Genomic DNA, 42637 nt, shown 5'->3' with positions numbered 1-42637 from the left:
GCTTCATTTTCACCGAATTTCTGTGTCACCCATTTGGATAAGGTGGGCCACGCGAAAATGCCGCCTGTTGGCGCTACGGCATCCTCATTGGCTTCCCAGGTGAAGACCTTGTCAGGGAATAGGTTCGGCAATGCTGCGTGCAGAGCATCTTGGATAGCTCTCACGCCATCCCTGTTAATTCCAGAAACGTATATATTGTTGCTTGCGTGGTCGTGCATCATTTCCAAACTTAGTGTTGCCATTTCTCGTATTCTCCTTTTTACGACTTGCTTCACGGGGCGGCGTTTCAATCGTTGCCATCGCTGCCCATGATGTTAGTAAATAATTCCCCACAAATCCACTGCATGTTAAGTTAGAAAAGCGGGCCGGGTTCTCACCGACACGGAGCATATTCAACAATTTATGCGCCTATTCTCAATTGCGCAAGTACATTATTTGCTACTCGTAGGGATGAAATACAGGGATCATCGCCTTCTATGTGGCTCACCCGGAATTTCATAACTAAGCCCTAGCCGCTGTACCGCCGCTTTTCTATTTTCTGGCTTCCCAGATCGCACTCATCGGTTATACAGGGACATTACCGAATGCTACGGCCAGATTTTGTTATAAAGGTTCTACGGGGCTAGTCCCGCTTTCTAACGTTTGCATCAGCGGCTTGGCGGCGTATAGAAAACCGACCTGGCACAACTGATTTTATGATATGGATCGGGCTGATTGCAATCGGGGCAGATAGCCAAGTCCGCTGTATGTGTGGTTAGGTTGCCGCATGAACAACCCAATTCGCCGTTTGATGTGGGATCGGCGGCGATAATTTCATCGGCACGAAGCAACAACTGATACAACTCCGAGCGCGCATCCTGAAATTCATCGAAGCTGTGTTCTAGACTTTGCATAATGCGAAACATTTCTGTAAATTTATCGGCTAACATCTTCACTCCATTCTGGAACATCATCATACGGCATTCCTTCGCCGCACTGGCAACAACATGCCCAGCCTTCATATTCATCAGGTTCATAATATGTGCCTGGGTATCGCTTCCACTTGACTTCTACCTGCGGGTGCTTGCAATCGCTACCACAAGCACCGCTTCCCATACGATGCGGAAATTTATAGGCTGGGCATTGGCATGTTTTTGTTTGTGTCATTTTAGACCTACGTTTAGGCAAACTAACGGTTTAGGCCACCCGCTGTTTGCCCATATTGCCGTCGCTGGCTAAAACGCGAGCGGGCAAACAGTCGGGTGCGCCTGTTGTTAGTGATGCCGTGTGCGCAAGTTTGAATTCAACAACCCATACCCACGGGTTAACGTCCCATCCGTAGCCACGCTGTCCGTTGATGTTGTCCCAAAGCTCTGCAAATTCGACGCGTGGCATATACCGATCGTTTTTCATAAGCCCTTCTGCAAGCGCATTTTCTGTGCTGATTTCCTGCACACGCTCAACGCGCACATCCACAATATCGAGAGTGATCCGGCTCGCCCAGCGTGGCATAAAAATAGATGGACGCCAACTATCACCATGATTACCGCGTGCATCCATCCATTTGTACGATGCTTCCTGCGTGTTCTCGATTTCGATAAACGCATTATCGGCGCGATAGCGAATACCATCAAGGCCAGGATTGTGACTATCGTCGCCGAGTTCTTCAGCCCGCCAAGTTTCGCGCACCCAAAGCGTATCAAACGAACCATCTGAGTACACAGAACCATAGGGCGATCCGCTATTTCCGTAAAGTTCATGGAATAAATACGATCGAACATCACTATCAGAGACGTAATAAACTCCGCTGCATACCCATCCGTGACCGCGCTTAAACGGTTGTGGTTTCATAACGCGCCGTGTTTGCGTTTTGCGACCTTCAAGGATTGCTCTTACCATTTCGGTATTAAATAGGATTGGTTTCTCAGCCATAAATTTACTCTCTTTCAGGCATACTAACGTTTGGCTCAGGCGATTGGCGGCTGTTGCGCTACACCATCGCTAGAGAGATTTGTTGTTTGCTCAGTAGCCGCGCTTTCCGGCTCGGTAGACAATTCGCCTGCTGCCCTAGTTATGTGGCGTAGGGCATCACCGCACACAGCGCAAAGCATAGAGCCATAATAACGATCCGGGTATCTCATTTCGTCACATTTTTCGCAATAATACCCATCGGGCCAATTCCCTTGCTCGATTTGCCAGATCGAGAATATGGGGCAGTCCAGACAGCTATCCGGGCCGCCCTTATATAACTCACAATCATAGCATGGTGCAATGTATTCTGTTTCTGACATGATAATTTTAGCCATATAACGTTTGCATAAGGGGTTTCGGCGGGTTGGTGATGCGATATTGTTAACCGAAACCGTTGATAGATTGTTGCGCAGGATTTCTCGGCGTTAGCCGAAATCCGTTTCATGCCTAGTTAGGAGCGGGTAATAATACCCGCCGCTGTGGAAGCCAACACAATTACGCCAAATAATTCACCCAAAGTTGCATCAGAAATATTCTTCTGCAAGAACGAGAAAGTCTCTGGCCTACTGATTGTGACACCCCACAAGACAACAAGTAAAACAAGGAGTAAAACTAGAACTATTTCTGCTAACCCAGCATCACCGAACAGCCTTTTGAGTGTTTTCATATTTAAGCTCCTAACGGTTTCTTCACGCGCCGGGCGTTTCACCCTGACGCATCTTGGCCTGATGCCGTTGTAAATAATTCCGCCTGCTTACCCTCGGGCGATAGCCCGGTCGTCGTGGAAGTTTTGTTAGAAGGCGTGACGGTATCTACAAAAAGCGGGGGTTGAGCGCCTTCGACGCGCTTCCTGGCGATTGCACAGTAGTTCTCACTGATGTCAATACCGATAAACCGCCGCCCGGTTTGCTTCGCCATCTTGAGCGTAGTACCTGAGCCGCACATGGGATCGAGTACAATGTCGCCGGGGTTGGACCACGATAGAATATGATCACGGGCTAGGGCTTCGGGGTACATTGCGGGATGCTCAAATGCAAAATCATCCTTTGTGGTGTATCCTTTTCCGGTTTTATATTTCCATAGGTTGAGACGGCGGGAAAATCTTGGGACTTCCGTTTGCTTTCCATAAATAAGCTCACCGGATTTGTTGCGTTGACTACGTTTACCGAAATTCTTGCTACCAGCCCATTTGTTAGCCTTGTCTACTATTGGGTTGAACACAGCCGGAGAACCTTTTGAGAACACATACATATATTCAAAGCATTGCTGATAGCGATTGTCGTTAGATAATGGTTTCTCCGCAAAATAAAGCATAGTATCGTGCAAAGAAAAACCCAACTCGACAAAATGGATTGCTTGGCGAAAACTGGTACAGGTTTCTGATCCATCCTTGACCGCATCACCGACAACCCACACAACCACCCCGCCGGGTTTCGTGATGCGCCATAGCTGCGTAGCGATAGATTCAAAGTCGAAGGTATAACCTTCGTAGTCTCGAAGATTGTCATACGGTGGGCTGGTGACAGTGAGATCAATACAATCATCGGGCCATCCAGCCATGACTTCGGCGCAATTTCCTGCGATTACTTCGTTTACTGGTAACATCATTTCAGCCTTCTAACGTTTTATTCAGGGGCTTCGGCGGGGATAGCAGGTGGTGCATTGCTCAGGCAGGTAGCAGCCAGGGCAAGCTCCTATTTTTTCGCGAGACGTAGCCAAGTCGGGTGTAATTTTTGTTGGCAGAGCCGTGAGAGCTACATAATCAGATGCGCTGAATGGTTTTCCGAGAGCGTGATAACACGAATTGCACAATAAATAATCATTGCCTTCGTGAAAAGCCAGCCACATAAGCGCAAACTGAAATTCATTATGGCAATGTGTGCAGGTTCCGTTTTCATCATCTTCGTGCATTAGAGACTTCCTTTCAGGCTTGCTAACGGCCCGCGGTTCACGCGCCAGCCGATTTATTTTCCGAGACATCATTTGCCCCGGTTGATTTGCTTTTTGCGGCCACGTTTGCCCCAGCCGACAGGCTGGTCGCTGTGCTACCGCTGGTTAGGTTGCGTTTATCTTTCCATTTGTGTAACCATCGCTGCTCTTGTTCCTCCGAGCCACGATACAACGGATATGGACAGAGCTTATCATGTGGATAGCCAGCCTGAGTACCGCATAAGCAAATATTCATGTCGTACCTTTCTTCTATATTTCTCGCTAAAACACAATCATTTACCGCGCAAAATGACCACGGGAAATAGTGCATTTTATTATGCCACTCGTGCGCAAGATTTACAAAAACCATTAACCAGTCTGTTTTCAAGACAATCTCTCATTCGTTTGTCTGGGTGAGCGAGTGTGTCACGGCTTTGCGTTTCTCGCCTACCAACGGGGCCGGGCATCTGGCCTTGCGGTTACAGCCACCCAGGTAGCAACCTAACGGTTTATTCATTTGCCGGGCGGGTTTGCAAAAATACCCGGCATATTGAATTGACTGGCCGCAAAGCGCCGCGGCCTATCCGGGCGACTAGCCCGGTCTAATGCAATTTTGGTTAGGTGCGGATGCGATAAATCACCAACCCCGCACGAAACACACGCAGATTCAGTATCGAGTTCGCATAAATCAATGCCCAGACTGGCTTCGTATCGCTCTCGCAGTTCCGTCAATGGCAGCGGCGATACATTGCCGCCCGACTGATCCCTAACAATGGCGTAATTTTTGCGCACTGGATGATCTCTCATTGCGGTTTCCCAGTTTTCAATTTCTGCGTATCGTTCAGGATAATTTATGAGAGTGCGCAACCAATCGCCCTGCCCCTGCTTGACGCAGACGCCACCACAATTAGCGTGAGTGTAGCCTAGCGCGTACATTCTAGGTGGCTCAATGCACCAATCGTAGCGTACAACATCCGCATATTTACGGTATTCGATGGGCTTCCAGAGTAATGGATAGTCAACATCCCAACCGCGGGCATTGTAGTTTTTTGTAGTAGCTTCGCAGCGGTGAATTTCTGAGAAATCATAGCCAATGTGAATTGTTACCGGATCGCTGATTGTTTCCAGGTATGCAACAAACGGTTCAATTTTCAATCGGAACGTGCAAGGTGCAATTTTTTGATTTGCTATGATTGACTGATCCGCAAAAACCTGATACGGCGTGCGACCTTCTGCTAGGGTTGTTATTGGCATATTCCAACGGCGGCGGCAATCATCCATGAAGCGGTAATTGTCTCCGTCTTCGATTTTTGTATCCATGAATACGATTTCAACCGCCGATTTTCCATAGCGATTGATAACGCGCTCAACCGTGAGCGCAGATGATAAGCCGGTTGAAAAGCTAATGATGTGTTTCAAAATAAGCACCTAACTCCGATTCTCCTACTCCCCGCGGATAACACCCTTCTCCCGGACATTATCCAACGGACTCACAACCCCCGCCACACCCCCGGGGCGCATCACATGCGTGTAAACCATCGTCGTCTTCACATCCTTATGCCCCAGCAACTCCTGCACCGTGCGGATGTCATACCCGTCCTCCAGCAAATGCGTCGCAAAACAATGCCGAAACACATGCGGAGTCACCCGCTGCACCACACCAGCCACCCTGGATGCGCTGCGTACCGCCTTCTGCACCGTGCTCTCATGGATATGGTGCCGCCGCTGAACGCCGCTCACCGGGTCCACAGACTCATTCTCTGCCGGAAACACCCAAAACCAGCCCCAATCCTCGCCAATCGTGGGCTTCTTGCGCTCCAACGCATACGGAACCTGCACCCCGGGACGCTTTCGCTGCCGGTCAATCTCGTGAAACTTGCGTGCAATCACCATCTGATCAGTCATCCACTCGCACAGGCCGCGCGGTAGCACCGTCGAGCGGTCTTTCTGACCCTTGCCATCATGCACAATCACCACCCCGCGCCCAAAATCCACATCCTTGATTCGCAGCCTTAGCGCTTCGCTCAGGCGCATCCCGCAGCCATACAGCAAATGCGCCACCAAATCCTGCGGCGAACCTGCTACATTTTCCAGCACCGCCACCGTATCGGCCTTATTCAGCACCACCGGCAGCCGCTTCCCGCGTTTGGCATAGGCAAACCCCTCCACATAACCAATCTCCATCCCCAGCACCTGGCGGTACAAAAACAACAACGCCGCCAGAGCCTGATTTTGCGTACTCGCCGCCACGCGCCCATCCACCGCCAGATGCGTCAAAAACTCGCCAATTTCTTGCCTGCCCATCTGCTCGGGATGCCTCAGTTGATGATGGCGCACAAAGCGCTTATACCAACGCACATAAGCCTTCTCGGTCTTCAGCGAGTAATGCCGCGTGCGGATTTCGTTTCGGATGCGTTCTTCAATCGTCATCGCTCACCATCTCGCCTGTGCCGCCCGCACCAACTCCGGGCTTTCCAGCACCATCGCCCGCGTCTGCTCGCCACCCGGCGAACAGACCAACGGCAACAACGTCCACAGCGCCACATCGCACACCGCCCGCGCTTTGCAGTTGGTACAACCCGAGCGCCCAACCTCCACACTGCGCACCCGCCCAGATCGCCGCCGCTCATAGCGTCCCCGGCTCTTGCGGTTGCGCTCATCCGCGCATGCACCGCACCACAACTGCGTCGGCGTGTTTTGTGTAAACGCCGTGCGGCACGTATCGCACGCCCACGGGCGCGGGAAACCTTTAGGCGGCATCGCCAGCCCCCGCCGTCATCCATTTCAAATCGGCTTCCGTCACCATCAAATAATCATACTGCGCCAACCACGCCAGCGTAATCTCCGACGCAAAGCGCCCAAACCGACGCAACACCATCTTCGCCATAAATTCATACAGTCTGTTCATTTTGACCGGTTCCTTTAACGAAGAGCGCCCGCTCCAAATACCGCTAGCACCTATCGGGAACCGGTCAGTTCTTACGATGGGCCTTTTGCGATACTCAGAGCGGGCGCTCTTCGTACAATGGTTATTTGATTGTAAGTGTACGTCAGGCAACAAAAAGCCCATCCGTAAAAGTGAACTGACCGGTTCAAGATTCAGTATAGCAGAACTCAACCACGCGGTCAAGAGCATCTTAACACGCCCAACCCACCTCCCCCTCCGCCTGTGCAGCCCCAAAATGCACATCCGTCCATACATACACACGCATACATACCTATACATACCCAAAATCCTGTGTCAAAACCGCCTGTAGTGCCGTTGCGCCCCCCTCCGTCAGCACCCGCTCCGAATTCTCAACGCCCGGGTATTTATCCATCAAAACGCCCGCCGTCATCCAATAATCAACAAACTTCTCGTAACTGCCCCGCGTAAACGGCTTATTCGAGCCTGTCCAATTGCCAATTGCAATGCTGCCGCCGTTCAACGCCACTCGTATCCACTGCCTCAGCACGCGCTTATCCACCGGGTAACGGTGCCACAACAAAGACTTGCCCCCATTCGTCTTCACTTCCAGGCGCACCCGCTCCGGCCCCGACGCTTCCTCAGCTTCTTCCGCTTCCTCCTCCACCATTGGGCCGTCGCCCTGCGCCATCTTGCGCAACGCCAAGGCCACCAGTCCCGTCAACAAAACCGCCACCGGCGCCAGCCCCGCCAAACACCCCCAACGCCACACCTCGCGCCACATCGCCGCATCCGCATCAGCCCGTGCCCGCTCCGCCGACGCATCCTTGTGCATCTCATCCAAATTTGCTTGCATCAAGGCCACATAATCCAGAGTTGCCGAAGGCAGTGGAGAAAGCGAAGGCAGCGGACCCTGCTCGGTGGGGACCGGCGTATAAGTGGGCAACGCCGTAAATGTGGGATATGGGGTATAAGTGGGATATGGGGTATAAGTGGTGCCCGTAGGTTGTGCGGTAACACTGGCGACCAATACCGGAGCCACAATCGCTGGCTCCGTGGGGGATAGAGTAACCGAAACCTGCAACTCGCGCAGGGTAGCCGTCTCATGGCTACCCATGCCAGATGATGGCGTCTGCCCCTCCCCCGTCAACCACATCCAGCCGCCATACAACACCAGCAACACCGCCATCGCCACCATAAAAACAACCGCCAGGCGAGCAAAAATCCGCTCCAGCAAAGCCCGCGCCATCTCCCCCGGCATAATCATCGCATTTTCCCCCGATACAACCAAAACACACCCACCGCCACCACCGCCAGGGGCAGCGCCGCCAGCCCAACCAAAATCAATGCGGGCAAATACACATCATAAATCAGGTTTATCAGCAACGTGCTCGCAAAATTCTTCACCTTAGCCTCCAAAAAACGCAACTGCAATAATCATCAACACAAACGTACCCACCGCCAGGCCCAGCGTCAGCAACAGCGATAAAAACGCCATCCCAAAACTCTCGCGCTGGGGATCATCATCCGCGACCCAGGCGCACATCAGCTCAGGAGAGTTGATGTCACCGCGCTGCCTGCTAACCACTTTTCCGCTTCGCGTCTTCATACCAGCTCCTTTTCTCGCCACATATCGAACACTCAATCTCATAAAACGTACCCACCAACGGCCCACCCATCAGCGGCAAATCCAGCAACTCCTGCGCCGCCCACCCCTGCTGCCCGTTCATCACCTGCGCCGTGCGAAACAAATACAACGCCCACACCCCGCTGTGATACACCAGCCCCCCCAAAGCGTGTCCCTGTGCACACCTCCACGCACGTATCAACGCCGCCCGCTCCCATTCTCACTCACCACCAAATAATCTCTCTTGGCATACACAGACCAGTTGTAGCTCGTCCTTTCCGGCTTGCCAGTAAGTCGCTGAATCTCTTTCGTACTCTTACCGGCCAGTTTCCGCTTCCATTCCGCCGGTACATCGTGCCATGTCCGCCATTCGCCGAAAATCGCCGCGTCCTTGCCGTCAGTTTCCGCCGTTTTCTGCGCGACCAGTTCAGCTTTCCGCAACTCAATTTCGGCCAGTTTCCGCTCATGTTCATACTGGCGCTTAATCGCATTCGTCTCGCGTCGCTGCCGGGCGGCATCATCTCGGGTAGCGCGCGCCTCGCGTTCCATGCGCGTGCTCTGCGACCGCACCGCCACCGTCACCGCACCCACCACCGGCAACAGGCTCAACAAACCCTTATAAACCTTCACCGCACCGGCCTCCGGCGCAATAATCACATTCGATAGCGTAATCACAACCAGGTAAAACACGCCCACACCCACCACCAGCGCCAGCGGCTCCTGCGCATCATCTTTCTCCTTATTCCTGCGCCAAAAGCGCACACCCGTTTCCACCGTCGCAAAGCCCAACATTTCAACCCCGGCCCCAATCACGCCCGCCATCCACGGATCCCACAGCATAATCTGCGTCATGTGCAGCCAGGCAATATACACGCTCGGCAGCGGTGCCAGCAACGGCCCCAGCGCCGCCGCCACATCGGCAAGCCCCTCAATAAACCCATTTACACGCCGTCCAGCACCGTTCATCACGAACCACCCAACCTTTCACCTTTAACCTTCAACCGGCCACCCTCCTCCGCCGCCCGCATCACCTCCGCCCCCAACCGCCCCGGCTCCAGGCGCCGCTCAATCTCCACCTTCTCCAAATACCGGTTCAGGCAATAAATCACCACCAGCGCACTCTGCTCCTTAAAATTGCGCACCTCCTTATCGATCATCAAATACACATGGCTTGCCACCAGCTCCTGCGCCTCAGGCTCCAGCCGCATAAACCAGCTATACGCCCGCCGTGCCATCACATCCGAGCGCACCCCGCCCGGCTTAATCCGTGCCCGAAACAACGAGAGACCATTCCCATTTCGATTAGCTACCATCGCTCACTCCAATCCAAAAATGATTCGGCAATAACGTCTGACTGGCGCGCAGCGCCATCCCGTCCACAGCCTTTACAGCATCCGCCAGCATACCGGGATGCACAAAACACACCGTCGGCGTGGCCCCGTACTTCCGGGCATAATACACCCCCGCCCGTTTCACTTTATCCACCAGCGGGCGTTGCTGGTCGTTATCAAACCACAGCATCCCAATCTCCATCGTCATCACTCCGTTTCGCTCGTTTTCCAGAACAAATGTATAAACGTACCGCCATTTTTGAGTTTCCCGGTCACCTGCTGGGCATCGATCCCCAGCTCCCGCCGAATCTTATCGGCGCTCAGTGGCCCATCCCGCCGCATCACCGCCAGGTTGCACATCCCGTTCGAAAGGCGCTCATTCAGCACCACGTCCACGCCAGCCTCCAACAACGGCATCAGCACAGCATACGCCACCGCTACCCCCACCGCCGAATACAGCACATCCGTTCGCATAACCTCAGGAGCTTTGATACCACTCATCACTCAATACCATCCAAATCCCGGTCGGCACCCTGCACAGCCGTCTCAGCCAGGGCAGGCCCTTCGCCCGGCCCCACCCACATCCGCCGCACCTGCTCCCCATCGTCATACACCGTGCGCCAATTCTCATGCGCCGCATACACCCGCAGCGCATCCAGCAACCGCCGGGCCAGCTCCCGCCAATAGTGCAGCACAAATTTCAGGCGGTTAATTTCATCGCCCATCTCATCAACACTCATTTTTTTGGGCATTGGGTTTCCAGATATTGCTCAACTTGCGATAACTGCGAATCATTGAGCTGAAAATATTCATCTTTTTTGTGAGATTCTGCTGGTAATTCGATACCAATAGAGCCAAAAGCCTTCACAATATCGGTATAAAGATAATTATTTGCCATTTTGGTCAATCTTCGGTTCATTTTGTCGATATTTTTCATTATTTTCCCTTGTTTTTGCGCACTTTGAGCGCACATTATGCACACTTTACGAAATCAATCTTCACAGGCTATTTAAAATTTATGGAAAAAAACATAAAGAAACTACACAACGTGTGAAGTGCGCTGTTATTCTCGTATAATTTGCGCATAGATAGCGGTTTTATTGTCAAATAGTTGTGGGTATATTGTGAAACATTGTTACATTTCATCAACAATTCACTCCCGTGAAGATGCGCACTTTGTTTGGGGGTATAAGCGAAATAAAAATTTTTTTTCATTTTGGGCCATCACCCTGTTTAATGTGCGCATCTTCACGCTAAAGGCCATAGCGCAAGCGCAGGCCGTGCAAACGATCTTTGTTTAGCAGCATATATGTGCCATAGGTACGATGTCGGCCATCAACCACAAAACCAAACGTGCGTACTACATGCCCAATCTTTTTGCCGCTTAATTCATTATCGTTTTTCTTGGGACTATTACCGCTTTTGCCGCCATCGAGCGCAATTTGTTCATTCATCAAAATATTGGCACGCCATACAATAGATCCGAAATATAACCCAATCACAGAACCATCTTCATCGTAGATGGCAGCTTCGTGGTTGGGTTTCATCACTCTCGGAGAGCCTTCGCTCAAATCAATCCATTGGCGCTCTTTATATTCATTGCGCAAATTTTCGTCGGTGCTAATATCAATAATCGCTTCCAGCGTGCGCGCTTCCGTTGTCATTGCTCTTTCAGCCACTTCATATTTCATAAAGTTTTGCAGCAATTCTTCCACATCGGCTTTAACTTTTGGATCATCGGCCAGCTTCATCAGCCCAGCCGTTACCTGTTGTAAACGCAGCGTGACGCCTTTTACAAAATCCTTGTCGGTGAAAATGTGTTTTTTCCATGTTCTTAATCGCCATGTCAGCAGCCGATTGCGAATCTCCTCGGCTTCTTCGTAGAACACGGGCGGCAAAATAGAAGGTATTCCGAATTCGGATAATTCAATTTCGTCTACGCTAACAGTTTCATGTGTCAGGCAGCGGCTTTCCAATGCTTTATCCAAAAAACGTTTGCGGCTCGAAATTAGTTTTGGACCATATACTTTAAAAGTTTCCTGTTTATATCCCTTTTTGCCACCCCCTTCACTGGAGCGCAGCACCGGAATGCCACGCTGGAAGCCTGTGAGTAAAATCGTCATAAAATCGTTATATGTCTCTTTATTTTTGGTGTCCACTTCGTCCAGAAACAGCGTCCCCCCCCACTCGTCCAAAATGCGAAAAATAGGGGATACGGTTGTCGCTCCGCCCGTTTTGATGAGTCGATAGCACAAATACCCGATGCGCCAGATTAATTGGGTCTTTCCGCTGCCGTAGTCGCCCAGCGCTCGTAAATAGGGCACAATCGAAAATGCGTCATAAACCCATGTCAGCAATACATAGTATGCAGACAACCGGCACCATTTCATATCTGTCCAGAAGAAATACCGTTTCAAAAAGCTATAAATATCATCTACTAATTCGACTGTTTCTTTTTCTTCGCCCAATTTACCAGGCACAACAATCGTACATTCTTCTGGCTCCATTTCGGCGTAAAGGTCCATAGCTTCAATTGGGGGTATATATTCAACATTGCCAATCGTCAGACTTTTGGCTTCGCCAATTACGCCATCCGGGTCACGGTACGCAAATCCCGGTGTATTGGTCTCTCGGTCAAAAACAATCTCTACCATCCACGTCCCTACGCTGCCATCCGGGCGCTGCTCATGTATTTTTTGCCCGATAAATTCAACAATATCCAGCGATTCCTTTTCATCTTCCTCTTTGCGCTCTAGTTCTTCTTTCTGGCGTATTTTTTTTATTTGACGATCCAGCCATTGCACACCCTTGCCGGTCGCGTCGCCAATATCCTTACGATAAAAATCATATTCTTCCCCCAGGCGCTCCGACAGCTTCACAATCTTCCCCAATATATACTCCTGGCGTAGCAACGACAAACTTTCCAGCCCCTGAGTGAGATACAGTACATAAGGCTCAGAATTATCCATCAATTTGCGTGCCTGTTCTCGCTGGGCCTTCACAGATGCGTTCTCGTTATTTTTTTTCGTTGGCTCCAACGCTGGCACCAGCTCCGATTTGAGCATATCCTGCAGCCAATCATTCGCGTCTTCGCCATTTTCCTGATCTACCGGAAAAGTCAGCACTCGCACCAGTGGGCCAATCCCATCCCCAATCCGCCCTATCGCCTTCCTGCCAGTTTCACCGTTATCGGTGCCCGCAAACACGCGTTTGACATTTTGCAAATGCTCTTCCACATCTGCACCCATCCCGGCGCTAACCAAACATTCACAGGCCACGCCCCACTGCCCCCAGGTAATCCCATCGGCAGGTCCTTCGGCAATCACAACTTCATCAGCGCTGGGGTGGTACAGATGGTTAAAATAGCGCGGGCGCTCCCCCACCAGCACTTTGGGTAAATTCCAGCTTTTATAGTCCTTATCGGCAATCAGCACCCCCTCCCCCGCACCCCCTCCCCATTTTAAGTTCCGGGCAGAGAAATACACAATCCGCCCCCGCTCTACGTGTGGGTACACCAACCTGGGGAAATCCAGCAACCCCCAAATGCGCCCTTTCTTTGCACTCTCTGGCAGTTCATCAAAATTGACATCGTACTTTTTACACCAATCACGTATCCCATCTACCCCACGGATTGCTTCCAACCCCAGAACAGCCACAGCAGCAGGAGCAAGCGGGTCATGTTCGTACATGCGCATCTCGCCCCGCAAATCTTCTTTCAGTTCCGGTGTGGCCCCTGTGAACCCCAACCGCGCCTTATGGATAGTCTCATCCGTCCAGCCCCGCCCGCGGGCATACGCCACAGCAGCAGCATTGGCCCACAACTGCTTTCCGAGCCAATTTCCAACAATATCCCACAACTCAGTCCGCTCCCTGAAAGCCACAGCAGCAGGAGAAGCGCCGCGGTTAGAAAACTCAGGCATGGCTTCGCCAGCCAGATCAGCCACAAAACGCAACGCTTCCATGAAGACGGGTCTATCCCCATAGGTTTGCACAAATGTAATGTGGTCGCCAGTCCAGCCCTTAGAACCTTCATCGCCATAATGAAAATAGTTGCTGTGCTGCGGGCATATCACCAGGCTCTTGGGCGATGTGGCCCGGTAATTCCCCCCGCCATCCTTCCTGAGAGAAAATCCGCATTTCTCTACCACATCCGTGATGTCAACCTTGCCTTTTACCCGCTCGATGAATTCGTTGAAGTCATTTTCCATAGCTGAACCTTTTCCTGTAAAAATTTGTGCAATATTTTCCTAAAGACGTTTTCTTCAAAAATGCTCGGCATTCACAGCGGCCTGAGCGCGGGGTCGGCCAAAACCCCGATGAAAGGTACACCCCCCCCTACCCCCCTGTATACCCATGCCTTATGCGACATCCCCGCAGGCGCTTACACACCCCAGGGGAGCGTAAAACCAGCCTGCCACACGCTCAAAATATCGCATAAGGATACTTATTCGACACACAAGCCGCCTTTTCTGGGACACAGCCAGCCACGCCACGCTGCGCCGTGAAAACGTGAACATTGCGATTCTCTCTGCTACTGCCTTAACTGATACAGCGGCGGCGTGCATCTGGCTACAACCCTTCGGCCATGCGCTCGAGGTCGGCATAGTTGGCTTGGTAATAACGCTCTGTTGTGGACTGGTGCTGATGCCGTGCGAAGTGCTGCACAAACCCCGGCGGGTTGTTGATTGTGCCATCGTCATTGACGGCCAGCCTGCGCACGAACGTATGACGCAACCAATGCGGCGTGATGTCGTCACAGTTCTCGATACGCGCATCGACTGCCAACTCCTTGATGCGCCGCTGCATGGTGCGAGCGGTCACATCGAATATAAGCTCACCATCCGGCGCTATGGACAGCCACGCACTGACGGCTGCACGCGCTTCGAAATTCAGCGGCAAGATCGCATCGGTGTTGCGCTTGCTGTTTCGTATTTCGACGCTACCACTACGTTCGCGCAGCAGTAGATATTCGCGGCGCATGTTCACAACTTCACTCACCCGCAACCCGGCATAGAGCATCAACGAGAAGGCTGCCCAATCGCGGACTGCCGCTTTGCGCTCGGCTGTGCCCAGACGGGCACGGTTGACGTTGATTTCCATCTGTCGCCGGAATGCCCGAAACTCTTTGGGCTTGAGCCAATAGGGCGGCAGGGTGCGCTGATCTTGCTCAGGGACGCCATGCAGCGGATCCCCCATAATGTAATTCTGCGCTCGGGACCATATTGCAAATGCGGCCATAGATGCCCGGCGACGGTTCCAGGTGCTGGCCTTGACACGCGCCTGCTCGATACAATAGCGCCTGTATTCGCGCACATCGGCGCCCACCAGTGAGTGCGGATCGAATTGGCGCTCGTTGGTGGTCAGGAACCAATCGGCGTAGATGTTCATGTCGCTGCTATAAGCGCTGATGCTGTTGGGCGCCATACCCTCAGTTTCGAGATAATTACGGAATTCGTTTTGCCAGTCCATTATTCACCCTCAATTTGTTGTAAAAATAGCCAAAAATACACAGGAACACCACCGAGCCTATTGCGGCAGTCCAAAACGTCTGCGAATCTTTTACAAATCCATTCAAAAACTGTCCCAAATTCACTGGTCGTCTCCTGACTATGCTATGCTTGTAATTGAGCGGGCGGGATTCGAACCCGCAGGGACCTTCAGCACAGGAGTAAAGCAGTCCCAGGTTTCTCCTTTTTGTTGCAAGCTCCTATTTAACCGCCGTCCGTTCGGCTTCCGCTCGTTAGTTACTGCGGCGAGTCGGTCCCATCCGACTCCTCCTCCGCAGAGAGCACACGGCAGGCTTCGAACCTGCGGCCTGGCCCTTACGAAGGGCCTGCTCTACCAATTGAGCTACGTGTGCTGATGTTGACCGCAACCCCGCCATGCAGACGCCTATCCATGCGGCGGGGTTGTGATGGTTGTAAGTATTACGTGCGCTGAGAGCGCAACTATGCGTTCTGCCGAACTAAATGTTCGCCAAATAAATCATCAAAGACTTCTCGCATCGGTCGCGGGTTATCGCTCTGCGCCTCCAGAATCAGCGCGGTATTAAACAGACTGGCCGCGTCTGGCTTAATAACAATGGTTTTATGTGGCGGTTTAACATTGATATTTATTGATCGTCCACGAAAGCGGCGTTTCATAACACAATCTTCCCTGGCGGCAGGCTGCAATTTGAGCCGCCGTTTCCAGCGGCACGTAGACGATGACCAATTCGACTTCCATACACCATGCTCACCACCGTCCTCCTCACAAGTCCGGCCTGATTGCTCTTACTCGGGTAAATAAACTGGCTCATCTAACGCCCATATATGCGGCTTCAACACAGCCAAGACTTCGTGCGCCCAATCAAAACGCCAATCTCGGTGATACAACAAAACCAGCACCACATCCTGATACAGTGGTTGCTGGTTTCCTTTTTCCCATGCCGATATATTCTGTCTCGATTTCGCGCTCATTCCTGGAACGTGCTCAAACAACACTTCCCCGAATTGCTCCTGAGTAAGTTCCTGCTCTTCTCTATACTTGGTTGTGATCGTTGAAATATTCTTCATATTTGATGGCTCGTCACCTGCATTAACGTATCGTTTATGAACGTGGACAAAGTATACACAAATATAAACCCGTTGTCAATAAGTATTTACAGATTGGCAACGATTTAATCAATCAGCAATTATGAAGCTGGCAAGGTAAATACTCCAGACCCCCGCATATTACGTGCTATCGCCCATGCTTTGCGCCGCCCGGAAGAATCGATATTACGCGCCGCAGGCATTATGCCACCACCGCGCGAAATGAACCCCCTGCTTGAAGAGATTAACGAGTTGCTTAGTTTGCTCCAAACCATCACCGCAGACCGGGACGACAAAACAATCCTTGCCGAAATCCACTACTACTACCCGCCCCCCGAACTAAAAAAAAACGCTGATATAAAAACTGTGCCTATGGGCCATGCGCCCGTGGGGGCCCTTGTCTATAGGCACAGTTTCATGCTTTCTCTAAGGAGCAAACGCAACCCATAACAGGTGCGATTACGTGGCGGTCAAAGTCGTCTAAGGGCATAATATCGGAACACCACTTTCAGGTTTTATCCTAAAACATCACCACTTGCTGAACAAAGCCAGTGCCATACTCAACCGTAAGTATTGGGCGATCCCCCGGCGTTGCATGATCCGATGATCGTATCGTCATAAATTCAAACGTGTTTGGTGATGCGGGCGGGGGATCATTGTCATAATCAAGACTTGATCTCAAACTGTAATAGGTATTCCCCGTTTTGCTAACCCACCCCGTATTGAGATTGCCGCTTACATACTGCGTTCCGGCTACTAATCCAGATGTGTTCTGCCAAATTGCATCATCTAATGTCCCAGACAGACAATTATCATACGCCGCTTCTCTATTACCAGACGCTATTGGGTCTTGACTTGACCAATCTTGTTTCACAATCTGCACATCTAAATTATTACCTGTTACTTGTACTGCTTCGCACGTCAATTTTAGGTTGACCTGGGTAATTGTATCTCCATCTGGAATAGATGATGTATCAAATTTACAGAATTGACGAAGAATGTGAAATGTAGTCGAGTACGAATACGCTCCTACGCCGTTCGCCGCATCGGATGTACCATGCGAACTAGCCGTGCCTCTTGCCGTAGACCAACTAGAACTTATGCCCTCGATATACCCATCTGCCGTATCACCGCTAAAATCAGGGTCAATGGTTAGCGGGAATTTCGCCAACTCAATATCAATAACCAATACACCAGTGTAAATATACTGAGATACGCCCACTTTTTTTGCATAACGTAATGTCTTTAGACGACGCCCGCTATCGTCATAGCTGTGTGGCTCCGGAAACACATACTCTGCAAAGCGCGGTAATTCTGAAACAAGACCATCAGGAAGATCATAATCAATCAACGTCTCGACACATAAAATATCACCGGATATAGCCTGCCCGAAACCCGCCGGAACAGAATTGACAACAATATTTTGCTTTATGCCATCTTCTTTTAGAAAAGTGTGCTCGCTAAATAACCGTGTTTCGCGAATCATCGTATTATTCGCTACAACCCCACTCGGTAATACAATCAGAGGCGTAAATTTTTCTTGACGTGGCCTATATATCCCAATCCGTGTATTTCGCTGGCTATGCCGCAGCGCCATAATCGTGCCGTCCAAATCAAAACGTGTTGCAATTCCGGGAGCGCCGTATTTACCTGTGCTGCTATCTAATTGCAATCTGGTCGATATAGGTTTCCACAGACCATCGGAATCGCGATAATGACAAGGGGCGCCGGTAAAATGCGCCCTCACACGCCCGCGACCCAAATCGAAATGCAAACCATGCCGCGCCCGCCGCACAATTTGACGTCTCGAATCATCGCTTTTTGCCAAAAAGTCATCCGTCCAGCTACTCATGTGTTATAAAATCCTATGGTAATTGCGCAACGATTGCAACAGTTAATCCATTGGGAGCTGTGCCGCTGTGTACAGCATCAACGTCAACATATAACTGGTCGCCTGTTGCAAGGTCGTCGTTAGCCGTATTGATTACACCGTCATTGGCGTAATATTCTGCGCCGATAGTGACTTTTGTGCTCATTACATCTACATCTGAGCCAGATCGCCGTCGCCGTAATTGTATATCTGTCGTTCCGGTTACGCCCTGCGTATGCACAAACGCATAGCAATCAACGATATTCCAACCGTTCAACTCCGCGGTGATCCCTATGCCAATAGTCCCGTCGCCAATAGAAACGGCTGTATCTGATTGGGTGTGCATGATCTCGATTATCCGTTTGCCGTAATCGCTGCCCGCTAATCCGCCTGGCGTTATATGCCTGTTTGCAGCCGTCCCGGTTGTAGTTTCACCGGCCGACGCGCTTGGTGAGTGCTCATCTGCAACAAAATCGGAAAATCCATCGTGATGCGCCCCGCCCGATATCGCCGCCCCAGCCGCGGCCACGTTAGTACCATCGGTTACATCAGCTCCATCCTCAACATTGAGCAGTGTTCTAGCCTGTGTCGCAGTGAGTTCCTCCGAATCGCCTGATCCAGCAGAAATGCGCCCCAATAGCCGATCTTGAGCCACATTAGAAACAACGTCCACCGTCCCACCCGCTGCGCCGTTCACCTGATCCCACACCGCCGCGCCCACGCTATTATCGGTGCAAACAAACGCATCCCCGCTAACCGTATTCACCCAATGCGCCCCCACCAAATAGCCATCGTTGGCATCATCGTTGACCGTAGGATCAACCGTATCCAGTATCGCATCCGCCCCCGCCACATCATTCATCGTCGCAAACGGATTCGCCCCCGTAGGCGAGTTAGCGCTATCCATCGCATCAAGCTGATCCGCCGAAACATGATACCCATTCGTTGGCGGGTCATCCAGCGCCAGATCAGTGGCAATATCGCCGCGACTAAACCAGATGCCCTCCTGCGCCGTGACCGTTGCCGTGGCTGTTTTGACTTCAATTTCATAGCGATAATCGGCTTCCGAGAGCGCGCCCGTATCATCCGGTGCAGGGGTTACATCGCCCGTATAATCGGTGCCCAAATCCCATTGCGTGGGGTGTGTGGAGAGCTTGATCTGCACATACAGCGTGCCATCCACCCGGTTGCGGATGTACAAACGTGCCTCGGTAATATCCACAGCCGCAAAGGGATGCGTAAACGGGATGGTGCGGCTGCTATGCCCGCCATCCCCGCGCTGGTAAGTAATATTAACTTTAGTGGGTATATAGTCTGTCATATCCTACTCCGCAATATCATCATAAATGGGCTGGCAATGCGATATTCAATCGTCAGCACCGGCGCGTATGCCGGGTTGGTGGCATAAACATACAGCGCACGGATGTCATCGTAGCTGTTATATTCGTCAATCATTACCATCAGCGCATTGCCAGCTACCCAGGTGGGTTTGTCAAATATGCCTTGCAACACAGATGCAATCTCCGGCGTCTGCACGGCCTGCCCGTTGGACCATGCGGCTGTGATTTCCCATGTTACCGATGCCGATGTGCGCACCTTTGATGCGTGATCGGCTTTCGATGTGGGCGCACTTGCGTTGGCCACATCGTTAGCTTTGATATACACCCGCACCGTCTCGGTTTCGGCGTAAGCAAACCCATCGATATAGGCGCTGACAATCGATGCGCCACGCGGCACCAATACATTCGGGAAGCGGATAAAAGCATCCCAGTCATACCCGGTCATATTAGGGTATTGACCGAAATCGATCACATTCGTGCCAAAATCACCGTTATCGTTGCTATACCCGGCATCGCCACTGACCGTACAGGTGCGTGTAAATATCGGCATTATAGTTTCTCCAGCGTATACATCATCGTCCAGCCGGTCGTGCCGGTGCCAGCAACATCGCAGTCATGCCGAATCTCATCGCCCGATTGCAAATCCACATAACTGCTATTAAGTACCGGCGGCGTAGCCGCCGTGGTGGATGACTTCTCGCTCACATCAATCGTGATCAACGTCGAAAGAATATCCTGCGCGTGCCGCTCATGGTAAAGCTGAAAAGTGGGCGTGCCGCTGCTGGATACGCCATGCACCATCGCATGAGCCGCAACGATTGAATACCCATCCAGCTCAGGATGTATCTGCCAAACAAACTGATCATCCCCCGTCACCAACGCCGAATCATGCGGGATGACCGTAAACTGCAAATAATATCTCGGCGGCACATTCGTACCCACGGCCAGGTACGTGTTACCAAAACGCATCACCCACACAAACTGATTCAATTCTCGCAGCGCTATCTCATCGCCGTAGCCCTGCAAAACGATATTCCCCACCCCGGAGCGCAAAATCACCGTGCGGCTGGCGCTGGCGGGTGAGAGCCACGCAAACTGCCCATTACCTAGACCGCCCAACGTATCCAGGTAATCTTCCGCCGCGTCCGCTTCGGTATCCACCACCGCCCGGCCCACATTGCTCGCCAATGTGACCGCTCCGGTCGCAATCGTCACCTCAGCGCCATCAGTAATGCGCTGCGTGGCGTACAAATAGAGCAAATTCTGCACCATGTCTGTCAGCAAATCCGTTGTAATCGGCTGCTCGCTAGTCCACGGGTCTGGCAAACCGGTATTCCATTGTGCGGTCATCAAACTACCTCAAGTAATGTCGTTTCCATCCGAAACGCGCCATCATGCAGTTTGCGCATTCGGGTAATCCAGTAATCACCATCCAGGCTCAGGCGTTCGTGCTGCGCTGTGATCCGGTCTGCTAATTGCAGCTCAGGCCGCCCCGGCATAGAGACCGTAATCTCGCTGCCCGGGTCGCTTAGGCTGTCTCGCAAATCCTCAGCCAATGTTTCAGCCACGCTCAAATCCTGCATATATTGCGCAGCCGCATCCGAGAGTGTGTAGGTGCGCTTGCCGTTTAACCCAATCGATGTCGCGTTTTCGCGCACCGCCCGCACACCCCCCAGCTCTTGCAGCGGGTCTCCATCAATAGTGATCGATGTCACGGTTTCATCACTGCCGCCGCTGTTGGTAAATACCAGCGTCCCGCCCCAGGCATAGGCCGTCCAGCTCTGGATCGTAATATGCGCCCCACCGCTAAACACCGGGGTCTGCACATTCATCGCCGGTCGCTCGGCATAATATACCGTCAGCGATTTTGTATCGCCTGCCGGAACCGTTACCGTTTCCTGATAGCTGTAAATCTCCTGCGTGCTGCCCAGCGTCAGCGGTCGCACGGGCACCACAATTCGGTTACGCATCCGGGCCTGATCCCAGCCTTCGGTGGCGCTCAAAATATCGTCAATATCGGTCAGCGTCACCACGCTGGTGGTTTTGCTGGCCAGATGTTCCCGGTTTTCGAAGGTCAGACGGTTCATTTCATCGATATAAAATGTGCCGCCCTCGCCTGCCGCCAACGTTTTCAGGTGATTAAAATAGGATCCGCTCTCAAACCACGAATAAGCAACTTCGCCGCTGGTGGTATCAATCACCATGTCGCTGGGGTCAAGGCCAAACGCTGTTGCCAATATCGTCACCAGCTCGCTGATGGTTTTATCTTCCAGCACCGTAGATGTGGCATAATCTTCCTCGCTCATGCGCTTGCCACGGTCCCACCCCACCACCTTAACGGTCGTATCGCGGCTCCCGGCTTCCCATACCCGGCTGTAAAACACGCCCTGTTGCAGCATCTCTGTCGTTCCATCTGCCAGCGTCACGCCTTCCCACACCGTGATCTTGCGGTTGGCCACCAAATACGGCGCATACAACGAGCCAGAGTTACGGTAAAACACGCCATCCACATTATCCAGATACAACGTCAGCTTGTTGATGCTGGCATTGCCAATCGGCAGCGACTGGCCATCATGTTCGCGCTCGCTCAAAATCTCCCAACTTTTGATGCGGTCGCTCACGTCCACTGTCAGGCCCGCTTCAAACTCCAGCAATTTGGCAAAACTGGTAGGATGATTAACTTTTGTAATCACAATCTTGAGCTTGTAAATCTCGGTAATTGCGCCCAGGTCGTGATCCCAACTTTCGGCGCTGTTGCCGGTCACGCTCTCGGCCACCGTCCAGCCCACGCCATCCGTAGAATAAGAAACCACAAAATCCACCGGAATACCCAAATAGCTGTTGGCCCACCAGCGCAGCGTGCGCACATCCACCGGGCCGCCGTAATCCAGTTCCAGCGTTTCGCCGCCGCTGATGTCGCCATTCGCGTCGCTCAACGAGTTCCCAAACCAGCCTGCCGAACCCGTGCATGGATACAGGTCTTCACCCGGGAAAACCCGCTCATCGCCGCTGCCCGCCGCATACGGGTCTGCAATCGCATAGCGCCGCGTGCCTGCCGATTTAACGTTATCCACCACGCTTTCCTTCGGCACCACGCTGTTGTGGCCTTCATCTGCTGTAACCGCAATTGCCGCGCCAATCGTCTCATTATCCACCAGGGCAATCTCCACCTGGCTGACCATTGTGCGCTCATTGGCCGTTATCGCCGTCAAATACTCACTGGTTACGCTTTGCATAAAATCCTTTTGTGAGCTGTGCGAACACAGGTTTTTACTCCACGAGCATCACGGACGTGCATAGCACCCGTGAAGCGAGTTAGGAGTTTCGATGTCATTCTTCCACCACCACCATTTGCACGCGCCACGCATAATGCGGTGTCACCTGCGAGCGGTCGGCCTGAAAACTCTCAATCTGCACATTCACCGTTTCATACGTACCCAACTCCGCGGGCATTCTCAGCACCAGCGAACCGCCCGTCAAATACATTTGCTCCAGGCTATATTTACCCGTGGCGTAATCCACCACATCGCTGTCAAAACTGGGCAAATGACTCCAGGTCAGCGTCCAGCGCCGCTTGCGCGCAATAACATCTTTTTTCAGCGTGCCCTGATCGGTGCGGTCTTCCCGCTTCAGCTCAAAATATTGCGGCCCTTTGAAATTTGCCGTCACTGTCGAGAGCTTTTTCTCAGCGCCCTCTGTGCCCAGATAATAAAAAACGTCAGACATAAAGTCCACTCCATGAACACAACATTTTCACAAACTTCTCCGCTGATTTTCAGCCTCAATCACCGGCATCAGCTTATCCGCCAGCCGGTCTACCCAAACCGCATCCCCGATCATCGTATCAATCTTAATGGTGAGACCCCCGACCAGACCGCCAGATGCCTGCCCTCCAGCCGCCGGGGAAGCCCCAGCCATTGCCGGGACCATACCGCCCAAATTGGCCTGCATATTGCCCTGCAAAGCGGCGATACTGTTCTCCCAGCCGCGCGCAACACCGGCGCCCATTTGCCAGCCCACTTCCATCTCGAACACTTTAGAAGGCGAATCAATACCCAATAATTTTTTCGCCGCGCTCAATGCTGTTTGCGCCGCCCGCCGTGCGGCATCGCGGATAATCCCTAACGCTGCGCTGATGCCGTTGGCAATCCCCTGCACAATATTGCGCCCTACGCTCGGCCAATCGATGCTGCCCACAATCGTTTTCAACATCTCAAAATTAGCCCGCCAGGTATTATGCAAATTGGTAAAGAAAGTGCGCACTGCCTGTGCCGCCTGGTTGAGATAGTACATAAATATAAAACCAAGCATCCGCAGCGTTTCCATCGCTTGCGGCCCCAGGGCATAAATAGTTACACCCAACAACACCAACGCGCCCACCAGACCCAACACAGGGGCGCCAATCGCCATCAACGTGGTACCAAATGCCGTAATCACTGGCCCTGCACCGCTCACAACAGTAATCACGCTACCTACCGCGCTCACCAGCGTGCCCAGCATCATCAATAGCGGGCCAATTACCGCCACCATCCCTGCCACCGCCAATATCGCCTGCTTTTGTTCCGGCGTCAGTTCCTTGTAGGCGGCAATCCATTCCCGCAATAGAGCCACCGCTTCCAACGCCAACGGAATAAGCTCCTGCCCTAGCGCAGCGGCTTCGTTTTCTAATTCAGCGCGTAGTATCTTGGTCGAATTCGCCAGCCCGTCAGATGTAGCTGCAAAGTCACCCGCCAGTTGGTTGGTTTGCTCATAAATCAAAGCCAGCGCCGCCTGCGCTTTGGCCTGATCGCTAACTTCTCCTTCCAGATCACCCAGCCCCATCTCCAGCGCTTTGGCTTCTATCATTGCCATATTCATCTTCACGCCAAAGGTTTCCAGCGGGTTAAACTCGCCCTTGATGGCGCTCTGAATGGCATTAAATGCCTGACTCACATCCGTGTTGAAGATACTTGCCATATCCGCAGCACGCTCGGCCAGGTTGATCGTTTCATCAGCCACTTCGCCCAGCGGAATGCCCACATTACTCAGCATCGCCCCCATCTCAGCCGAAAGCTGGTTAAATGCCGCTTGGCTCATTCCCACCGACGTAGCCGAAGTCACGCCATAATCATGAATCACTTGCGCCGTCTCGCCAAAAATTACATTGACGGCGTTCATGCTTTCTTCAAGATCGCTGGCGGCCTTCAGCGCGGCAAACCCGGCGCCCACAATTGGCAGGGTCAATCCCGCCGTCATGGTGCGCCCGGCGCTCTGCATGGCGCTGCCAACCTTTTGCAAGGCCGCGCCAATATCAGCTTTCGCCCGGTCAATATCCTTATTTAGTCCGGTGGCATCGCCAACCAGATCAAGAACGGCCTCACCTAAACTACTCACGCTAGTTGCTCACTCCAATGCCCAGCATTATCAAATCGGCCTTTGTCGCTTTCTTTGCGGTCTGCATACCATCGTTAGCAATCCGCTCCCACTCACCCAACATCACCCTGCGGTTATCGTCTGTCATATACGGCATACTCACCGCCTGCGCTAAATCCAGCTTGCCCTGTGCCGCATACTTTGGCAGCCGTACCAAATAGGCTTCAACCGCTGCCAGTGGCGTTTCGCTGATCTGCCCAAAACTAAACCCATAGTGATAGCTCAAATCGGCGTAGACCTGGCCCCAGTCCAGGGGTGTGTCTACTCCGTCGCTTTTTTTTCGTCAACATCCACCTGAATATTGGCAGCATAGTGCATCAAGATTGCCACATGCTGCTGAAAGCCCACGCCTTCGGCATCAGCCAGGCGCGGGTTCATTTGTTCTACCGCATCATGCACCAGCGCTTGCAACTCAACGCCTTCTTCCGGGCTTAACATTTCTTTGCCTTCCAGCGCGGCATAGCGGTCCATCAGTTTTTGCCACTTCATATATTCGGCTGGCCCAAACTCGCGCACATGCCGCAGCCGGTAATTCTTGCCGCGGTAATCAATACTGATCTCTTTATCTTGCCCAAACAGTTCATCCAAATTAAGCGCACGCGTCATTATGTCAATCTCCAATGCGGTGTTAACCCACAAAGGCACCCAAACACAAATTTCTTTGTGCCCGCGTGCCTTTGGGTTCAAAATCATCTAAACAGGCCCCTGAGAAGCCCCAGGTTAAAACTACCTGCCAATTTACTCCAGTGTAACCGGCTTTTATTACGTCAGCGCTTCGATATTTCCCTTGGCCCGCTGCATAGTATCCTCGGCCAGCATATTTTCGCTTGCGGAACAATGCGGCCAAACCATATACGCATACGCCGCCAATAGATCGTGCCAAATCGTGGTCAGATCGAGCAACGCCACCGCCGCATTCAGCTTTTGCAGCTCGTCGCTCATCACCTGCTGGATGCGTAACGACATCAGCCGGACGTCTTCCGGTTCCACCGCTCGCGGCTGGTCCCGTGTGAAAATAGCTTTTACCTGCGTTTGGGCTGGGGTGTTCATGGGAGTCTCCTTTAACCAAAAATCCACCACAGAATAGCGTTGCTTGGAGACTCCCATCTCGGCAGCGTCGCGGTTCTGTGGCGGACCTTTGTCCACGATATGAGTTTAGATAGGCAAACAGCGCAACCACAGCCTTAAACACAAGGCCGCTGCCATCGTTGGGGAGATGGGAGTCTCGCCCCTCAGTATAGCGCAAATTCCGTGCGGGTGCAAGCATCTTCGCCATCATCCCTTACCCGGTCGGGGCCGCATCCTGCATATCGTACTGCCCAAACTTATACTCGCTGGTGGCTTCGTCCAAATCCATCAGGGCTTCAAACTGCACCGGCACCATCACCTTGCCGTCCTTTTTGAACTCCAGCCCCATCTCGCCGTTGAAAAAGCCCCGCGGGATATAAAACTGGGCCGAATAGCTGGCGCCATAGGCCGATTGCGCCGTGCCACGGAACAGCATCGCAAACTCCGTCACACTGTTTCCCCGGTGAAAACCCAGCGTGCGGTAGCCAATCGTGCTTGCCCCGGCTGCCGTGTCCGTCACCGTCACACCGCCCAGTATCTTCGCCAAAATCTCCAGCGTGCTGCGGATAATATTCGTCTCAATCTTCAGGCTTTCCTCCTTGCGGATCGCCTTCAGTGCGCCGGTGTGCTGGTCAGCATACAACTTCTCAATCTCCTGGCTCGAAATCACCTTCACGCCGCCATCCGTTTCGCTAATTTCCGTCCAGGCCACGCCCGGGGCAGAATCAAACGACGGCTTCGCGGTTTCGGCGGTGGCCACATACAGCACCCCCACCCCACTCAATATTTCATACGCGTTTTGAATAGACATATTTTCTCCTCGCGGGAGCGAGCATCCCGCACATCAAATGACATCATTTGATGTCGATAATCTCCACGTAGCCGTCGGCCACGAGTTCCTCCGCATATTTGCGGTCAATAAAACCAACTTTTCCCGGCCCGCCCAGCCCGCCTACACCGCGGTGTGGTAAGACTTTTACTCGCACTTTGCCCGTTTGTTTAACCTGGGGCTTTTCAGTGCCGCTTATTTTGCTATGCTTGTCTTCAACCGGCATCACGGCCTTATTCTCACTGGTTCTTTTTCTAGCCATAGTTTTCTCCTCGCGCTGGCGAGCATCAAGAGATGTTGCCCTCACCCACCACCGCATCAAAAAACACCATCACATAATTCATCTCAATCGTAGGCTCATACAACTGCGAAGCGCCCGAAGCCGGTAAAAAGCTCTGCACCAGCGCCGTGCCCGCCAGCGTGCTCACCGTGGCCCGCTGCGTGTTACGGCTCACCGTCACCAGCGCCAGATACAACGTCATCGCATTTGCCGGGCTGTTGGCATAAGCGCGCAGCTCCAACCGCACGCGCTGTTCAGGGGCATAAATATCCGGCGCGCCGCCATCCATACGCACCGCCAGCCCGCTGGCCCCCAGCGTCCAGCCCTCACCGTAGTGATGCTTGCTGGCAATCCGGGTGCCCGTCAGCGCCGTCACCCCGGCCTGGCCCAGTAAATATTTAATCATCGCTTCTTGTGGTTCAATCATAAGCAGGCAAACATCCTATTATGAGCCATGCGCACGTCAAATTATGAAATCTGACGTCGCGCTATTTCTTAATCTTGTACTTCTTCAAAATCGCAGGCCAATCCTTTTTCGTTTCTTCCACCGCGTTCGTCAAATAATGATGCACTTCCGGGTCATAATGATCCTGATGCTGCTTCAACGCGTACACCAGCCCCGAACCAATCTGCAAAACAACCTGCAGGCCGCGGCTGGCCGCCTTCACCAACTTGCCGCCCATCTCGGCGCTGCCTTCATCGCTGGCCCAGTTATGCCCCGGCGTTGCCGTATGGATGCTGCGCTGCAAATGCCCGCGGCGCTTGCCATGCCCGCCGCCAATCACCCAGTGGCCTTTCTCATCACGCTCCGAAGGTCGCAGCTTTCGTTTAGCCCGGCCTTCAGCCCGCAGGCCAAACTCGCCCAACGCACTGGCAACATTCGCGGCCACCTCATCAACCACCTCATCACCGCGCCACGTCAATTTATAACCGTTACCCTTAATCGTTTCAGGAGACATGACGTATCCTTCGCGCTGGGGAGCATCCACTGCGACCCAAGCGCATGTCACATCAGGAGATGTGACGCAACCTGCTACTAATATGGCTGCTTTCCCGCCGCCCAACCCGGCGCGGCAGCAATTCATCAATCACATACGTCAGGCCCGGCTCCGTGCCGTCATCCAGCACCACATCCGTAATCCGGTCGCCCGCCAGCACATCTGCGCTGCGCTCAAACAACATCCGGTACTCCGTCACCACCACAAACTCGGCCTGCTGGTCTGTCAGCGTGCGCAGCTTCTTTTCGAACAGCCTGCAATGCACATCCGTATCCTGATCCGCCCAGGTATACGTCGGGTTATTATGCCCGTCTGTGCCGCTCTGGCTTTTGCGTTGCACCGTGCAGCGGTGCGTTAAGTGCGCTCCAATACCCATCAGCTACACCGCAATAAACATCAACCGGCGCATCAGCTTTTGGCGCTCGGCTTCCCAATTCATCGGGGCCGTATAACTATACTCACCGGCCACACTCTCCTGGCGCATCGTCGTGCGTTCCAACTCAATCCGCACCAGCTCAATAATCACGCTCTTGCGCTTCTCCCGGTCATCGCGGGGCACATACGCCACAGTCACTTTTTCGTCCCACTCGTAATAAACGCGCTCAATCCGTCCCTGATCGTGCCACACAAAAAACTCGTCATTCTCTGTCAGCACATTGCCGGTGGTGTCGCTCAGTTGCGTGTACTCCGTCAGCGTGGTTACACTCAAAATTGGGCGGTTGAGATAAATATTTTTAGCCTTCCCGCGCACCGTCTCGCTGATCGTAGTGGTCGCGTCCGTATAGGCAGCGCCAATCGCCGCCGTAATCTCCGCTTCCGCTCGCGCAATCACCGCATCCAGTTGTGTGTCTGTCAGCGTGGTTTCAATCAAAACCCGCGCTTCGCTGGCGCTTAATAGATTAGCCATCACAGCTCCTCAACATACTGGCGCACAATCGTGCGCACCTTTTCGCCGTCAAACGGCTCCCCAATCATCCGCTTTCGCCACAGGCCCACCGCAGTTTCCACGTTAATGGCCCGCTCCAGCAGCCCCAGCGTGTCGTCTTCCTGCAAAATATCCAGCGGGTACGCCATCAAATCAACATAATCATTCCAATGCCGGGCATACTGCGCCGGTTTACCCAGCGGCACCAAATGTCCCGGCACATCTGTGCCCAGCCCAACGCTCGGCACGCCCCGCGCCACCGCCATATATAAATACGTTTGGTGCGCCACCACCACATCCGCCTGATCAATCTGCCGATAGCCCGGCTCCTGGCTCCCCTGTACATAATGGATATTTTTATGCGCCACATGCCGCAGCCCGCTCTTCTCCAGGTCGTTAATATAGCGCACCGTCAAATCAATCTCATCCTGCACCGCCAACCTGTGCAGCCGCTCGAACCCCGCCAGGTTAATCGCCTGGTCAACATACGCGCAGCGGGGGTGAATGGGCGCATACAATACCCGCCGCGGCCTTTCCCGTTTCTGAAACGCCCTCGGGGGGCATATACTCCACCCCGCCACATGAATCGGCTTAGGGTATCCATACGCCCGCATCACCTCAGCCTGCCCCTCACTGGGGACAAAATGCGCCGTAATATGTGCCCAGGCTGGCAAAATATCGTTCACCACATTGGGCCGCCCGGCGTGCGGGTATACAAAAAATGCTTTCGCGCCTGCCTGGCGTAATTTCTCAAGGTGCCCAACCCGTCCCAAAACATCGTGATCCGTCAGCACAAACCCAACTTCGGGGATAATATGCTGGCATTGCGTCACAACCGTGCCCCGATGCTCTTGCTCCAGCGCATCAATATAGGCTGCCGCCTTTTTCTGGTGGTCGTAAACGCCGTATCTCATCCCGCGCACCACACGCCTTCAATGCTCAATAACCCATCGCTGTGATCTTGCCAGCTCATCTCATCCCGTTTGAAAACCGGCTCCAGCGTCCTCAAATAATGAGCCGTTTCCAGCCACCAATCCTGCGTCTCAACGCCCTTATGCGTCACAAACATCGTCTCATTACGAAACCGCCCGGCTTCATACGTCGGGTGCTGATACCAGTGATGCCGTTGCGCGTTCTTGAACATCAAATCCCAGCCAATCGTATGCACCGCCGCACATCCCAAAATACCGGCCAGGTGCAAAAGCTGCAGCCCCACGGTGCCTTTGCGCACTCTCACGCCCTTCCGCCAGCCAGCGCTCTCCGAAATCTCGCCATTCAGGAAACCATCGCCATATTTTCGCAGGCTGAAATCTTTCAGGTCGTACCCCCCCCGCCTGATGCTGATGCAATCGCACGGATCAATCCCATATAGCGGCAACAAATTAAAATTCCGGTGGTTCACCATCTTGAATGCCGCTGTGTTATTTGGGTCCAATACGTGCATATAAAGCGCTAAATGGTCATCGCCCGTCATAGCCCGGCTGTGGCAGAAATTCATATTCTCGCCCAGCATCCAGTAATCTGCGCCCGCCAGTTGGGTCATCCCGTTGGCCGTCAATATCACATCCGGCTCAATCTCGTCGCGCAGCTTTTCCCAGCCGTCGCCCGAGTTGCCGCCCAGCACAATCAACGCCGTACCGCCATAAAAGCGGTCTGCGTGCAGTGCTACAGCCCTGGGGTCGTCCGGTCGCTCAATCATTGCTCTCCGTTGGCCTCGGGGTTCCATCGCCCCAGTCCTCATAAATCCAATCGTCGCTCTTGGTATCAACAGGCGGCTTCGGTTGTGGGGGCATACCATTTTCTCCAATCATCTTTCGGTAGGCTGCGTTCCTGTGTTCCCGGCGTAATGTTAATCATCTCTACGCCATGCGCCATGAAGCCTTCATATAATTGATTGTGCCCGGCTTCCCACAATGCCCACAATCGGCTTGGGTTCTTGCGGGGCAGCATCCCGTCATCCCGTCCCCAGGCGTGCATACTATAGTCGTCCGAATGGTCCATCCCGACAATCAAAATGGTCGTGAAGCCCATAAAAAACGCCAGTTGCATCATTACATGCGGTACACATGCCCAGGTGATGCCCGGTTTGCTCATAATTTCTGCTGGCCAAATCGCCCGTTTGTCATACGGCCACAGCGGCCCTGGGCGGTGAAACCAGCGATAAAACATCGCTCCCTGCCACTTGTCCAGGTTGGGCGTGGGTATGAACTTGGGGATTTCTGCAAAGCGTTCCAGCACCAAATCGCCATACTCACGCCGTACCCGGTCATCAACGGCCACGTAATACCACGGCTCGAACGCATACCACTCGCAAATCGTGTTGCACCCAATACTTGGGTACTGCTCCAATAAGCCCATCGGTAGCTCGTTCAGGCTCGGCCCGTTGCAAATCACCAAACACGTCTCGCCCTGGTGACGTTGATAAAAGCCTGCCAGGGTATCAGGAAACCTGATACCCAGATCAGGTTTAGTCATTCAAGATATACTCCACCAGCACCTTGTATTTGCCCACTTGCGTGGCAGCCACGCCCGTGTGACGCACCCAAATGCTGCCGTTGTCGCCCACATCGTCAACACCCGATCCCAGCGTCAGCGCCGTTACTGACCCAACCGCCTTGCCGTTCTCCAGGTTTGTCGCCGCCACAACATCACTGCCGCCTTGCGAACTGCCAACTTTAACATTTGCGCCCGAAGCGTCTCCCGAATCAGATGCCTCCGTGTACACCACCTGCGCAGCCACCGGGGTTACGCTCTGCATGGAATGCAGCACCAGGTCATCATCGGTCGTGCCAGCTCCGTTATCAAGATTGAATTCTTTAGAAAGCACCTGTTTGCGCTCCGCAAAGTTCCACGCCGGAGCGGCCTGCGTGCCCGTATTGCGGTATAAATTGCCGTTGGTCGTATCAATTAGCAATGCGCCCACAGGGGCAATGCCCGCATACGTCCCGCTGGCTCCATCGGTTGGTGCGCCAGCATTATAATACATGCCATACGCCCCCTCGATAATCTTTCCACCAGTTATCACACTCATATTATCCTTCCTTCGTCCCCCCATCTCAATGAGACGGGGGGACCACAGGGGGGCGGTTTAGATGCCCGTAACTTTGCAGAATGCAGCCGCCCGGTAAATCACCAGTGCAACCCGCTCATCAATGCGGATGGCGTTCTTTCCTTTGATGAAATAATCCGAGTGCGAATCGCTGACCTTAATGGTTGCCCCCGCTCGGCGGAACAACTCCGAGTACAGTGGGAAATCACCCAACAACGCGGTATTCTCGGTGGCCGCCGTGGTCACAACAACCGGCAACCCCCAAATGCGCTCTGGCCCGGCTTCCGCAGGCGAACCCCAGATATAGATGCCATCCGTGGTGCGCAGCAAACGAATATCCTGCCAGTCATTCGGGTGGAACACAACCGCGCTGGGTTCTGCAAACCCGGTGTGGCGCACCAGCGTCATGGCTTTATAAATCGCATCCGGCACAGGGTCAGAACCTTTTGCCTGGCTCTGTACGCCAGATTTCACCAAAAAGCCCGTCAAATCGGGGGCCACGCCCGAGCCGCTCATCAACTGGTCTTCCTCTACCAGCTTCAACATGGTTGTCAGGCGGTTGTCAATCAGCGAGCGCATACCCGGCACATCGTCCAGTTGCTCGTCGGTCACGGGCAAAAACTGGGCAATCTTGCGGATCGTCTCGCTGCGTTCGGTGTAGGCCAGCGCCCCTTCGGGGTACTGTGCGCCTTCCGCCACCGTGTCGGTGCTGTTGGTGAAAGTGGTCTCTTCCATATAGACCACCGCCGCCTGCCCCCAGGGGGTATTCGGCATCAAATCGGCCACGGTTGGGCGGCGGTGCGCATACGGCACCATCTTCCCGGTGCGCGTGCTTTCAGGCGCAAACCCGGCGCCGGTTTCCATCAGCGTTTTGAATGCAAAATCTTCGAATTCAGCATAAACATCACGCCCGCGCTGGCGGCCCTTATACGCCTTGCTTTCAGTAAACATTTCACCCAGGCTCTGTGCCCGCGCTGGGGTTGGCTCTACGCCGCCTTTTTTTCCATCCGGCAACGGAAGATCCATCGCCACACGCTGCGATTCTTTAATTTCACGCTGGTTGTTCTGGTAAATCAGGTCAAGCTCTTTGGCCTGATCCAGTTCCTTGCCCAGGCTGGTCATCTCATCTTGCAGCTCACGCGCCTTCAAAACATCCTCAGGCGACATCTGGTACTTGGCCTCGTCGCCATCCATCACCACATGGTCGTCAAACAAACGCGCCATTTCATCACGTTTGCCGTCCAGCAATGCTTGTAATTCTTTTACGCTCTTCATCTTAGGTTCACTCCTTGATATTGCGCCTCAAAACGCAAATAATGGGTCAAAACTTTTTGTACTTCTTCGTCCGATGCTTTTGTAGAACATTCGTTCAAAATAGCGGCGACCTCCGCCTGCATCTGGCTCAATCGCTCTACAACCGCATCCGATAGTTTGCGCTCTTCCTGGTCTCGAAAAGCCTTGCGGTCTTGCACCCGCTTTACATATTCGCTCAGGGTGGTCGCCACCCATTCCGAATGCTGCGTAAACGTCATCCCGGCCACCGGGAAACCCTTCACGCCAGCCGTTGCGGGGTTCATGCCCCAGTTCACATCAGAGATGTCATATAATTCGATGTCTTTCAAAATGCGCACTTCTCGTTCTTCGCCTTCGCGCTTCTGGCGCTCATACTCATGCACATCATACGCATAGCTCATCTCGGTAATGTCGCCTGCCACAATCGCCTGAAAAACCCAATCAGCCAGCGGCACGCCTTTATAATATTGGCGTGTTACCAACGCCCCGCCGGTCGCCTCCGGCGCCCAGGCCAGCACCTTCTCCGGTAGTTCCTCGCGCCCCACCTCACGAATCGCCTTCAGGCTCGCAATCGGCGGCGAATAGCCGTCATGGTTCCACAAAAAGCGCACCCGCTTGCGCTGGCCGTCATTCAACCGCTTGCCAAATGCCCCGTTTATCGAAATATCCCGGCCATCATCCATATTGCCATGCACCGCAAATACCCCGGTCACAGTCCGGCTTTCCTCATCGATCGACTTCGTAAAAAAGGGTAGTTTTTTATATTCCACGATTTTTCGCTCCTGTATTACTCGTAGTACGGCGCATAACATCGCACACAATTGGGATGCTGCAACGGGTTCTTAATCCCGCTTGGCCCCTCCGCCGGATGATCATCCAGCGTCCAGGCCAGCGGTCGCACCTGTCCATTAATCCATGTGCAGTTTTCGTTGCTGTTATCAAATCCATCATCCAGCACCATCACCTGCTCCACGCCTGCACCCTGGTACCGCAATACCGAAGCCGTGTTCTGTGCCGTGCCCAGTTCTGTGCGGGCAATATTCTCGGCCCGGCCTTTATACGTCTGCTCAATCACATCCCGTATTCCGGGCATCTCATCCGTGCCGCGCACCAACTGATCTATACTCCAGCCGTTTTCAGCACCATAAGCCAGCGTGTCCCGCAAGGCCTCTTTCGTCGTCGCCGTAATCTCAACTACCCGCCCGCCCGCCATACTCGCCAGCCCTGTCACCAGCGGATCGGTAGCATCAAAAACCAGCTCCACACCCAGCGCCGCATTCCACGTATCCCAGCTCAAACGGGCAACTTCCACGTACCAGCGCTTGAGTAAATTTTCCAATTCAGCGTCATCCGCCGCCGTCACAAGCTCTGTCACCACCGGCAGCGCTTTCGTGCTCACAGTTTGTTTACCGCCGCTTTTCTCTAATGCGCTCGCCCGCTCTACCACTCGCGCCGCCAGCCCATCAAAATACCCATCCACCTGCGTTGCCATCTTTCCTGTCAGCGCCGCCCGTTTCCTTCGCAGCGCCACTCCAATCCGCTCCGCAGTTTTAGTACCTTCAACTTTCAACCTGCCAACCTTGTCACCGTTTTGCCGCTCTTCCTCCGCTGCAATCAATTCCGGGTCATTCTGTCGTATCTGTCCCCTCGGCACCCAAATACTCGCCAGATTTTCCTTGTACACATTGTCTGCATCATCGGCGTCAAAGCCCAACGCCTTGCGATACTCTGCCCGTGTAATCCCGCCCCGGTCAAACATTTGCCCCAGTCGGTTTTCAATTTCCGTTTGGCTCTCTTGCAGTGCTCGTACCTGCGATAAATCAAAACGGATCACGACATCCTCGGCATAACCAATTTCGCCCGCCATGCCTTGCTGCACTTCGCTCGCAAACGAACGCCACAGTGGCACCAGCGTTTGCATCGCCAAAGACTTATTGGCTTCTTCCATATTCGTAAACGTGCTATTTTTTAGCCCGGCCAGCGTGCCCACCACCGCCGGATGAACATGAAACGCGTTACAAATCGCCGTATCCGGCCCATCCTGCAGCGTGCTGAATTCCATATCTTTCAGCGTCCACGCCAATTGTTGTATCGTCTGCCCAGACTGCAAAAATGCAGGCGACCCCCGGTTCTCGCCGCCCATGCGTTCCTTCCACATCTTGCGCCAGCGGGTGGCCTTTTCGGGGGTCACTTCCTCCCCTTCAACAGATGTCACCGCAATCGGCGGGGTGGCGTCATTTTTCAAAAACGAATAAATATAATCGCGGATCTCGTTACCAATCTTCACATCCCCGGCACTGGCTACAAATGCGCCCATCCCGCGCTCAGGGTTTGCCGGGTCTACCATCCACTTCCAATGAATCACCTCCGTTTTGGGAATCGCCACGCCCGGGATGTCGTCAAAACGATCTAGCTTCCACGGGTTATATTGCTCGCTATCGCCCAAATCCAGCACATAATAGGCCACCAGCCCGTCCGCCGTAGAGCGCCCCCGTATCGGTCTAATTTGACCATCGTGGAACGGAAACAACGCCTTGACGCGCTCCGCCTGATCTCGCTGCTTCCACAAATACACATTGCCACCCAGTGGAGCATAGGTAATCACATATTGGTAGAGTTCCACCTCCCCCATATCGGGGTTGGGCTGCCGCATCAATTTGCGGTACGCGTGCCCCTGGATGGGTTTATAGTCATTCAGATCGCCCCGCTCCCACGCCCACATTTCCGGCTCTGGGAATGTGGATTGCAGCACCCACATGCAAGCCGAAGCCGTGGTATTTTTCTTGTAGGCATCCTCAACAACCGACTCAAAATTGTCAAATATCGAAAGAAAATGACGCTGCCATTTGGGTTGCAAAGGCATATCATTTTTACGTACGTCACCTTGTGCGCTACGCCCCAGGCGTTCCAGAATTCTGATAGCCATTAGTAAAATCCGCTCTCCAGTACCGGCACCGCCAGCTTGTTAAACGCGCCAGAACTGGCGTCGCCCTGATCGGTGTATTTGGCGCCATTACTAAACGCCACCATCTCGGCAACATAAGGCCGGTTCCAGCCGCCCTGCAGCAACATAATCCCTGCGCCCTCGGCATGGTCCGCCAGCGGATACGCCCGCTCTTCCTTATTGCCCTTACCACTCACCGTTTCCACTCGCACACGAAACCCGGCCAAATTTCGCACCGTACTCTGTGCGCTTTCCTTGCCGCCGCTACCCGGTTCCTGCTCCAGCCACGTCACCGATTTTGTGCCAAATGCCTTACGGTCACGCTCGGCGTGTTGCAAAATCTTGCGCTCGCGCTCATGCGGCGACCATTGCCCGCGGGCCACATGCAAAATATAAAACTGGTTATCCTTTGTGCGGCACATCAAAACACCGGCGCTGAATTTTCCACCGCCTGCCGTGCCCGCCTTGTCCCAATAGCGCACAACTGCCGCAATATCCTCACGCTCAGGCGCCTTGTCCGTAACCGAAAAATACTCTTCCCGAAACCGTCCGCCGCTGCGCATATAGGGCTGCTGTTGGTACAGGCTCGAAAAACCGTATGGATTCACCGAGCGCTTGGCCTCCAGCTTCTCCCGAGATTGAAAACTCGGCCAAAGCACCTCGCCGGGCTTGCGCCCCATAGGGTCATGCAAATCAACCCACACGCCCTTTTCCATTTCAGCTACCTGATATTCCTCAAACGTCATCCCGTCGGGCACGTTGGGCGGCTCCCAAATACCCATCAGCGATAACACATGCCACCTATCAGCCTGGGGGTTAACCGCCTGCTCACGCAGCAAACGCCCGCTCAAACCATCCGGGTGCCAGCGAGTTTGTGGAATCACCACCGCACCGCCGCGTTCCAGCCGGGTATCCACAACATCCAGATACCAATCCCAAATATCATTCCGGCGCCCCTCGCTCTCGGCCTCTTTACGATCCTTAAACGGATCATCAATGTCAAAATAATGTGCGCCCTCGCCCGTAATCGAACCGCCAGCGCCCGCCGCCCAACTCTTGCCACGATAGGGGGCGGCCAATTGCCACTCCTCAACCGCCTGCACATCACGGCTCATCTGCACTGGCTCGGCTTTGCCAGCAACATCGCCAAATAATGCCGAATACTTTTGGCTCATCACAAAGTTGCGCGCATTGCGGCTGTTTTTAAACGCCAACTTGCCGCTGTAGCTCGTTGTAATCACCTGCAAATCCGGGTTCTTACCCATCGCCCACGCCGGAAACAAGCGCGAAGCCAATAATGTTTTCCAATAGCGGGGCGGCATAAATATCATCAACCTGCCAATCCCCTGCTCGCCGCCGGTCATAATATAAATCAGCACCTGTTCGAGCGTCCTACAAACCAGCTCGTGAAAGGGCTGCATCTCCAGCCTGCGGTGCTCTGGCAGCATATAACGCGCAAAGTCGGCGAAATTCTGGCGAGCCAGTTGTCGCCGCGCGAACTCCTGCGTATACAGTTCCTCACGACTCAAACTATTCGGCGTCATTTTCTCCTGGTTCTATCGCTTCATAGCGTGCATATTTGCGCAATTCATCTTCCGGTACATCGCTCAAATTAGCATCATCAACAGCCACCGCATGATCAAGCTGAGTGCGCGGCTGGTAGTCGCGCCGCATTTCCAGCTTGAGTTTCAAATAGGGGAAAAATTTATAATCATCAACCGCCTTGCGAGATGCCTCAGCCAATATCTCGAAATCTTCCGCTCGGCTTTCCCACAACGGGGCCGCCTGCAAAATCGTGATGGCATCCTGAATATGGGGGTACTTCTTGCGCCACACATAAATTTGTCGGGCGCTGGTTAATCCAAGTACCTGTGTCGCCAATTCATCCAGCGTTTTCGGCCAACGGTCAATCTTCGGGCTGGCCTCCCAGGCCACATAACAGGCCACGCGCCAGTTTTCAAACAAATCAATAAGCTGCCAATAATCCATCAGCCACTTTGGGGCCTGGCTTCTTCCATCTCCATCCACGTCCCACTCGCGGCTTTCCAGCACCCGGCGGGCATGATCGCTGCGTTGCGCAATCTCGGCAGGCAAAAGAGCGCTATCCTGGTCATCGACCTCATCGATTTCCAGCCCCAGCGCCAACTGCTCCATCGCGTCCCAGCTAAATTTTTTCATACTGATCTAATACTTCCAATCCGTGCCCGCATCCAAACTCGCCAAAATCTCAGCATCGCTGCGAGCCTTATAATGTTTGCCGTTATACAGCGCCTGCCCATCATCAATCGGGATAGCGCCAAATTGCGGCTCCATGCCGCTTTTTAAAACCACTTCGCCAATCCCCTGCTGCCAGTGCTGGCCCCGTTTATGTCCGGGTATCACCCCATCCAGGCGGCACATGCACCCCGGCGTAAACGCCGTAATCGCCCGTGTACCATACTGCGTATAAATCGTGCGTGTGGCCGTCTCACGGCGATGGATATGCCCAAACACCACCGGCAGATCCCATTTTTGCGACATTTTCCAGGCCGTAGCTCCGGGGGCCGCTGCAGCCACGTCACCGTGCGTAGCCGCAAAAACATCTTCGATATAACACTCCGCCTGCGGGTATCCCCCAAACCACTCAATCCCCATCCCGTCCAGCCCCAGCAAGCGCCGCATACTCAATGCGTGGGGGGCATTCAGTTCCCGCGCCGGGCGCAGCCGGTAAGCTTGCTGCATTGAGCGCACAATCGTATTCTCAGGCCGAACATCATGGTTGCCCTCCAGCGCCTTGTGTTGGGCGTGCGGTTTAGCCTGTCGAAACCGTGCCAGCCACCAGGCCGCCTCACAAATTGCCGGTTGCGTGGTTTGATAAAATTCCGGCTCGGCCTGAAATTTGTCGCTCCACTCGGCGCTGTCCAGCAAATCGCCCAGCCAAATGATGTAATCAAAATGATTACGCGCCGCAATCTGCAAAGCCACATCCAGCGCCCGGCGGTCATGGAACGGCTCCAGTACGCCGTCGTCCAGCCCTTTGCGATAACCGATATGCTGATCCGCCAGCAGCAATGCCCGTCGGATGCCGCTGTAATCCGTGGCGGGGAGCGAATTGACCGGGGGCAGTGTCACCTGCACCGGCTGGACGACCGGTTCAAAAGCCTCGGGGTGACGCTCGTCAAAGCGAGCTTCCACACCCCACAGCGGGGACGTGAGAATTTCACCCGTCTCGGGGTGCTTTGCGCCCACCGCCCATTTATTGGCTCGCCACCAATAAGGCCGCCATACCTTAAGATCGGCCTTGCTCTCTTTTAGCAGCGCATCCAGAGAGCGAACATCCGCGCGTGTGGCTGGGTGGTCGCCGCTCCAGGCGTCCAATATCTCGGCGTCTGTATCTAGCGGCTCAATCCCGTCCGGTTTATCCATTTTGTAAAGTTCCTACGGCGACGCCAGTACCACCGCGCCCGTCAGCAGGCCCCAAATCAGGCCAATCACCGATGCGCCAAAAACACCGGCTATAAAAATCAATCCCCGATACACGGGCCACATGATCTCGATTCGCCGGTGGTTTACGTCTACCTGCTCCAATAAATCCGCCATCGCTGCCAAGACCAACCGCATCAAATGATCCGGGTCTGGCGGCTTCTCCGACCGCAATAACGTGCGTATCTCGCCAATCAGCGCCCTGTTTTCCACAACTATGCAGCGCGCTTCGGAAATAGTTTATTGACCATGCTCTCGATATTTTCGTAAATATCGCTCAGGTCCATTTCAATCCCGGCCTGGTACAGTTCCCGCTCGATTTTGTCAAATGCAAAATCGCGCTTATTTTTGATCTGTTCTGTAATCCCAAGCTGCTCAGCGGCGCGCACTGCGTTTTCAATAACCACATAAGCCCGGTTCATGTTGGTCTCGCCAATTTGCGCTTCCAGGCGTTGCAAATATTTATCAGCAATTCGGAACAAGCGCGGCAGCAATGTCGCCACCACAAACGTCACCACAACCGACAAAATCTGATTGACAAGCGACATCCATTCAATTGGCGCTTCCGGTTGCGCGTCCTGCAGCGGAGAAAACGCAAACGATGCCACAACCAATAACAAAATAAAGAAATAACGTCCCTTCATCACTTGCTCCTTTAACGCAAAACGCCCCGGTGCATAAAACACCGGGGCGCTCAACTCCCGTACTACCCCATCACATACCAGGGTTGCCATAATTTGTCAATATAATTTTAAGCTATTGACTCCTTTTTGTCAAACGTCTTTACCGTTTTGTCCAACATATTGTCTAACGATTAGCTTGAGCCGTGCGCGGAGCGTAGCGGAGCGGAAGCCGGGTCATTTGCAAGTGTTGTTAGCCAACTTTTTAGACATTCAGTGTCACAAAAATAGCAATCTCTTTTGATTGGCGGATAAACTCTAACTGAATAAACCGAATTTGACGTATGCGGTAAACTCTCTGCCAAAAGATGCAAACGAAAAGCGGGCATTTGAGCGGTATTAGTAATATCTTTGCCGCAACCATCACAGGTTATTTTTACTTCTCTCATAAGACTCCTTTGTTAGCAAGGTGTCGGGCTAACGGTTTGGGTTAGCCGTTTGTGGGGGTTGAAACGCTCAGAACTTACTAGAACGCGCAGCCCCCACAAATCGGCTACACCTATTGTTAGCGCGCCCTCCGATTGCGACGACGACTTGCCTTTGCCATTTTGCGGCGTGTCTTTGATTGCGCTTTGCTCTTGCGTGTGTAGCCAATGCCACGCTTTTTATGCGCCTTTGATTGAGTTGGCTTGTTGAAGCTATTGCCACCACGCTTGATACCTAATCCTTCGAGTAATTTTTCAAAATCCATTTTTGCCTTGCTCCTTTGCGCTTACGCAGCGCGCTAAGCGTTTGAATAAGCCGCTTGTGAACCGCTTGCTGTTATTGTTTTTAGTTTAGGCGGTACGGTTCACAAGTCGGTTTTATTTGATGTTATGTTTTTATAAACGCTATCGCCATCTGGCAAAACCAATACGCTGCCAATAATGCTATCGCTATCTGGACAAGTTTGAGTTTTCGGTCTAGATTTGTATCTATGGCAGGATTTTTGCCTCGGCGCACGCGCTGAGATGGATGATGTCAGGGGTAGCTCTCACTAATGCCTACTCCCTGGTCACGCAGCCAATCAAAATCAGCCTGCATTTCGATAGATTTTGCGTGATTGGCCGCGATTTCGTTGTAGGTTAGCGAATTCAGAAACCATCTACCGGGGCTTGGCTGGTAGTTATACCCGTCATAATAATAATACCCGGTGTGGCTTTCGCCACTTATGCGCAATTCGGCCTTTTCCGTGGCGTCCTTTGATGAGATGTCATAGATAGTTGGGTCTATTGCCATGGTCTTCTCCTATAAAACATAACGGCTTTCTTACCGGCTTTGGCGGTTTGACCTGTGAACATTGCCCACCAGAGCCGTTGATAGTTTATAATCCCCGACTTTCGCGGAGTCTAGCCAAAGTCGGGTACAGCTTAAGTTAGGAGACGTGCGGCAGATACTTGATGCACGTATGACCGCCTAAAACAATATCTCCAGGGTCAAAATCAAGCGGTGTTCGCATTTGCTCGGCCAGATAATTTGCAGACAAATAAGCATCAGCCAAGTCACGAGCTTCCGACATTATGCGATTTTGTTCTTGGCGTTCGTAAGCGTTTTGATGTTCTTTGATTTTTTTCGCTAATACCTTAGAAAGCTCAAGAGCAATAGATATAACAATATCGCTATCATCATTGCGAACTGGAACGCTCATGGTAAATCTTGATGAACCATCACAAAGCCCGTGTAGTTCATCTGATGCTTTTTCGTAAATAGATTTGTTCATTTCAGGCTCCTAACGTTGTATTTAGCGGCGCAGGGGATCGGAGTAACGTTTGCCGCTAATAAGCTCGCAGTTACTCACTAGGCATGTAGCCGTGTGAATCCCCTGCGTCCGCTACAATATTTGTTAGTGTTGCCGTGGGCGCAACTTTGAATTCAACGACCCACACCCACGGATTGCTTTCCCAACTAAAACCACGCTTTGCATTGATGCTGTCCCATAACCAAATAAAATCATTCACTGCTAGGTCAAAGTGTTCACCGGTACAGCCTTCAGCAATGGCATCATCTTCGCTGATTTCCTGCACACGCTCAACGCGCACATACACAATATCGAGAATGATACGGCACGCCCAGCGTGGCATGAAAATAGATGGCCGCCAATTATCACCATGATTACCGCGTGCATCCATCCATTTGTATGATGCTTCCTGCGTGTTCTCGATTTCGATAAACGCATTATCGGCGCGATAGCGAA

General features: G+C 53.0%; 54 protein-coding genes, 2 tRNA genes and 1 pseudogene. 2 read left to right on the top strand and 55 right to left on the bottom strand.

The genetic code is table 11. The features are described from left to right. The 8 genes and pseudogenes from HN413_08200 to HN413_08165 all read right to left on the bottom strand — a co-directional run. Positions 1–242, bottom strand: a 242-nt coding sequence (locus HN413_08200; GenBank protein MBT3390377.1) for a hypothetical protein, incomplete at its 3' end; no start/stop codon positions are given. Positions 243–647: 405 nt separating this feature from the next. Continuing rightward, positions 648–1016, bottom strand: coding sequence for a hypothetical protein (locus HN413_08195; protein MBT3390376.1), 369 nt, complete (start codon positions 1014–1016; stop codon positions 648–650). A gap of 259 nt (positions 1017–1275) precedes the next feature. After that, a pseudogene (locus HN413_08190) lies at positions 1276–1911 on the bottom strand (hypothetical protein). A gap of 490 nt (positions 1912–2401) precedes the next feature. Beyond that, complete coding sequence (locus tag HN413_08185; protein MBT3390375.1) at positions 2402–2617, bottom strand: hypothetical protein; 216 nt, start codon at positions 2615–2617, stop codon at positions 2402–2404. Positions 2618–2655: 38 nt separating this feature from the next. After that, entirely contained in the window at positions 2656–3555 is a 900-nt protein-coding gene (locus HN413_08180; protein MBT3390374.1) for a site-specific DNA-methyltransferase, read from the bottom strand. 343 nt (positions 3556–3898) lie between these two features. Continuing rightward, positions 3899–4267 carry a hypothetical protein gene (locus HN413_08175; protein MBT3390373.1) on the bottom strand — a complete coding sequence of 123 codons (369 nt, stop codon included), beginning with the start codon at positions 4265–4267 and terminating at the stop codon, positions 3899–3901. Between the two features lie 125 nt (positions 4268–4392). Next, a complete protein-coding gene (locus HN413_08170) occupies positions 4393–5298 on the bottom strand; it encodes a hypothetical protein (protein ID MBT3390372.1) in 906 nt (301 codons plus the stop codon). Positions 5299–5322: 24 nt separating this feature from the next. After that, positions 5323–6309, bottom strand: coding sequence for an integron integrase (locus HN413_08165; protein ID MBT3390371.1), 987 nt, complete (start codon positions 6307–6309; stop codon positions 5323–5325). Between HN413_08165 and HN413_08160 the strand changes: the two genes are divergently transcribed. Next, the gene (locus HN413_08160) at positions 6290–6511 is read left to right on the top strand and encodes a hypothetical protein (GenBank protein ID MBT3390370.1); all 222 of its coding nucleotides are present in this window, start codon (positions 6290–6292) and stop codon (positions 6509–6511) included. The genes HN413_08165 and HN413_08160 overlap by 20 nt on opposite strands. 117 nt (positions 6512–6628) lie before the next feature. On the opposite strand, the gene HN413_08155 is transcribed toward HN413_08160, so the two are convergent. The 11 genes from HN413_08155 to HN413_08105 all read right to left on the bottom strand — a co-directional run bounded on the left by HN413_08155 (position 6629) and on the right by HN413_08105 (position 13950). Next, complete coding sequence (locus tag HN413_08155; GenBank protein MBT3390369.1) at positions 6629–6787, bottom strand: hypothetical protein; 159 nt, start codon at positions 6785–6787, stop codon at positions 6629–6631. 310 nt (positions 6788–7097) lie between these two features. Continuing rightward, positions 7098–8051: a hypothetical protein gene (locus HN413_08150; protein ID MBT3390368.1), complete on the bottom strand. Its 954-nt coding sequence runs from the start codon at positions 8049–8051 to the stop codon at positions 7098–7100. After that, positions 8048–8191 carry a hypothetical protein gene (locus tag HN413_08145; protein ID MBT3390367.1) on the bottom strand — a complete coding sequence of 48 codons (144 nt, stop codon included), beginning with the start codon at positions 8189–8191 and terminating at the stop codon, positions 8048–8050. The genes HN413_08150 and HN413_08145 overlap by 4 nt, the downstream gene beginning before the upstream one ends. A gap of 1 nt (position 8192) precedes the next feature. Beyond that, complete coding sequence (locus HN413_08140; GenBank protein ID MBT3390366.1) at positions 8193–8393, bottom strand: hypothetical protein; 201 nt, start codon at positions 8391–8393, stop codon at positions 8193–8195. Between the two features lie 216 nt (positions 8394–8609). Continuing rightward, positions 8610–9377 carry a hypothetical protein gene (locus HN413_08135; GenBank protein ID MBT3390365.1) on the bottom strand — a complete coding sequence of 256 codons (768 nt, stop codon included), beginning with the start codon at positions 9375–9377 and terminating at the stop codon, positions 8610–8612. Further along, positions 9377–9724 (bottom strand): hypothetical protein, encoded by a 348-nt coding sequence (locus HN413_08130; GenBank protein MBT3390364.1) that lies wholly within the window; start codon positions 9722–9724, stop codon positions 9377–9379. The genes HN413_08135 and HN413_08130 overlap by 1 nt, the downstream gene beginning before the upstream one ends. Then, positions 9714–9932, bottom strand: coding sequence for a hypothetical protein (locus HN413_08125; protein ID MBT3390363.1), 219 nt, complete (start codon positions 9930–9932; stop codon positions 9714–9716). Before HN413_08125 ends, HN413_08130 begins: the two co-directional genes overlap by 11 nt. 17 nt (positions 9933–9949) lie before the next feature. Further along, on the bottom strand, positions 9950–10243 hold the full coding sequence (locus tag HN413_08120; protein MBT3390362.1) for a hypothetical protein: 294 nt from the start codon (positions 10241–10243) through the stop codon (positions 9950–9952). Beyond that, positions 10243–10494, bottom strand: a complete 252-nt coding sequence (locus tag HN413_08115) for a hypothetical protein (GenBank protein MBT3390361.1) — start codon at positions 10492–10494, stop codon at positions 10243–10245. Before HN413_08115 ends, HN413_08120 begins: the two co-directional genes overlap by 1 nt. Then, complete coding sequence (locus HN413_08110) at positions 10479–10679, bottom strand: hypothetical protein (protein ID MBT3390360.1); 201 nt, start codon at positions 10677–10679, stop codon at positions 10479–10481. The genes HN413_08115 and HN413_08110 overlap by 16 nt, the downstream gene beginning before the upstream one ends. A 316-nt stretch (positions 10680–10995) precedes the next feature. Continuing rightward, positions 10996–13950 (bottom strand): hypothetical protein, encoded by a 2955-nt coding sequence (locus HN413_08105; GenBank protein MBT3390359.1) that lies wholly within the window; start codon positions 13948–13950, stop codon positions 10996–10998. 60 nt (positions 13951–14010) lie between these two features. Here HN413_08105 and HN413_08100 point away from each other — a divergent pair, with 60 nt between their 5' ends. After that, positions 14011–14247: a hypothetical protein gene (locus HN413_08100; GenBank protein MBT3390358.1), complete on the top strand. Its 237-nt coding sequence runs from the start codon at positions 14011–14013 to the stop codon at positions 14245–14247. Positions 14248–14311: 64 nt separating this feature from the next. Here HN413_08100 and HN413_08095 read toward each other — a convergent pair whose 3' ends face one another. The 36 genes from HN413_08095 to HN413_07920 all read right to left on the bottom strand — a co-directional run. Beyond that, positions 14312–15211, bottom strand: a complete 900-nt coding sequence (locus tag HN413_08095; GenBank protein ID MBT3390357.1) for a tyrosine-type recombinase/integrase — start codon at positions 15209–15211, stop codon at positions 14312–14314. A 155-nt stretch (positions 15212–15366) separates the two neighbouring features. Further along, a tRNA-OTHER gene (locus HN413_08090) sits at positions 15367–15482 on the bottom strand. Between the two features lie 47 nt (positions 15483–15529). Beyond that, positions 15530–15602: transfer RNA gene (locus HN413_08085), tRNA-Thr, on the bottom strand. A 412-nt stretch (positions 15603–16014) separates the two neighbouring features. Next, on the bottom strand, positions 16015–16296 hold the full coding sequence (locus HN413_08080) for a helix-turn-helix transcriptional regulator (protein MBT3390356.1): 282 nt from the start codon (positions 16294–16296) through the stop codon (positions 16015–16017). A gap of 538 nt (positions 16297–16834) precedes the next feature. After that, a complete protein-coding gene (locus tag HN413_08075; GenBank protein ID MBT3390355.1) occupies positions 16835–18166 on the bottom strand; it encodes a hypothetical protein in 1332 nt (443 codons plus the stop codon). Positions 18167–18179: 13 nt separating this feature from the next. Continuing rightward, positions 18180–19505, bottom strand: coding sequence for a hypothetical protein (locus tag HN413_08070; protein ID MBT3390354.1), 1326 nt, complete (start codon positions 19503–19505; stop codon positions 18180–18182). Beyond that, positions 19502–20074 (bottom strand): hypothetical protein, encoded by a 573-nt coding sequence (locus HN413_08065; GenBank protein MBT3390353.1) that lies wholly within the window; start codon positions 20072–20074, stop codon positions 19502–19504. Before HN413_08065 ends, HN413_08070 begins: the two co-directional genes overlap by 4 nt. Then, positions 20074–20874: a hypothetical protein gene (locus tag HN413_08060; GenBank protein ID MBT3390352.1), complete on the bottom strand. Its 801-nt coding sequence runs from the start codon at positions 20872–20874 to the stop codon at positions 20074–20076. Before HN413_08060 ends, HN413_08065 begins: the two co-directional genes overlap by 1 nt. Then, positions 20874–22760, bottom strand: coding sequence for a hypothetical protein (locus HN413_08055; GenBank protein ID MBT3390351.1), 1887 nt, complete (start codon positions 22758–22760; stop codon positions 20874–20876). The genes HN413_08060 and HN413_08055 overlap by 1 nt, the downstream gene beginning before the upstream one ends. A 94-nt stretch (positions 22761–22854) precedes the next feature. After that, complete coding sequence (locus HN413_08050) at positions 22855–23250, bottom strand: hypothetical protein (protein ID MBT3390350.1); 396 nt, start codon at positions 23248–23250, stop codon at positions 22855–22857. Positions 23251–23277: 27 nt separating this feature from the next. After that, positions 23278–24897 (bottom strand): hypothetical protein, encoded by a 1620-nt coding sequence (locus tag HN413_08045; protein ID MBT3390349.1) that lies wholly within the window; start codon positions 24895–24897, stop codon positions 23278–23280. Position 24898: 1 nt separating this feature from the next. Continuing rightward, positions 24899–25162, bottom strand: coding sequence for a hypothetical protein (locus HN413_08040; GenBank protein MBT3390348.1), 264 nt, complete (start codon positions 25160–25162; stop codon positions 24899–24901). A gap of 35 nt (positions 25163–25197) precedes the next feature. Next, positions 25198–25542 (bottom strand): hypothetical protein, encoded by a 345-nt coding sequence (locus HN413_08035; GenBank protein MBT3390347.1) that lies wholly within the window; start codon positions 25540–25542, stop codon positions 25198–25200. A 156-nt stretch (positions 25543–25698) separates the two neighbouring features. Then, entirely contained in the window at positions 25699–25986 is a 288-nt protein-coding gene (locus HN413_08030; GenBank protein MBT3390346.1) for a hypothetical protein, read from the bottom strand. Positions 25987–26218: 232 nt separating this feature from the next. Then, positions 26219–26815 (bottom strand): hypothetical protein, encoded by a 597-nt coding sequence (locus HN413_08025; GenBank protein MBT3390345.1) that lies wholly within the window; start codon positions 26813–26815, stop codon positions 26219–26221. Positions 26816–26858: 43 nt separating this feature from the next. Further along, entirely contained in the window at positions 26859–27095 is a 237-nt protein-coding gene (locus tag HN413_08020) for a hypothetical protein (GenBank protein ID MBT3390344.1), read from the bottom strand. Between the two features lie 25 nt (positions 27096–27120). Beyond that, positions 27121–27540 (bottom strand): hypothetical protein, encoded by a 420-nt coding sequence (locus HN413_08015; protein MBT3390343.1) that lies wholly within the window; start codon positions 27538–27540, stop codon positions 27121–27123. A 61-nt stretch (positions 27541–27601) separates the two neighbouring features. Then, positions 27602–28072, bottom strand: a complete 471-nt coding sequence (locus tag HN413_08010) for a hypothetical protein (GenBank protein MBT3390342.1) — start codon at positions 28070–28072, stop codon at positions 27602–27604. Positions 28073–28124: 52 nt separating this feature from the next. Beyond that, on the bottom strand, positions 28125–28487 hold the full coding sequence (locus tag HN413_08005) for a head-tail adaptor protein (protein MBT3390341.1): 363 nt from the start codon (positions 28485–28487) through the stop codon (positions 28125–28127). A 3-nt stretch (positions 28488–28490) separates the two neighbouring features. Further along, positions 28491–29018 carry a hypothetical protein gene (locus HN413_08000; GenBank protein ID MBT3390340.1) on the bottom strand — a complete coding sequence of 176 codons (528 nt, stop codon included), beginning with the start codon at positions 29016–29018 and terminating at the stop codon, positions 28491–28493. Further along, the gene (locus HN413_07995; protein ID MBT3390339.1) at positions 29018–29950 is read right to left on the bottom strand and encodes a hypothetical protein; all 933 of its coding nucleotides are present in this window, start codon (positions 29948–29950) and stop codon (positions 29018–29020) included. Before HN413_07995 ends, HN413_08000 begins: the two co-directional genes overlap by 1 nt. After that, on the bottom strand, positions 29947–30735 hold the full coding sequence (locus HN413_07990; protein ID MBT3390338.1) for a hypothetical protein: 789 nt from the start codon (positions 30733–30735) through the stop codon (positions 29947–29949). The genes HN413_07995 and HN413_07990 overlap by 4 nt, the downstream gene beginning before the upstream one ends. Before the next feature lie 65 nt (positions 30736–30800). After that, the gene (locus HN413_07985) at positions 30801–31511 is read right to left on the bottom strand and encodes a hypothetical protein (GenBank protein MBT3390337.1); all 711 of its coding nucleotides are present in this window, start codon (positions 31509–31511) and stop codon (positions 30801–30803) included. Next, complete coding sequence (locus tag HN413_07980; GenBank protein MBT3390336.1) at positions 31504–32067, bottom strand: hypothetical protein; 564 nt, start codon at positions 32065–32067, stop codon at positions 31504–31506. The genes HN413_07985 and HN413_07980 overlap by 8 nt, the downstream gene beginning before the upstream one ends. A 57-nt stretch (positions 32068–32124) precedes the next feature. Further along, positions 32125–33360, bottom strand: a complete 1236-nt coding sequence (locus tag HN413_07975; protein ID MBT3390335.1) for a phage major capsid protein — start codon at positions 33358–33360, stop codon at positions 32125–32127. Further along, positions 33357–34148, bottom strand: a complete 792-nt coding sequence (locus HN413_07970; protein MBT3390334.1) for a hypothetical protein — start codon at positions 34146–34148, stop codon at positions 33357–33359. Before HN413_07970 ends, HN413_07975 begins: the two co-directional genes overlap by 4 nt. Positions 34149–34165: 17 nt before the next feature. Beyond that, a complete protein-coding gene (locus HN413_07965; protein ID MBT3390333.1) occupies positions 34166–36304 on the bottom strand; it encodes a phage portal protein in 2139 nt (712 codons plus the stop codon). Further along, on the bottom strand, positions 36304–37866 hold the full coding sequence (gene terL, locus HN413_07960; GenBank protein ID MBT3390332.1) for a phage terminase large subunit: 1563 nt from the start codon (positions 37864–37866) through the stop codon (positions 36304–36306). The genes HN413_07965 and terL overlap by 1 nt, the downstream gene beginning before the upstream one ends. Next, positions 37853–38500 (bottom strand): hypothetical protein, encoded by a 648-nt coding sequence (locus HN413_07955; GenBank protein ID MBT3390331.1) that lies wholly within the window; start codon positions 38498–38500, stop codon positions 37853–37855. Before HN413_07955 ends, terL begins: the two co-directional genes overlap by 14 nt. Positions 38501–38506: 6 nt before the next feature. Then, entirely contained in the window at positions 38507–39727 is a 1221-nt protein-coding gene (locus HN413_07950) for a hypothetical protein (GenBank protein MBT3390330.1), read from the bottom strand. 12 nt (positions 39728–39739) lie between these two features. Then, positions 39740–39997, bottom strand: a complete 258-nt coding sequence (locus HN413_07945) for a hypothetical protein (protein ID MBT3390329.1) — start codon at positions 39995–39997, stop codon at positions 39740–39742. 2 nt (positions 39998–39999) lie between these two features. Beyond that, the gene (locus HN413_07940; GenBank protein MBT3390328.1) at positions 40000–40518 is read right to left on the bottom strand and encodes a hypothetical protein; all 519 of its coding nucleotides are present in this window, start codon (positions 40516–40518) and stop codon (positions 40000–40002) included. A gap of 451 nt (positions 40519–40969) precedes the next feature. Then, a complete protein-coding gene (locus tag HN413_07935; GenBank protein MBT3390327.1) occupies positions 40970–41155 on the bottom strand; it encodes a hypothetical protein in 186 nt (61 codons plus the stop codon). Positions 41156–41424: 269 nt separating this feature from the next. Further along, positions 41425–41682, bottom strand: coding sequence for a hypothetical protein (locus tag HN413_07930; protein ID MBT3390326.1), 258 nt, complete (start codon positions 41680–41682; stop codon positions 41425–41427). 136 nt (positions 41683–41818) lie between these two features. Beyond that, positions 41819–42163 (bottom strand): hypothetical protein, encoded by a 345-nt coding sequence (locus HN413_07925; GenBank protein ID MBT3390325.1) that lies wholly within the window; start codon positions 42161–42163, stop codon positions 41819–41821. Between the two features lie 70 nt (positions 42164–42233). Continuing rightward, a partial coding sequence (locus HN413_07920) for a hypothetical protein (GenBank protein MBT3390324.1) occupies positions 42234–42637 on the bottom strand: 404 nt, incomplete at its 5' end.

Source organism: Chloroflexota bacterium, from assembly GCA_018648225.1.
In the GTDB taxonomy this organism is placed as follows: domain Bacteria; phylum Chloroflexota; class Anaerolineae; order Anaerolineales; family UBA11858; genus NIOZ-UU35.
Note: the sequence above shows the minus strand (reverse complement) of the source record. Positions and strands in the feature narration are given on the sequence as shown.

What these genes read in the sequence shown, in the direction of transcription:
- HN413_08195 (MBT3390376.1), bottom strand. Translation starts at nt 1,016, where the DNA reads ATGAACCTGATGAATATGAAGGCTGGGCATGTTGTTGCCAGTGCGGCG.
- HN413_08185 (MBT3390375.1), bottom strand. Translation starts at nt 2,617, where the DNA reads ATGAAAACACTCAAAAGGCTGTTCGGTGATGCTGGGTTAGCAGAAATA.
- HN413_08180 (MBT3390374.1), bottom strand. Translation starts at nt 3,555, where the DNA reads ATGTTACCAGTAAACGAAGTAATCGCAGGAAATTGCGCCGAAGTCATG.
- HN413_08160 (MBT3390370.1), top strand. Translation starts at nt 6,290, where the DNA reads ATGCGTTCTTCAATCGTCATCGCTCACCATCTCGCCTGTGCCGCCCGC.
- HN413_08165 (MBT3390371.1), bottom strand. Translation starts at nt 6,309, where the DNA reads ATGACGATTGAAGAACGCATCCGAAACGAAATCCGCACGCGGCATTAC.
- HN413_08155 (MBT3390369.1), bottom strand. Translation starts at nt 6,787, where the DNA reads ATGAACAGACTGTATGAATTTATGGCGAAGATGGTGTTGCGTCGGTTT.
- HN413_08150 (MBT3390368.1), bottom strand. Translation starts at nt 8,051, where the DNA reads ATGATTATGCCGGGGGAGATGGCGCGGGCTTTGCTGGAGCGGATTTTT.
- HN413_08140 (MBT3390366.1), bottom strand. Translation starts at nt 8,393, where the DNA reads ATGAAGACGCGAAGCGGAAAAGTGGTTAGCAGGCAGCGCGGTGACATC.
- HN413_08135 (MBT3390365.1), bottom strand. Translation starts at nt 9,377, where the DNA reads ATGAACGGTGCTGGACGGCGTGTAAATGGGTTTATTGAGGGGCTTGCC.
- HN413_08130 (MBT3390364.1), bottom strand. Translation starts at nt 9,724, where the DNA reads ATGGTAGCTAATCGAAATGGGAATGGTCTCTCGTTGTTTCGGGCACGG.
- HN413_08125 (MBT3390363.1), bottom strand. Translation starts at nt 9,932, where the DNA reads ATGCTGTGGTTTGATAACGACCAGCAACGCCCGCTGGTGGATAAAGTG.
- HN413_08120 (MBT3390362.1), bottom strand. Translation starts at nt 10,243, where the DNA reads ATGAGTGGTATCAAAGCTCCTGAGGTTATGCGAACGGATGTGCTGTAT.
- HN413_08115 (MBT3390361.1), bottom strand. Translation starts at nt 10,494, where the DNA reads ATGCCCAAAAAAATGAGTGTTGATGAGATGGGCGATGAAATTAACCGC.
- HN413_08110 (MBT3390360.1), bottom strand. Translation starts at nt 10,679, where the DNA reads ATGAAAAATATCGACAAAATGAACCGAAGATTGACCAAAATGGCAAAT.
- HN413_08105 (MBT3390359.1), bottom strand. Translation starts at nt 13,950, where the DNA reads ATGGAAAATGACTTCAACGAATTCATCGAGCGGGTAAAAGGCAAGGTT.
- HN413_08100 (MBT3390358.1), top strand. Translation starts at nt 14,011, where the DNA reads ATGCTCGGCATTCACAGCGGCCTGAGCGCGGGGTCGGCCAAAACCCCG.
- HN413_08095 (MBT3390357.1), bottom strand. Translation starts at nt 15,211, where the DNA reads ATGGACTGGCAAAACGAATTCCGTAATTATCTCGAAACTGAGGGTATG.
- HN413_08080 (MBT3390356.1), bottom strand. Translation starts at nt 16,296, where the DNA reads ATGAAGAATATTTCAACGATCACAACCAAGTATAGAGAAGAGCAGGAA.
- HN413_08075 (MBT3390355.1), bottom strand. Translation starts at nt 18,166, where the DNA reads ATGAGTAGCTGGACGGATGACTTTTTGGCAAAAAGCGATGATTCGAGA.
- HN413_08070 (MBT3390354.1), bottom strand. Translation starts at nt 19,505, where the DNA reads ATGACAGACTATATACCCACTAAAGTTAATATTACTTACCAGCGCGGG.
- HN413_08065 (MBT3390353.1), bottom strand. Translation starts at nt 20,074, where the DNA reads ATGCCGATATTTACACGCACCTGTACGGTCAGTGGCGATGCCGGGTAT.
- HN413_08060 (MBT3390352.1), bottom strand. Translation starts at nt 20,874, where the DNA reads ATGACCGCACAATGGAATACCGGTTTGCCAGACCCGTGGACTAGCGAG.
- HN413_08055 (MBT3390351.1), bottom strand. Translation starts at nt 22,760, where the DNA reads ATGCAAAGCGTAACCAGTGAGTATTTGACGGCGATAACGGCCAATGAG.
- HN413_08050 (MBT3390350.1), bottom strand. Translation starts at nt 23,250, where the DNA reads ATGTCTGACGTTTTTTATTATCTGGGCACAGAGGGCGCTGAGAAAAAG.
- HN413_08035 (MBT3390347.1), bottom strand. Translation starts at nt 25,542, where the DNA reads ATGACGCGTGCGCTTAATTTGGATGAACTGTTTGGGCAAGATAAAGAG.
- HN413_08030 (MBT3390346.1), bottom strand. Translation starts at nt 25,986, where the DNA reads ATGAACACCCCAGCCCAAACGCAGGTAAAAGCTATTTTCACACGGGAC.
- HN413_08025 (MBT3390345.1), bottom strand. Translation starts at nt 26,815, where the DNA reads ATGTCTATTCAAAACGCGTATGAAATATTGAGTGGGGTGGGGGTGCTG.
- HN413_08020 (MBT3390344.1), bottom strand. Translation starts at nt 27,095, where the DNA reads ATGGCTAGAAAAAGAACCAGTGAGAATAAGGCCGTGATGCCGGTTGAA.
- HN413_08015 (MBT3390343.1), bottom strand. Translation starts at nt 27,540, where the DNA reads ATGATTGAACCACAAGAAGCGATGATTAAATATTTACTGGGCCAGGCC.
- HN413_08010 (MBT3390342.1), bottom strand. Translation starts at nt 28,072, where the DNA reads ATGTCTCCTGAAACGATTAAGGGTAACGGTTATAAATTGACGTGGCGC.
- HN413_08005 (MBT3390341.1), bottom strand. Translation starts at nt 28,487, where the DNA reads ATGGGTATTGGAGCGCACTTAACGCACCGCTGCACGGTGCAACGCAAA.
- HN413_08000 (MBT3390340.1), bottom strand. Translation starts at nt 29,018, where the DNA reads ATGGCTAATCTATTAAGCGCCAGCGAAGCGCGGGTTTTGATTGAAACC.
- HN413_07995 (MBT3390339.1), bottom strand. Translation starts at nt 29,950, where the DNA reads ATGAGATACGGCGTTTACGACCACCAGAAAAAGGCGGCAGCCTATATT.
- HN413_07990 (MBT3390338.1), bottom strand. Translation starts at nt 30,735, where the DNA reads ATGATTGAGCGACCGGACGACCCCAGGGCTGTAGCACTGCACGCAGAC.
- HN413_07985 (MBT3390337.1), bottom strand. Translation starts at nt 31,511, where the DNA reads ATGACTAAACCTGATCTGGGTATCAGGTTTCCTGATACCCTGGCAGGC.
- HN413_07980 (MBT3390336.1), bottom strand. Translation starts at nt 32,067, where the DNA reads ATGAGTGTGATAACTGGTGGAAAGATTATCGAGGGGGCGTATGGCATG.
- HN413_07975 (MBT3390335.1), bottom strand. Translation starts at nt 33,360, where the DNA reads ATGAAGAGCGTAAAAGAATTACAAGCATTGCTGGACGGCAAACGTGAT.
- HN413_07965 (MBT3390333.1), bottom strand. Translation starts at nt 36,304, where the DNA reads ATGGCTATCAGAATTCTGGAACGCCTGGGGCGTAGCGCACAAGGTGAC.
- terL (MBT3390332.1), bottom strand. Translation starts at nt 37,866, where the DNA reads ATGACGCCGAATAGTTTGAGTCGTGAGGAACTGTATACGCAGGAGTTC.
- HN413_07955 (MBT3390331.1), bottom strand. Translation starts at nt 38,500, where the DNA reads ATGAAAAAATTTAGCTGGGACGCGATGGAGCAGTTGGCGCTGGGGCTG.
- HN413_07950 (MBT3390330.1), bottom strand. Translation starts at nt 39,727, where the DNA reads ATGGATAAACCGGACGGGATTGAGCCGCTAGATACAGACGCCGAGATA.
- HN413_07940 (MBT3390328.1), bottom strand. Translation starts at nt 40,518, where the DNA reads ATGGCAACCCTGGTATGTGATGGGGTAGTACGGGAGTTGAGCGCCCCG.
- HN413_07935 (MBT3390327.1), bottom strand. Translation starts at nt 41,155, where the DNA reads ATGGATTTTGAAAAATTACTCGAAGGATTAGGTATCAAGCGTGGTGGC.
- HN413_07930 (MBT3390326.1), bottom strand. Translation starts at nt 41,682, where the DNA reads ATGGCAATAGACCCAACTATCTATGACATCTCATCAAAGGACGCCACG.
- HN413_07925 (MBT3390325.1), bottom strand. Translation starts at nt 42,163, where the DNA reads ATGAACAAATCTATTTACGAAAAAGCATCAGATGAACTACACGGGCTT.